Genomic DNA, 55069 nt, shown 5'->3' with positions numbered 1-55069 from the left:
AAGATGACCATGGCGGTGATGGAGCCGACGACGACGCCGATGGCGAGGTTGTCGGTGGCGACCACCACGATCACGGTGATGGCCATGACGGCGATCTCCCCAGCGGGCATCCGCTTCAGCGTCTTGGGCGCGATGGAGTGCCAGTCGAAGGTCGCGAAGGACACCATGATCATGACGGCGACGAGGGCGGCCATGGGGATGTCGGAGACGACGGGGCCGAAGGCGATGCACAGCACCATCAGGAACGAGCCCGCCAGGAAGGTGGAGAGGCGGGTGCGGGCGCCGGAGACCTTCACGTTGATCATGGTCTGGCCGATCATGGCGCAGCCGCCCATGCCGCCGAAGAAGCCGGTGACGATGTTGGCGATGCCCTGGCCGATGGACTCGCGGGTCTTGGAGGAGTGGGTGTCGGTGATGTCGTCGACCAGCTTCGCCGTCATCAGCGATTCCATCAGGCCGACCAGTGCCATCGCGAAGGCGTACGGGGCGATCGTGGTCAGGGTGTCGAGGGTGAACGGCACGTCCGGCAGGCCGGGGACGGGCAGGGAGGACGGCAGGGCGCCCTTGTCGCCGACGGTCGGCACCGCAACGCCGGCCGCGACCGTGATGACAGTCAGGATGACGATGGACACCAGCGGGGCCGGGATCACCTTGGTGACCTTCGGGAAGAACACCATCAGGGCCAGGCCGCCGATGATCAGCGGGTAGACGGCCCAGGGCACGTCGTGCATCTCGGGGACCTGCGCCATGAAGATCAGGATGGCGAGGGCGTTGACGAAGCCGACCATCACCGAGCGCGGCACGAACCGCATCAGCTTCGCCACCCCGAGCGCGCCCAGGATGACCTGGATGACTCCGGCGAGGATGACGGCGGCGATCAGGTAGCCCAGGCCGTGCTCCCTGTTGAGCGGGGCGATGACGAGGGCGATGGCGCCGGTGGCGGCGGAGATCATCGCGCGTCGGCCGCCGACGATGGAGATGACGACGGCCATGGTGAAGGAGGCGAACAGGCCGACCGCCGGGTCGACCCCGGCGATGATCGAGAACGAGATCGCCTCGGGGATCAGGGCGAGAGCGACGACGAGACCCGCCAGGATCTCGGTGCGCCAGACCTTCGCATCGGAGATCCAGTCGGGCTTCAGGCCGCGCAGGCGCGCGGCCGGGGATGCGGTGACAGCGGAAGAGAGCAAGGAAACAGGTACCTGTCGTGCTCGGGCACGCCTCACGGGGCAGGCCGGGGCGTGCGGGAGGAGGCGGAGGGGCCGGGTCGGCACCCCGCGGACGGCCCCGTCAGCGCGGAACCGGAAGAGAGCGGATCCGGACGCAAACCGGCAGACGCGAGGCGCCGGAGTTCACATCCGGGGGCGAAGCATCACGGCGGGCAGGCGGCGGCGCCGGGCGTCATGGGCTCGCGCACGCTTCTCTCCCGCAAGATTAGGATCTTCACCGGGGGCGTCGTCGGCCCCGACAAGGCAACGGCGGGGCCGCGGAACGCTGCCCTCACACCCAACAACTCTACCCTAACGTTAGAGTAGGGTTCGGAGGGTTCCGGCAGGGGTGGCTGCCATGACCGAGGGCGAAGGGCCAGGAGCGCGGACGTGGACGGCAAGCACATGCAGATCGGTGAGGTCGCCGCGCGCACCGAGCTGTCCCTGCGCACCATCCGGCACTACGAGGAGACCGGCCTGGTCACCCCCTCTGCCCGCTCCCAGGGCGGCTTCCGCCTCTACACCGAGATGGACGTTGCCCGGCTCATGGTCATCCGCCGCATGAAGCCCCTCGGCTTCACTCTGGACCAGATGCGTGACCTGCTCGAAGCCACTGACCGCCTCGACGACGGCCCCGGTCTCGACGCCACCGAGCGCGAAGCACTCCTGGAGCGCGTACGCGCGTACGAGCAGGCCGCGGCCGAGCAGGTGGACAAGCTCCGCACTCAGCTCTCCCGCGCGGAGGACTTCGCCGCCACGCTGCGCGCTCGGCTGCCCGAGCACGAACCGCGCAGTCACTGACCGCAGTGGGCGGCCCGCCCGTGCCCCCACCGGCAGGTCCGGCCTCCCGCAGGCGTATCGGGTGATGTTGCAGAAGCCCTGTCCACAGGAGCCGGCCTGCTGAAGGACCTCACGCACCCGCAGGTCGCCGACTGGGTCACCGGACGCCACCGGCGCTGGCCGGCGGCTCAACCCACACTTGTTCGTCTCGCAGCAGTTAGCGCCCGACATCCCTCCACCGGCTCGTGATCGACACCGTGCTCCATCGCATGGCTCTGCTCACGAGAAACGGGCAGCGCCTGTCCATGAGTTTGGGAGGCAGCTGGCGGCGTGCCGGATTCGAAATGTTCATGGGTTCGGACAGCGTCGGCGGGCGGCGTTCAGCTCAGTCGGCAGCGAGGATGCGGCAGATGTCGCCTTGGGTGCAGGTCTCGGGGGCGATCGTGGAGGCGGTGCGGGTCAGCTCGCGGAGCATGGCGCGGGTTGTCTCCAGTTCGGCGATGCGGCGCTCGACATCGGCGAGGTGTCGGCCGAGCAGGGTGGTGACGTGTGTGCAGGGCGGCTGGCCGCCGTCGCGGATCGCGAGGACGTCGCGGATTTCGGCGAGGCTGAGACCGGCGGCCTGGGCGGAGCGGATGAAGTCGACCCGGGCCGTGGTGTGGGCCGGGTAGTCGCGGTAGCCGCCCGGGGTGCGGGGCGGGTCCGTCAGCAGCCCGGCCTGCTCGTAGAAGCGCAGGGTCTTGGTGGTGGTGCCGGTGGCGGTGGCGAGGGCTCCGATGCGCATACCTCCACGGTAGCCCTTGACCTTCCAGTGCAGTGGAAGGTCTAGCGTGCGGCGTGTGACCTGGAGGTGGCGCTGATGCGCGTGGAGATGCTGATCGTTCCGGACTGCCCGAACGGCCCGGTGCTCAAGGAGCGGCTGGAGCTCGCCCTGGCGGGCCGCACCGATGTGGAGCTCGCCGAGCGCGTGGTCGCCGACCAGGCGGAGGCCGAACGCCGGGGCATGCACGGCTCGCCGACGCTGCTGGTCGACGGCCGTGACCCGTTCGCCGAGCCGGGCACTGCGGCCACCATCTCCTGCAGGCTCTACGTTGGTGCCAACGGCCGGATCGGCGGAGCACCCTCCGTCGAGGAGCTGCGGCGGGTGCTCGACACTCCCGCCACTGGCGGTGCGGACCGGGCGGCCGGACGGGCCGGGCAGGGCCGTCTCGCCCCGCCCGAGGGCGGTCTGCGAGCGGTGCAGCAGGCTGTCCTGCGGTCCTTCGCCACCACCGGCGCCCCACCCGCGGCGGCCGAGATGGAGTCGGCGGCCGTGCCCTTCGGCGTGCCGGCTGCCGAGGTCCTCGCCGAGCTTGTCTCCGAGGACTTCCTGACGCTGGACGACGCCGGGCATATCCAGGCCGCCTACCCGTTCTCCGCCGTCCCCACCGAGCACGCCGTGCAGATCGCAGACGGGCCGACGGTGTGGTCGATGTGCGCGATCGACGCGCTCGGAACCCCCGTCATGCTCGACACCGACGCCCTCATCACCTCCACCGACCCGGTTACTGGCGAGCCCGTCCGTGTGGAGTTCACCAGAGGGAAGACCACCTGGCAGCCGGCGACCGCGGTGGTCTACTACGGCGCCCGCCCCGGCACCGGCCCGGCCGCCGCCGTGTGCTGCGGCTACCTGCGCTTCTTCACCACCCGCGCCACCGCTGAGCAGTGGGGCTGCCAGCAGGCCGACCTCAGCGGCGCCGTCCTGGACCAGGCCGAGGCCGAACGCCTCGGAGCGGACATCTTCGGCCCGCTCATGAGCGCACCGGCCCGGTAGGAGCTCCGCCATGGGCCCAGGCCAGTGCCGCCACCCGAGCAGTCTGGTCGCGACGCTCGGAGTGCTTGGGGCCGTGGCTGGCGCCGGCACTGGCCTTTGGTCCTCACCGCGGACCTGACCAAGGTGCTGTCGATTCTCGGGTTCTGGCTCAGCTTCCGTCGAGCCAGAACCACAACTCGTGAACAGAGCCATCTATCGCACCTTCACTCGCGCCGGGTTGACGATGCAGCTGGTCCTCCCGCACCGGATCCTCTTCGAGGCCCGACAGCACGCCCTCTCCACCTCATGCGCCTGTTCGGCCTGAGCAACGGCGCCGCCATGTGCTACGTCGCAACCGCGCACTCCGACCGGACATGAAGCTGCCCGGTGAGGAGCGGGCGGTCAGCGGGAGGCGGCCTCGGTCTGCTCTTCCTCGGGCACCAGGCGAGGGACGAGACGTACGTAGGCGACCATGCCGAGGACCTCGACGAGGGTCTGGGTGACCACGACGAGGGAGGCGACGGCGAGGGAGTCGGGCAGAGCCAGGGCCAGGGGGAGGACGACGAGGGAATTGCGGGTCGCGCCGGTGAAGACGATCGCCCTCCCCGCGGGTGCGTCGAGGCGGAAGAGTCGGGCTACGGCCTTCCCGGCGAACGCCATCACGATGAGGAACAGCACGAAGTACGGGACGACGGCGGCGACGTCGCCGAGGCTGTCGCCGAGCTTGGGGACCTGGGAGGCCACCACGGTCAGGAGGGTCGCGGCCATCAGCGGGACCATCGTGGTGGTCGCCGCACCGAAGACCTTCTGCCCGGCCGGGCGGCGGGCGGCCCATGCCTGAAGGGCCAAGGCGAGGGCGAGCGGGCTGACGATCAGGGCAAGGAACGCCTCGAGGAACGGGCCGACCTCGACGATGTCGGCGAGCTCGGAACCCATGAACAGGTAGAGGAACCCCGGCAGCAGCAGCATCTGCGCGACCAGGAGGACCGGGGTGGCGGCCAGCAGGCGGCGGCTGGAGCCGCCGGCGAGGCCGGAGAAGACGATGACGTAGTCCACGCACGGGCACACCAGCACCAGCAGCACGCCCAGGCGCACGGCCTGGTCGGCCGGGAGGAGGGTGAACATCGCGGCGACGACCAGCGGCACCACCACGAAGTTGACCACCACCGCCGCGGACAGGAACCGTCCGTCGCGCAGCGAGCGGACCAGTTCGGCGGCCGGGACCTGGAGGAAGGTGACGAACAGCAGCGCCCCGAGGACCGGATTGATCGCGTGCTCCAGCCCGGGCCCGAGGCCGGGGGCCGCCCAGCCGAGGAGGCCGCCGCCGGCCAGCGCTGCCAGGTAGACCATGACCTGGTGGTGTTCCATCCGCTCGACCAGGCCCTGCGGTCCCTGCTGCGACACCCCAACTGCTCCTTCATCGGTGCCAGCCGCCCCATGGCGCGCCGGACGGTTCATCCTCACAGACCCCGTGCGGGGCCTGGCCGGCGGTCCTGCTCAGCGGGCAGCCTTGCCGCCCTCCGGCGGCGGGCCGAGGGTGGGCATGCCGAGGTCGGCCCGGGCCGGGACCGTGCGGCAGGACGTCGTGCGGCGCCGATGCCGTACGAGGAGGAAGCCGAGCCCGGCGGCCACGGCGAGCACTGCCAGGGCGGGCATCCACAGCGCGCCGATCGCGGAGGCGACGCCGACGGAGCCGAGGACGGCCAGGACCGGGCCCGCGCAGCACACCGCACAGGCGGCGACCGCGGCCGCGCCGAGCGTGCCCCAAGGGCGGGACCGACGGGGAGAGGACGTGGTGGTCACGCGGCGGCTCCGAAGAGGTCGGCCAGCATCCCGGCGGCGGCCTCGGGGGCCCGCACCTCCAGCTGGAGACCGGTCGGGGTCAGGTGCAGGGTGAAGTCGAAGAACGCGCAGCAGCCCTGTTCCGCCGCGGCGAGCGCCGCGAGTTCGCCGGCGAGCTCGGCGCCGGCCGGGAAGGACAACCTGAGGCCGTCGGGGATCTCTTCGCGGCGCTCGGCCTTGCCGGCCAGGGCCCGCCACTGCTCGGTGCGCTCGTCCAGCTCGGCTCCGCCCAGCGTGCAGGCGACCGGGACCTCCCGCCACGCCTCAGCGGCCGGAGTGCGGCGGGTCGGGGACAGCTCGATCGGCACCGGTCCGGCCGCCGCCGGGGTGCCGGTCGTGGTGCAGCCGCACTCCGGACCGCACGCCCCGGCCGGGGCCGGGGCCGAGAGCTCGGCGTGGACACCGGCCAGGTGGGCGCAGAATGCGCGCAGCTCGGCGATGCGGCCGTCGGTCTCGGCGATCCGGTCCGCGACCAGCGGCAGCATCCGCGCCCGCACCGACGCGCACACTCCCTCCTCGCGGACGTCGAGGAGGTCGCGGATCTCCTCCAGGGCCAGGCCCAGGAGCTTGGCCGAGGAGATGAAGGCCAGGCGCTCCACCGCGTCCTCGCCGTACATCCGGTACCCGGACGGGGTCCGGTCGGCGGGCAGCAGCCCGGCGTCCTCGTAGAAGCGCAGCGTCGTGGCCGGGACGCCGGAGCGCTCGGCCATCTGCGAGATGCGGTAGGTCGTCACGCCACCGACGGTAAACCTTCGACCCGACTCGAAGGTCAAGCGCTGGACCTCGCCCTGCCTCGCAGGAGGGGGGTGCGCGGTCTTTCGCCCGCCGCCGTTCAGTCGTGGCGGGCGAGCTTGAACGCGGAGGCGAGCAAGATCACGGCCAGGAGGGGGATGAGGACCAGGTCGGGGAAGACTCCGAGGAGCAGGCCGCCCAGCACGGCGCCGGCGATGGAGCCCGCGGCCATGGTGGCGGTGAAGCGGAGGTTGGTGCCGAGGACGGCGAAGCTGCCGTCGCGGCTGTAGCGGGCGAACGCGACCAGCATGGTCGGCAGGGAGACCAGCAGGGAGAGGCTTCCGGCGGTCTTGATGTCCTGGCCGAACAGCAGCACGATCGTCGGGATCAGCAGCTCGCCTCCGGCCACACCCATGATCGCGGCGACCACGCCGATGCCGAACCCGGCGACGACGCCGGCGGGCACCTGGGCCCACAGCGGCAGGGCGAGCGCGTCCAAGGCGGTGGTGTGGGTAACAACCAGGGCGGCCGTCATCAGCACCATCAGCACCGCCAGCACCTTGTAGAGGGTGGAGCTGCGCATGCGCACCGCCCAGCTCGCTCCGGCCCATGCACCGAGCAGGCTGCCGGCCAGCAGGTTGACCGTGATCGGCCACCGTGCGGCTACCTCGGCTGCCGGGACCGCGGCCAGGCGGGCCGGCAGCGCGACCAGGACCACAACCAGGCTCATCGCCTTGTTCAGGATGACGGCCGAGAGCGCCGCGAACCCGAACAGGCTGATGAGCAGGGGCAGGCGGAACTCCGCCCCGCCCAGTCCGATCATTCCGCCCAGCACCCCGATGGCTCCTCCCGCGGCGAACACCAAGGGTGCCGAAAGCGTCGCGCGCAGCGGGACAGGGCTCTGATCAGTGGTCATGACGGGCATCTTCGCTGGCAGCCGCCTCGCCCGCTACGGTGCGGCCATCTCTTCGGGCGAAGGCACCGCAGGTCCGCCGAGGCTTCGTCCAGACCTCCCAGCACCGGCAGCGTTCGCTGGGCTGCGGCGCTCGATGAAGATGCCGTCGCGCGGGACGCCGCGACGGTGTCCCGCCCGTGCGCGTCTGCGGGCCGTCAGGCCGCGGTGGGTAGCGTCAGCAGCTTGCCCATCGCTGCGAGCACCGACGGCTCGACCCGGTAGTAGACCCAGGTGCCGCGCCGCTCGGAGGTGAGCAGCCCGGCCTCCTTCAGCTTCTTCAGGTGGTGGGAGACGGTGGGCTGGGAGACGCCGACGTCGGAGATGTCGCACACGCACGCCTCGCCGCCCTCGTGCGAGGCCACGGCGGAGAAGAGACGCAGCCGGACCGGGTCGCCGAGCGCCTTGAACATCCGCGCGGCCGTCTCGGCCTCGGTGGCGGTCATCGGGCGCTCGGTCAGCGGCGGGCAGCACGGCACCACACCCTGACCGTCGGCTTCGAGCAGCGGCAGCACCTTCGCATTCGACATGCGTCTATGTTGACACATGTCGAATCAGTACAGGGGGGTTCGTCACCGGCGTGCGAGGTGGGCGGCCAGGTTCCGGGCGACGCGGTCCGCGTCCCGTCCGACGCCGCGCAGCGAGTTCGATGACAGGCTGCGCTGCCATTCCAGCCCGACGAACGCCAGCCCCGGTACACCGGTGGCGAGGCCGTCACGGTGCCGGGGGTTCCCGTCGGCGTCGAGAGCGCCATGGAGAGTGGCGAGGTAGGGCAGGTCGGGGCGGTAGCCGGTGGCGAGCACGATCGCGTCGACCTCCTCCCGCTCCCCGTCCGGCCAGACGAGCTTGGACCCGGTCGCGCCGGTGAACAGCGGCCGCCGGTCGGGTCGGCCGGCGGCCAGGGCGGCCCGGTAGCGGCCGTCGTCGATGACCGGCTGCGCCGGCGGGCGCGCAAGGAGCCGGCCGAGGGGTGCGGCGTCCAGGCCGGTGCGGGCCGTCCAGAAGTGCAGGTCGCGGCCGAGGATGCGCTGGGCCGCGAACTTCACCGGGGCGCGGGTGGCGAGCGTGACCCGTGCCGTGGCGGCGAGCTCGGCGGCGATCTGCACCGCGGAGTTCCCGGCCCCGACCGCGACCACCCGGCGGCCGGTGAACGGGGCCGGGCTGCGGTAGTCGGCGGCGTGCAGCACCTGCCTGGCGAACTCCTTCAAGCCCGGCAGCGCGGGCCGGTGCGGTCGGCCGAACGTCCCGGAGGCCGCCACGACGGCCCGCGCGGACAGCCAGCCGCCGCCCTCCAGCTCCACCTCGAAAGCCTCGCCGGCGCGGCGGACCGCGGTGACGCGGCAGCCCGTGCGGATCTCGGCGTCCAGGCGGTCGGCGTAGGCGGTGAGGTAGTCGACGACTTCGTCGCGGTGCGGGTAGCGGTCACGGTCGGCTCCGGGGAACGGCATCCCGGGCAGGGAGCTGTACCGGGCGGGCGAGAACAGCGTGAGGCTGTCGTAGTAGTGCGGCCACGCCCCGGCCGCACGGTCGGACGCCTCCAGCACCACCGGCCGCAGCCCGAGCCGCAGCAGCGCGTGGGCGGTGGCGAGGCCGGACTGGCCGCCGCCGATCACGGCGACGTCGATGTGCTCCATCAGCGAATCCCCCTTGGTTCGATAAATGTCTATGTTGACGCTTATCAATACAGGTGCCATGCTGGGCCGCGCAAGCCATCGACAGATGTCGAAACACGCAAGGAGTCGCCGTGAACGCGCCCGCCACCACCGAGCTGCCCGTCGTCGTGATCGGGGCCGGACCCGCCGGCCTGGCCGCCGCCGCCCACCTCATCGACCAGGGCATCGAACCCCTGGTCCTGGAAGCCGGCCATAGCGCCGGCGCCGCGGTGCGCGAGTGGCCGCACGTGCGCCTGTTCTCCACCTGGGGCGAGGTCGTCGACCCCGCCGCCGAGAAGCTCCTGGCCCCCACCGGCTGGACCCGCCCCGACCCGGCCACCTACCCCTCCGGCGGCGACTGGGCCGACCTCTACCTGCAGCCGCTCGCCGACGTCCTCGGCGACCGCGTCCGCACCGGCGCACGCGTCACCGGTGTCTCACGCACCGGCCGGGACCGGATCGTCGACGCCGACCGCGAGCAGCAGCCGTTCGTCGTGCACGTCACGCGTGCCGACGGCCGTGAGGAGCGCCTCTTCGCCCGCGCCGTCATCGACGCCTCCGGCACCTGGAACACCCCGTCCCCGGCCGGCGGCAGCGGCCTGCCCGCACTCGGCGAGAAGGCAGCCGCGGACCGGATCACCTACCGCGTCCCGGACCTGAAGGACCCGGCCGTCCGCGCCCGGTACGCGGGCAAGCGCACCGCCGTGATCGGCTCCGGCGCCTCCGCGTTCACCGCCCTCGCCTACCTCGCCGACCTCGCCAAGGCCGACGGCGGCGCGGGAACAAAGGGCGTGTGGATCCTGCGCCGGGGCATCTCCGGCTCCACCTTCGGCGGCGGAGAAGCCGACCAGCTCCCCGCCCGCGGCGCCCTGGGCCTGGCCGCGAAGGCAGCCGTCGACGAGGGCCATGCGGACGCGGTCACCGGCTTCCGCACCGAGGCGATCGAACGGGCAGACGACGGCCGCCTGGTCCTGGTCGGCGAGGACGGCCGCCGCCTCGACCCGGTCGACGAGGTCATCGTGCTGACCGGCTTCCGCCCCGACCTCTCCTTCCTCGACGAGATCCGCCTCGGCCTCGACGAGCGCCTCCAGGCGCCCGTCGAACTGGCTCCGCTGATCGACCCCAACCAGCACTCCTGCGGCACCGTCTACCCCCACGGCCACCGCGAGCTCTCCCACCCCGAACCCGGCGTCTACCTGGTCGGCATGAAGTCCTACGGCCGCGCCCCCACCTTCCTCGCCATGACCGGCTACGAGCAGGTCCGCTCCGTCGCCGCCGCCATCGCCGGCGACCTCGAAGCAGCCGACCGCGTCGAACTGACCCTGCCCGAGACCGGAGTCTGCGGCGGAGCCGGCCTCTTCGACGCCCCCGAATCCGACCAGAGTGGCGGCGGCTGCTGCGCCCCGGCGCCGCAGCTCGTCCAGCTCGGCGTCCCCGCCGTCGGCCCCGGCGGCGCCACGGCGGCCGAGGAGGCTCCGGCGGGCGGCTGCTGCGGCTCGTGACCGACCTCAACACCTCAGCCCGCGGGGCCGCGACCGGATCGGGGGACCGGTCGCGGCCCCGCGCCGTGCTGCCCGCCCTCTGCCTGACGCAGATCACCAGCTGGGGCATCGTCTACTACGCCTTCCCCGTCCTCAACCCGCAGATCACCGCCGCGACGGGGTGGCCGGCCGGCGCAACCACCGCGGCGTTCTCCCTCGGCCTCGTCGTCTCCGCCCTCGCCGGAATCCGCGTCGGCCGCATCCTCGACCGGCGCGGCCCGCGCACCGTCATGACCGTCGGCTCCGTCTTCGGCGTGGTCAGCCTGCTGATCGTGGCTGCGGCCCCCAACCTCCCCGTGTTCTTCGCCGGTTGGGCGCTGGCCGGGCTCGCGATGGCCGCCACCTTCTACCAGCCGGCGTTCGCCGCCCTCACCCGCTGGTGGGCCCCCGACCACGTGCGCGCCCTGACCATCGTCACCCTCGCCGGCGGGCTCGCCTCCACGGTCTTCGCACCCCTGACCGCGGCCCTCGCCGACCACCTGTCCTGGCGTCACACCTACCTCGTACTCGCCGCCATCCTCGCCGCCGTCACCATCCCCGCCCACGCCCTGGCCCTGAGCGCACCCTGGCCCGACGCCCCAACCAGCCCGGCGCACGCGGCCGCAGCTGCGGCCGAGGTCGGGCGCAGCCGACCCTTCCTGCTACTCGCCGCCGCCTTCACTCTGTCGGCCTTCGCGATGTACGCCGTCGTCGTCGCCCTCATCCCGCTCCTCCTGGAACGCGGGTACACCACCAACCAAGCCGCCTGGGCCCTCGGCCTCGGCGGCGCCGGACAAACCCTCGGCCGCACCCTGTACGCCGCGCTTGCCCGCCGCACCACCGCGACCGCCCGTACCACGATCCTGATCGCGCTCGGCGGACTGACCACCGCCGCCTTCGCCGCCGTCCCCGGCCCGTACGTCCTGCTCATCGCCGTGTCGGTGGTGGCTGGCATGGTCCGCGGCAACCTCACTCTCCTCCAGGCCACCGCCATCACCGACCGATGGGGCACAACGCACTACGGACGCCTCTCCGGGCTCCTCGCGGCACCGGCGACCACCGCGGCAGCCCTCGCGCCGTTCGCTGGCGCCGCCCTGGCCTTGCCGCTCGGCGGCTACGGACCACTCTTCTTCCTCCTTGCCACCGTCTCCGTGGCCGCCGCGCTCATCGCACCATGGACAGACACCGCCGCCGCACGCCGCTCATTCCTGTAGCTCGACAGCTGCCGCATCCCCTGCCGACACAGACGAACCCGCCCTCGTTTCCGCCTCCAAGCGGGCAACGAAGCGCGGGTTCAGCGGTTACCCGTCTAAGAATCCGCGAACCCGCGCGCTTCCGTACGTGTTGCAGCCAAGATCGAGAGAGACGAGGCCGGTCACCGCAGTGGCGAGTGGCGCTTCGTCGGGTTCGGCACACCACCCGGCGGTTCAGACAGGCATTGTGCCCTGGCGCGATGCCCGATGGGCCGTGTGCGCCTTGGGACACCCCTGAGCGCGGGTTCGTCGCCCGGGCCCGTCACGCCTCCGCGATCGGCGCACACGGCCGGGGCCACGCCAGAGCCATCAACAGCGTCCTGGCGATCATGGAAGCGATGGCACACTGATGGGTTCAACTTGCCCACTCCACCTGGGAGATCACCTGATGAACGCCACCCCAGCCGCCGACACCCAGGGAGCCAAAGAAGCCGAGGTACGCACCGGCGGCTGCCTGTGCGGCCGCATCCGCTTCACCGCCCAGGGCCCGGCAGTCTTCCCCCACACCTGTGAATGTGATCATTGCCAGAAACTCGGCGGCACCCCCGTGATGTGGTGGGTGGGCTTCAAGACGATCACCTGGACCGGTGAGGGTGGCGAACCGACCTGGTACGAGACCTTCCCCGGTGAGGCGAAGCGCGGCTTCTGCCCGACCTGCGGCAGCCGCGTCGCGGCGATCGACAGCGACATCCCGGAGATCGGCATCAACGTCACGGCCCTCAACGACACCAGCGGCGAAGACCTCGTACCGATCCACGCGTCCTTCCACGACAACGCCGTGCGCTGGCTGCCCTCGGTGGCACAGACAGCGCCCAGTGCGACCGGCTGACACCACGGCGCTCCACGAGCACTCAAGGTACTTGAGGAATGCGCGAGGCTACTTCCTCGACGAATTCAAGCTGCCGCCCCGCCGAGGGGCGAAAGCGGGAGTGAGAGCCAGGGCTCTGAGTATTCAGGCGGTGTCAGGAATCTGGGTGCGCCAAGCATCGAGGTGAAGGGCGAATTGCGAGCCGCCCCCGCGAAAGGGGCACATCAATTTGATCGAAGCAGCCTCAACACGCCGGAGAACACAGCAAAATTGGCTGTACAGGAACTGTTCATCCCATCCGTCGGCTGGCCGTCCCGCTCCTTCGGCAGCCGCCACTGCGACCCACCACGAAGGGGGGCACAAGACGTGAACACGAGCACTTGACAGGGAACTGTGTTCCTGTGACGACTGCACTTTGCTGTCAGGCTCACCAGCGATGTCGTGGGTCGGGTTCCGACGGGAAACGCTGACTTGGACGGGCCCCGGCGGGGAGCCGACGTGGTACTCGACCTGGCCGACCCTGCACCGAGGCTTCTGCCCACGCTGCGGCACCCATCTGATCTCCGTAGCCGACGACTCGGACATGGTCATGGTGACGACGTTCAGCCTCAACCAGCAGGGCAGCGACTTGGAGCCCGTGGGGCACAGCTTCCGTCAGCGTGCCGTGCCGTGGATGACCGTTGTTCTTGCTCCAGACCCGCTCCATTCCTAGCAACACTGGGTCTCCGACTTCCTGGCTGATCGCACTCGTGCGCAACGCCCTGCTGCCCCCGACCAGGAAGGTCGGGGGCAGCAGCATGTCCAGGGAGGGTCAGCCGGCTGCCGCCGCCTTGGCCAGGGCCTTGCCGAGGTGACGGTCGACAAGGGCCGGGGAGCCGGAGACGATCAGCAGCAGGCCGCCGTCACGGAGCGCCGTCTGCTTCACCACGGTGCTCCGCCCTCCGGTGGAGAACGTCAGGAGCTGGCTCCACTGCTCGTCACCGAGCCCGTGGGGCGCGGTCAGCTTCTGCGAGGCCATGTCGATCGCGGTGTCGCCCGCGACTACCTGATAGGTGGGGCATCCGGTCATGGCGCCGAAGATGCGGCCGATGCCATCGGACAGCTTGCCCGCGCTGTCGCTGTACAGCTCCTCGGAGACCTCCGAGTCGCTGCTGCCGGCGTAGGTGAAGGTGGCCTTCGCCTTGTGCAGGAAGGTGAGCGACCCGCCGGTCGCCGCGTCGCCGCCAAGCTCGGTCAGGGCCGGGCAGCCGACGACGGTTACGTCGTCGTGCTGGGCGGGACGCTCCGGCTCGCGCAAGTAGCCGCTGCCGAGGTCGCGCTCGTCGAGCAGGCGCCTCTCCAGTGCGGCCGACGACAGCGGAGCGACGTTCTGGGATGCGCCGGCGGGCTTCCCGGCACGGGCGAAGGAGACACTGTTGGGCTTGGCCCGGGTGGTGTCGGTGGAGCAGGCGGACAGGGCGAGGAGAGCGGCAGTGATGCCGAGGGCGGTGGTGGCGACGCGAACGCGCATGGCGGAACTGACCCCTTGGTACTGGACGACGGGTGGTCAGTGCGGGCCCGCAGGCCCGTTGGGGGCGTAGGAGTGGGGTCAGTGTCCGAGGTGGCGCAGGCAGTCCTCGAACGTGGCGTGCGTCGCGTCCGCCGGCCCGGTGTGCCGGTTGTACCAGGCGGTGTCGAGCCGGGTCTCCTGCTGCTGGTGCCCCGCCCGGCAGCGCAGCCAGATCTGATCCTGGGTGGAGAGGATCAGCCAGTCCCGGTACGTGCCGCACACGGAGCAGGCGACCACCTCGCCGTCGAGGACCAGCGGCTGCGGCCATGCCGTCATCCTGCCGTCGAGCTGGTCGTGGCTGGGCACTCGCAGCTCCGGCGGGAGGAAGTCGTCTATCACGGCGGTCGGCGCGCTGTGCTCCGGTTCGGTCGGCGGGGCTCCCGCCCCGGGAGGGACCTGGTCCTGCATCTCCTCGACCATCTCGATGAATCGGCGCTGCGCCTCGCTGAGCCCCTTCGCCCGACGGCGTATCCGATGAAACACCCTGGCTCTCCTTCGCCTCGTCCTGCTCGCTTCATGATCGTGCCCGACACCCCGGGGGGGCTTCAATTCACAAAGTCCACAGTCGCCTTCGAGGGTCGGGAGCCCCATCGTCACCGAGCGTTGCCCGGCGCCTCCTTCCCACTGCGTGCCCGACCAGGGGCAGAGGGTCGGGGTGCCGCCTTCTCCGTCACGGACCGTCTTGTCGGCGCCCCGCGTTCGGAGAGGTTCGAGGAGTCAGCGGGAAGGTCGGCGGTCCGCCGCAGCCGCCAGACCAGGACATCGCTCACCGAGTCCGCGGAGTCGAGTTCGCGACGCTGCACCGCATCGGACAGAAGCGTGGCCGCGTCGTGACCGGCGGCCTCGGCGTCGGCAATAGTCGCGGCCAGGGCGTACCAGCCGGGTTCGGCGAGGATCTGCTCCGCCAGCTGCGGCAGCGCCTCGCGTAGCAGCGTCGTCTGTCGCTGGATCAGCGGCCGTCCTAGGCGACGGCCGCGCGCGTGGAGCACGCCGATGGGCTGGGCGGCGGCGGCCTGGTAGGCGGAGCGCAGATGTTCGGCGGCCTGCTGGGCGGCGGCGGCCTGCTGCGCGTGTCCCTTCTTCGCGTGCCAGTGCATGGTCGTGGTGATGAGGAAGAACAGCATGTCGATCGCCATTGCAGTGGTGGCGCCGTCCTCACGGCGGCCCAGCGCTGGGCCGCCGTGGACGAGGTCGCGGGCGGCTTGCCGCAAGGCCCGGTCGTGCCCCCGCTCTGCCCGGATGTGGGAGCGGGAGGCCCGTTCGAAGGCCGCTGCTGCCTCTCGCAGTTCGCGGCGGGTGTGGGCAGCAGATGTCTTGGCGAGCGCGTCCAGTACCTCCCCCGCTGCGGCGATGTGGGCGACGGCGACCGCGTCGTCGCCGTGCTCGATGACGGCCACGGCCTGCCACGCGAGGGCGGCCGTCCTGCGGCGGGCACCGGCCGGATCGTCGACGCCCGTACGAACGCCATCGCCCTTGCTGGGAGCGGCGTTGCCATGCTCCGGAGTGGCGCCGGACCACCGCTCCCGGACGCGGGGCAGCGAAAGGTCGGGGGCGAGGCGCGCGCCGGGGTAGAATACCGGCTCGTCTTCGGCGTTGCGGTCGTCGGGCAGAGCGACCTTGTAACCGAGGAGGTCCCCGGACGGAGCGACGCGCTTACGGATCAGCAAGCCAGCACCCGCGAGCCGGTTGAAGAACTCTGCCTCGCTGGTCGCGCCGGCGACCGCGCGCCGCACGGTCTCCCGCAGTTCTTCGCGGGCGGTGCGTTCGCGCCCCTGGCGCTTGGCCTTGTGGCGCTCGGCGCTGGTGGGCCGCTTCGCGGCGGTGCCGTCGCCCTTGTTCAGGCGGCGCAGGCCCAGCTCCACTTCGAGGGTCCGTGCCTGGGCCTGGACGCGGGCGGCGTCGTGGTCGAGGTCGGGGTTGAAACCGTCCTCGCGCACGAGGGTGGCGATGATGTGGATGTGGTCGTCGGCGTGCCGCACGGCCGCCCACCGGCACCCGGCACCCTGTGCGGGGTCGTCGATGCCGGCGGCGGCCACCATGCGCCGGGCGACCTCGCCCCACTCCTCATCACTGAGGGTCCGGTCTTCCGCGGCGTTGCGGACCGAGAGGTGCCAGACGTGCTTCTTCGGCCGGGCGGACTGCTCGACGTTCTCCACAGGCTGGTCGAGGAGCTGCTGAAGTTGCTGCAGCGTGGCGTTCGGATCGCGGCCGGGGTCGGGGGCGTTGTTGTCCCAGGAGGCGACGAGGTGCGGGTCGGTGTGCTCCTCGAACTTGCCGGGCCCGTAGAGGTAGTAGAGGAGGCCGATGGTGCGCTGCCCGCGCTTTTGGATCCGGGGGATCATGCCGGTGGGAGGGTCCTAGTCCTGGTTGAGGAGTCGGTCGGTGGCGTGCTGAACGCGCTGGACGGCGCGGTGGGTGGCGGCGATGACCACATCCAGCTCGGGCGGGTGTGCTCCGACGTTGACCGCCCGGGCGATCTGGTTGAGATTGCTGCCGACGTGACCGAGGTACCGGCGGGCGGCGAAGAACTCGGCGATGACCTCACGCTCTCCGGCGACGGCACTGGCGGTCCGTTCGAGGTCGCGGGCGGCGGACAGCGCGGCGCGGGCGAGGAAGCCCGCCAGGGTGAGGCCGGCGGCCTTCGCGCCGGCGGTGATGCGCTCGAGTTCGTCGTCGCTGAAGCGGGCGTTACGCACGTGCGGGCGCTGGCGGCGCTGGTACTTGCGGCGGCGGACACGCGGCTGCTCAGGTCTGGCCAGTGTCCCTGCTGGTTGCGATCCGCCCTCGGTCGCAGCCTCCTCGTCCGGCGACCCTCGGCGCCGGACGAGCCCCTGCCCCACGGGGGCGGGGGAACCCTTGGATACTCCGCCAGGGGCGGAGTATCCAAGGGGATAACTTGCTCGCCCTGAGACCGAGTTGGAGTCGGGAGCGGGTTCGGGGGTGGTGCCGTTCTGGAGCGGGATCGTCACCGTGATTCGGACCTCATTGAGCGGATGCGGTGCTGGATGGTTGCGGCCAGCGTGATGACGTCGGCCGGTCCCGTCAGGACAAGGACGGGGCCGTTGGGCTGGTACTGGACGAGCCATTGGCCGTTCGGCCCGGGGACAGCTGAGTGCAGGAGGCGTCGGCTGACGAGGACGTCTGCCCAGGCGCTGGCCTCGGCGGCCGTAGGCTCGGATGAACGAAGCGGGAGCGGAATCACGATGCCTCCTCGAAGGGATGGGTGGCCCGGCCCAGTGGCCCGGGCCACCCGTTACGGATACTGCGCTGATCTGTGGGTTTGCCGGGCTATCCGCACTCGGGGCAGCGCCCGACGTGGCTGTTGAGCGCCCTCGCCATCCGCTGCTTCGCCGAGACGGCCTGCTTCGCGCTGGACTTTGCCGACGGCCTGCCCGCGTGTCGCTCGGAGTGGGCGAGCATGAAGCCGATCTCCCGCTCGTACTCCTCACGGACGACCTTGAACTTCAGGCAGGTCTTCATCGGGTGCTCCTTGTCTTCGTGGTGTCCTCGCTCCGCAGCTCCTGGAGGACGAGGCTCAACCGGTCGTTCCGGCCGCCCTTTAGGCCCTCTCGGCGGAGGATCTCCCGCAGCTGGACCCGGGTGACGGACTCGTTGCCGTCCCGGTCGAGCAGAGCCGGGACGTGGGGGCGAACCTGCTGGACGAGCTGGCCCACCGACTGCTCCGGCTCACGCGACGGACGCTGCGTCTGCGGAGTCCGGGACCGGCCCCCACGCGTCCCCTGGCCCTTCGCCTTCGGCGACGTCTTCCGCCGTAGGGGAACTTGTCCCCGGTCCCCGGTGGGTTCGGTCCCCGGGTCGGTTGGTCCCCGGTCCCCGGTGGGTTCGGTCCCCGGGTCGGTTGGTCCCCGGTCCCCGGTGGGTTCGGTCCCCGGGTCGGTCGGTCCCCGGTCCCCGGCCGCCTCTCCGGGACCGGCCTCATCAGTCGTCGTATCTGCGGCTTCCTGCGAGGGGACTGTGGCATCCCCAGCGCCCTGGTGCACCGGGGACCAGGGCGAGGCCAGCGGGACCGTGGCCAGCGCGAGTGCGTGGCGTCGGGCGGCGAGCAGGTCGAGCAGCAGCGCGCGCTGACGTGAGTCGGTGCCGACCGACGCCCTGCCCAGTGCCCGCGACAGCCGCCGGGTGAGCCGCCGGCCGCGCCAGGACTGCTGCTCCTCGGCTGTCCGCTCGGCGAGGCGTGCGGCCAGGTCGACGGCGCGGGCGGTGGCGCGGTCCCGGGTGATCTGCGCGGCGTCGCGATCTCGCGCGGCGATCCCGAGGCGGGACAGCAGCCGCTCGCGGGCTTCCCGACTCAGGGCGGCGAGCAGGCCGTGCGAGGTGGCGCCCGGGGTACGCAGGCGCACCTCGATTCCCATGGCCAGATGCCACAAGGTCGCCGCCATGATCGGGCCGACGAAGGCGCGGACCGTGCCGCCGATGGGGCCGCTCTCGGCGAAGGCGGGGATCACCTGCACTGTGGTGATCACCCAGACCAGGGTGCCCGGCAGGCCGGGCGCGCCCTGGGTGGCCAGGTTCTGTCGTGCCATCAGCGCGGTCGCGAAGAGCGACAGCTCGGCCGCGGCGAACATCCCGGCTCGCTCGGTGGTGCCGGCCATGTCGAGGTAGTCGGCGGCGAAGCGCCAGCTAGTGTCCGCGCTGTAGGCGGTGCAGGCCAGGGCAGCCAGGGCGGCGACGCGGACTGCCGGGCCACGCAGGCTTTTCTGTGGCGGTATGCCGCGGCGCCGGACGGTCCAGGCGGTGAGGGCCAGGACGAGGGCGGCGGGCACGCCGGCGGCAAGGAGGAGGGGGAGGTCAACGCCGGCGCCGAGGGCCAGAAGGCGGGTCATGCGGCCTTTCCGACAGGGGAGTGCGCCGGGAGCTGCGCCACGGGACGGGACGTCGCCTTACGCGTGCCGAGGGGTGGCGTGGGCGCCGGTCGGGATGCGGCGGGGGCGGTCTTCTTCCGCTTCCTGGCGGGCCGTGACACGCCGTGGTTGCGGTCGCGGTCGAACACCTTGTTGGCCGCCTGCCGGAGCAGATCACGGGCATGCTTGGGACCGATGCGCAGGGCGGAGGCGAGCCGGTCGGGCCGCCAGCCGGTGACGTAGGCGTGGTCGATGACGACCTGCCGCTCGGCCTCGGTCAGGTGGACGTCCCGTCCCTGGAAGAACGCCCTTACTCGCTGGTAGTCGAGGCGGTGGCGCAGGCCGTTGTGCCAGGGACGTCGCTCGGCCTGGGTGAGGCCGCCCCAGACGCCCTCCTTGAGGTCGTTCTCCAGGGCGTAGTTGAGGCAGTCGTGACGGACCGGGCACGGGCCGCAGAGTTCCTTGGCCTCGGCGATCGCCTCGTGGTCACGGGGAAGGGGAAAGAACGTGGCGTCGGCGTCGTCGGGGTCCATGCCATTGCAGACCCCGCGAGACTGCCAGCTGGTGTCGCCGATGCCGCGCAGGCCGGTGACGGGCGCGTCGTAGGTAGTGATGTGCTTCAAGGCGAGGCTCCAATGTGCTGCCGCGTCGGCCGGGCGGGGGCCGGAGAGGAGCGGATGCGGTGTTGGGGGCCGGCTGCGCGGCGAGAGCGTGGACCGCAGCCGGAGGTGGGACGGTGAGGGAGTGGTGCGGAGGGTGCACCAGCCCTGGGTGGGGTGGCCGAATGACCCGATCAGCCCATGGCAGGCTGCTGGGCCTGCGCGGCGGTGAGGCGGGAGCCATGCGGAATGGTGCGTGGGGTGGTCGCGTGCATGGCTCCGGAAGGGCCGAGCTTTCGGCGTAGGCACGGCTTACCGGGCTGGGCCCCGCACTGCTCGCAGCCGATGCTGAGGGCATCCGGCTGCCCCGGGGCGGCGGCCGCCGTACGGGCTGCTCGAGCGGCCCGGTAGGGCGCGAGGGCGGCTCGGGCAGCGGGCGGTATACACGAGCCGACTTCCCGCAGCCTCTCCTCCAGCTTCGGATCGATCTCGGTGCTTCGGCGGCTGCTGATCGCGCGGTCCTGCATGGGCTGGGCGCTGCCGATAGCGACCGCGTGCCGGGTGCTGACCAGCTCGGCCGTCCAGGCCGCCTGGTCGTCCGGGTCGGCGGATGGAGTCGGGTCGACGTGGCGGCCGATGCGGTCGCGTCGATAGGCGTCCCACGGGCGGCCGATGTCGGCGGGCGCGATCGGGTACGGCGAGGTGCGGTAGTGCCGCCGTGCGGCGTCGCGGGCGTCCCAGCCGTGCGGTGTGGCCATCGGCACGTCGCCGAGCAGTTCGTGCCACTGGTCGAGCTGCTCGCGGACGTCGCCCTGGTCGGTGCGGGCGAGGCGGGGGTCGAGCCGGCCGATGTAGGCCAGCAGGGCGGCGATTTCGCGGCGGTCCACGGTGTGGCTACTCCGTTCCGGTCGGCTAGAGGGCGGCGAGGAGGGCGGCTTGGTGTGCCTCGGTGCGGGTCATGCCGGGCGACGCGCGGTGGCCAGAGCCGTATCCGGCATGCGCGCCCCGAGGAGTTGGGGGGTGCTCGCGGGCCACCCAGGCACGCCAGTCGGCAGCCCAGGCGTCCGGGGAGCGGGGCTCCCAGTCGGCGCGGTGCAGACGCCACTTCGCGTCGGCCGCCTGCACACCGTCCTCGCCGAGGCGGTCGAGGTGCCCCTGCTGCTGAACCCAGGTTTGGGTGTCTGGGCCGACCTGCCACTGGGCAGCCGGGATGACGGCGGCACCACTGCTGTACTTACGGTTCAATTCCGGTTCACTACGGTTCTGTGTGCCGGTTTCCGGTACACCGCTGTGCCGGTTTCCGGTACGCCGGGGTGCCGGTTTCCGGGTCTGCCGGTTTCCAATACTGCCGGTTTCCGGTACTGCCGGTTTCCGGGCCATCGTGATGGGTTTCGGCCCCCTACGCCGTCGGATTCCGTACCGGCGCAAGGTCGAGACCCGGTGCGCCAGGCGGGCCTCGGAATCGGGGGATGGCGCGTCGGTATTGTCCTCGCGCTGCTCTTGCAGGGCCTGGGCGGCCAGGGGCATACGGTAGACCGTGCTGCCCTGCGGGCCAGCGAGGTCTTTAAGATCCTCCAGTTCGCCTACGGTGATCAGGCGAGCGATAGCCTCGCGCACCGTGGAGATGGAGGCGTTCGTGCGCTCGGCGAGGCTGGACAGCGAGGCCCACGCGATGCACTGGTCATCGACCACCCGGTCGGCGATCGACAGCATGACGCACCGTGCGGTCGCTCGGCTGGAGCTGTTCTCCCACACCCATTCGCGGGCATCGCGGCTCATCGGCCACCCCCGGCCCCTGAAGGGGTACGGGTCGTCGCCGGGACGGCGCGGAATCCTGCTGGCGGTGTTGTCGAGGCGAAGCCATCTGTGGCACGGGGCCGAGGGTTCGGCCTTTTGCACAGGGCGCAAGACATGTAAGAATCCCCTTTGCTTGTTGCCGCGCCGCAGCACCCATGGGGTGCGTCAGCGCGGTAGCGGTACGCAGTTCCGCCGCTGTTGGCTTGCAGGTCCTAGGGCGGAATGTGTTGCTAAGCGTTCGGCGTCCGAGAGCTGGAACTCTCGGGCGCCGTCGCTGTATGCGAGGCGATAGGTTCTGAGGGGCGGTGCTCCTTACGTGTCTGGATACCAGGCGCGTCCTCAGGGGACGACGAACATACGCTCCCGCGTGCGTCAAGATCCAGACTTGGTTCTAGAACTCTGTACTAGTTGCCGATGGTTATTCGTGGGGCGACTTGCGTAACTCGACTCTAGGAGCCGACTTTTCGGCGAGCTGCTATCGCTCTGGCAGGTCGCGCCCGCCTTGGAGGCGCACTCACGTGCAGGCGATGGCGCCGACGTGCCGCACTGCGTGGGCAGCGGCGACCAGGCCACCCCGCGATGATGATCACCACGGACACCTCCTCGCGCTTCGCGTCACACGGATCCGTCGAAACGGCTGGTCAGAGCGATTTAAGTCAATCTTGGCCATGAGCGTCAACGCGACTATTTGTCCGCTTTGGCTATGTTGGGCGCCGCTCCTCTGGTCGTGGAGGCGGGGCCGCTGGAAGCTTCAAGTTCCGTTCCGTGGAACGGCGATGAGGTCTCGCCAGCGGATAAGGTTGGTGGCCGAATTCCCGGCCAGTAGTCGACTCTTGGCGACGCGACGAAAATCGGCAACGTTTTGCCGATTCCAGCGATGAGCCCCCATGGGGGTGTCCGTTTCAGGAGCAAATATGTCGTGATGCCTGGCGATTTAGTTTCATATTGAAGCAGTTTGCGAGGCGGGGGTTTGTGGTCCAGTGCACACATGGCCAAGATCGCTTGAATGTTGCGTATGGTTCTTCCGGGGGGAGTGGCGGGGCGGGGTCCAGTGCATGCGCTGGGCCCTTTTGTGCGCTCCCGCCGCCTCCCAGAGCTATAAGGTAGGCAGGTTTCTCGTGGTCACAAACGACCTTGACCCCAGCAATAGACGTGCTGCAGACGACGAGGTCTCGCGGCAGGGCAGTGGACAGTTGGCCGGCGAATACATGGGATTCGGCGCTCTGCTCCGCCGGTGGCGTAAAGCGGCCGGTGTCACCCAGGCCAGAACCGCACGTGCCCTGGGAATGGGTGAGCGCACGTATCGGAAGATCGAACGTGGTGCGACACCGCCGCGCCTCACGTGCACGCAATGTGAATCCCTAGCGCGGCTGCTGAACTTGGACCGTGACGAACGTCATGCGCTCCTGCTGTACAACATCGGCACCAACGTCGTCTCCAAGTCCGGGCAGCCCGAAGTTCAGCAGGCGCTCCGGCTGCTCATCGACCGGCAGTTGCCGAGCCCGGCCTATGTGTGCGACCGGCACTGGAACATCCTCGCGTTCAACTCGGCCATGGCCGAGTGGTGGCCCTGGGTGATGGAACCCGGCGCGAACCTGATCCGCTGGGCGCTGACCGCGAGCGAAGCGCGGGTTCAGTACCAGGACTGGGACAAGCACGCCTCGGCGTACGTGAAGATGCTGAAGTTCGCTCTGGCCACCAAGCCCAACGACGTGGAACTCCGAGGGCTGATCGAGGACGTCCAGAAGGACCCCGATGCGCGGCATATCTGGGAGACCGTGCACGACATGGGGGAAACCCGGGACGGCCACGTCTTCCGGATGAACGTTCCGGCGCTGGACTGGGAGACCGTTGAAGTCGTCAGTCACGTCCTCTACCCCGCCTCGATGCCGGAGGCCCGGTTCGTCGTGATCACTTGGGTTGAAGGCGCCGAGGATGACGAGCTTGATGCTCTCGGCGGGGCCCGAAATGCCTGGGCGGCCACGGCGGCCAGCCAGGACGACGTTGCCATAGCGCAACGACATGCGCAGAACCGCGCCGACGAGGCCGCGGCTACCCGGTGGCGGCGTGAGGCGGCGCTCGCCTCGCGGACGGTGGTCGATACCCCGGAGGAGGCCGCAGCGCAGGCCGGGACGAACCGCATCCCGTTGCCCGCGCTCAGCAGCGTCCTGGGCCCCGAGGTCCAACTGACGCTCTCGCTCGACCGGCGCATCGTGGTATGGGCGGCGGAAGAGGCCACGAGGTGCTGGGCCGTCACCCACGTCTCGCCGGCCACGGTGATCGCCCGCATTCCCAAAGGGGCGTCGGAGGGCCCCTGCCTCGCCGAGATCCACCATCTGGTCCGCGCAGCCCTGCCCGCCGACCCGACGGCCGCCGCCGCGCGCATTCAGCAACTCCTCGACGAGCGCGACCGAGAACAGCGGGTGCTGCGGGACGTCCTGGACGCGGTGCAGGCCAGCCCGAAAGCCTCGGGCCCCCGAAGCGCAAGCGCGGCCGCGGCGAATTGAACCACGTCCCCGCGCGACCCAAAGCACGAAACCCGACCTACGCCCGCCGCGCTGATCATGCCGCCATACCGATAAGGACCCCCATGCACAGGTTCACTTACCAACTCCCGCTGCGCTGGGCCGACGCAGACGCGTACGGGCACGTCAACAACGCCCTCTTCCTTCAGTACCTGGAAGAGGCGCGCACGAGGATGTTCCAGGACATGCTGCCCATGGACGAGGCTGGCCGCCGCCAGCACGCGTTCGTCGTGGGCCGGTCCACCGTCGACTACCGCGCGCCGCTGCTGTACCGCGAGGAGCCCGTCGACGTGCACGTATGGGTCACCCGCTGCCGCGCCGCGACACTCGAACTCGCCTACGAGATCCGCGACCCGGACCGGCTCTACGCCGAGGCAACGACGATCATGGCGGCATACAACCTGGACACCGCCTGCCCCCGGCGCCTCTCCGAAACCGAGAAGGCTTTCCTAGGCCGCTACACGGAGGCGTGATACCCGCTGTCGGGTTGCTGCTCAAGCCGCCTCACCCCGCTGGCAGGTGAGACGCAGCCACGAGGAGGTTGGAGACAGCGCGCTAAGCGGTTCCAGACAATGCTTAGCGCGCTGGCGGCGCGTCAACTCGAGGCTGCGTCTCTCTAGGCTAACCGAGGTCGGGCAGCGTCCCTATGGCTGGGTGGTCAGCAGTTCGTGGATCTGCCGGGCGCTAGGGGCGGCGGGGTGCTCAGCGGCCTCGCGCGCGAGGTCGCGGTAGCGGCGGCGGACGCGAGCGGAGTCCAGCCCGGCGCCGATGGCGGCGGCCTGTTCGGCGGTGGCGTGGGCGGCCTCGAACTGGCCGGTGAACAGCTGTGCGCGGGCGAGGGCGATGGAGTCGAAGGCGCGGGAGCGTACACGTTGCTCGGCGCGGTGTTCGGCGGCGGTGGCGAGCAGGCCGATGGCGTGTTGCGCGTGCTTGGCGTCGTCGGTTTTTCGGGCGAGGAAGAGAAGTACTTCCCCGAGGGTGGAGGAGAGTTCGGCCTCGTCGAGGTAGGAGACGAAAGCGGGCGCGGGGTCGGGGCCGTCTTCGGTGAAGATCTCCTGGGCGAGGTGGACGGCGCGGAGGGCGTCGCGAGGGCGGCCGAGGAGGGCGGCGAAGCGGGCGTCGAGGGCGTGCAGGCCAGCGCGTAGGACGGGGCTGGCGGTGTTGCGGGCGCCGTAGAGGGCTAGGGCGATGCAGTCACGGGCGAGCTGGGGGTGACCGACGTAGCCCCAGACGCGGGCAAGGCACTGGAGAAGGTGGGCGATGAGGTTGGTCTCGCCGCTTTCGCGGGCGGCGTGCACGGCCAAGGTGAGGTATTTGACGGCCTGAGGGTAGTGGGCGGCGTCGTGTGCAGCCCAGCCGACTACACCGGCGAGGTCGCCGAGTTCGCGGTACAGGGCTCGGCCGGCTGGTTCGGTATAGGTGCCGTTCGTGATGGCAGTGCTGGTAGCGGCGAGATGAGCGGTGGCCATGTAGAGCATGCTGGCGCCGCCGTGGGCGTTATCCATCTCTCGTAGGGCGCTGGTGTGGGCGGCGATGCGCTCGGCGTCGGCGTGGCCGAGGCGGCCGTTGGTCACGACGGCGGGCAGAGGCCGGGCCGTGTTCCAGGACCAGGACTCCAGCGCGGTGAGCAGGTGACGTGGCTCCGGGTACTGCGGGGCGCCGTCGTACTCGGCCCGTTCGGGGCGGTGAGGGCCGTGGGCGAGAGTGGCGCCAGTGGCTCGCTGGAGGTCAGTCAGGATTTCGGCTGGCCCGCGGTATCTGGCCTCGTCTTCGACCGGGGCGGCGGCGAGGCCGAGGTCGGCGGCGGACAGGCGGTAGCCGGTGCGCTCGGAAAGGATCTCGGCGATCAGGTCGGGGACTGGGTCGCGGGGACGCTCGCCGTGATCGAGCCACCTGCGTACGCGGGATCCGTCGGGCCGGACCTGGGGGTGGCCGCGTTCGACGGCGAGCTTGGTGATGGCGCGGGCGAGCGCGTTCTTGGTCATCCTCGACAGGCGGAACCAGTAGCGAAAGGCCGTCTCGGCGGAGAGACGGGCCTCGACGTCGCTGGCCGACTGCGGTGGTAATGACTGCTCGTGGGGCACGGCCGCTGTCCTTCTCCCGGGGCCGAGCGCTGTCTGTCGGCCTATTGCGGACGGGGCGGACATTATCCGGCCTGGAGCAGCGCGGGGTCGAGGGGTCGGTGGCGGCGTTTGCGTACGGCGCGGTCCGCCGGGCAGTCCGCCGGGCTTTCGCTCCCGTCCCGCCGCCTTGGTACGCCTGCCAGGGCTAGGCCACCGTGGCGGCCTGACGCTCCTTCTCGTAGGAGGCCCTCATGGGTGCTGAGCTCGCTGTCGTGTGGCCGAGACCGTTGCTCGGCCCCGGCACGGCAGACCTCGTACGACTACGTGACGTGGTCGCGCACGTGCTCGACCGGCCGACGGCGTCGGTCGACCTGACGGTGGCGCCAGCCACGGCCAAGGAGGTCTTGGACCGTCAGCAGCTGGCCGCCGCGCTGTGGCTGCCGGCCGGGGCGGTGCCGTCCGAAGCGGTTAGGCGTGCGCTGCTGGGCCAGCACGGAGTCGGTGTCTGGACCGCGCAGGCCGCGCCGGGCCGGGCGTACAGCTTCGGCCCTATGGCCCTGAGGGCGCACACGCGATGCGTGGAGAGCGGCTGCTCCCCGGCGGGTGCGAGTGCGGCGGCAGTCGCCCGCCATCTGGTGGCGCGACACCGGGTTCCGCTCGCTGGCCCGCGGCCAGGGCTGGTTCCTTGGCAGGTCGGCGAGCAGCGGGCACGGCTGCTGCTGGGCGGCAAAGACGTGTCGCTGCGACGGCTTGCGCCGTTGCTGACCGGGGTGCGGGTGGACGCAGGGCTGTCGGTGACATGGCGGCAGTGGGAGCGCGATCCCGCCCAGGTGGCCGACGACGTGGCTAACCGATATCCGGGCCGACCGGTGATTGTGCGGTCGTGCGCGGACGGCGAGGACGGCTGGGAGCGGTCGGCGGCGGGTGCGTACCTGAGTGTGCCCGTGCCGGTGCCAGCGGTGCCGGGAGCGCTCGCCGGGGCCGTGCAGGAGGTCTTCACCTCCTACGGCACTTACGGGCCCGGTGCCCGGGTGCTCGTCCAGGAGTGGCTGGACCCGGTTCAGGCGGCCGGCGTTGTCACCACACGGACCGTGTCGGGTGCCCCGTACTACACGGCGGCAGTCGACCTGGTCTCGGGTCGCACGGACACGGTCACCGCCGGTACGGGAGCCGGGGTGCAGACCTGGTTCGCGCGCCGCCCGCAGGGGTTTGAGCGCGGGCGGCCGGATATGCCAACCGCGGCCACGCAGTTGCTGGACGCGGCCGTGGAGGCGGAGAGGTGCGCGGGCACGAGCCGTCTCGATGTGGAGGTCGCGCTCGCCGACGGCGCGACGCACCTGTTGCAGGCTCGACCATTGGCGGCGGCCCGCGCGGTCGCAGACGAGCGCGTGCATGGAGTGGTGGACGGTGCACAACGGCAGGTCGCTGGCCTGGGGCGCCGTCCGGGCGTCGTCCCGGACTGCCGGGCGGGGTTGTTGCTATCGACGATGGCGGACTGGAACCCGGCTGAGATGCTCGGCCGCCGGCCCACACCGCTATCAGCGTCGCTGTACTCGGCGTTGATCACCGACCGGACGTGGGCCGAACAGCGTGCGGCGTATGGCTACCGGGACCTGCGCGGCACCCGGCTGATGCACATGGTGGCGGGCTCCCCGTACGTCGACGCGGTCGCAAGCCTCGCCTCGTTCGTGCCCGCCGGGCTGGACGATGCGCTGGCCGGCGCGGTGCTGCGGGCGATGAGCGCGCGGCTGGCCGACGACGTGTCAGCGCACGACAAGATCGAGTTCGAGATCGCGGCGACGTGCTGGACCCCGCTAGTGGCGCAGCGGACCGAATACCTGGCCTCGGCCGGGATCGGCAGCGCGGCGCGGCGACGGCTGAACGGGCAGCTGCTCGCCGTGACACGTGCCGGAGTGCAGCGCCTGGCAGACGACACCCAGTGGCTGGCGGACGCGGCGGCTCCGACACGGGCGGACGCCGAACCGGCGCGGCTGGCGGCGACGCTGACGGCGGCCCGCAGGGCGGCCTTGCGGTTCGCGCACCTGGCACGGGCGGGGTTTGTCGCCACTGACCTGCTGCGGGTGCTAGAGGCCGAGGGGCTGGTCAGCTCTCGGGAGGAGTGGATGCGCGGGCTGGGCAGCCCGGCGACCGCACTGCGGCGGCACGCCAGCGAGGTCGCGACCGGGCGGTTGGACTGGGATGCGTTCGTGGAGCGCTACCGGTGGATCAGACCAGGCACGTACGACCTCGCGGTGCCCGCGTACGGCGAGGACCCGGACGGCTACCTGCGGCCCCTGCTTGATGCTCCGTGGAGGGAGCCGGATGCGGCCAAGGCGCCGTGGAGCAGCCGGATGGCTGGTGCGGTGGGCCGGGCCGTGGCCCCGCTGGGGCTGGACGCGACCGGGCTGGAGGCGTTCTGCCGGACAGCGATCACCGGCCGGGAGTATGGCAAGGCTCTGTACGCGTCCTGGGTGAGCGCCGCGCTCGAAGCCGCCCGCGCCCGGGCGTTGGCCGGAGGAGTCTCAGGCGACGACGCCCGTTATCTGCGTGTCGATGAAGTCTTGGCCGGCCGCGCGGGCCGGTGGCCGGCGTTGGTGGTGCGGCGCCGGGCGCACGCGGGGGTGTGCGCGCTCGTCGAGCTGCCGGACGTGATCACGGGGCCGGAGGCGCTCGACTGCTTCGCCCGCGGGCAGGGGCGGGCGAACTTCGTCACGGGCGGGGCGGTCACGGGATCCGTCCACACCGACCCCGTCCCCTCGTGCCCGCCGCCGGCCGGGGCTGTGATCGTGCTGGAGGCCGCGGACCCGGGATACGACTGGGTCTTCGCCCACTGTCCCGGTGCCCTGGTCACCGCGTACGGCGGTGCGAACTCCCATATGGCAATCCGGTGCGCCGAGCTTGGCGTCCCGGCCGCGATCGGCGTCGGCCCGGCGACGCACGCGGCGGTGGCCGCGGCCCGGTCTGTCGTCGTGGACGCGGGCGGCGGTCGTGTGGACGTGCTCTCATGACCCGGCAGGAGGGCTGGGTGGCCGTCACGCAGCGACGGGTGCGGTTTCCCACACGGGGCGAGGAGGGCGACTACCTCGACGCGCGGTGGATGCCGCTGCTAGCCAGCCACCGGGTGGTCCTCGTGCCGGGCGACCTCGGCGCGGCCCGCCGGCTGCTCGACGGGCTGGAACTGGCCGCGATTCTCCTGTCCGGAGGCAACGACGTGCCCGGCGCCCCAGGCGCCGTCGACTTGGCACCGCAGCGAGACGCCGTCGAGCATTGGCTACTGGACCGCGCCGAGCGGATCGGGACGACTACGGTCGTCGGGGTCTGCCGCGGCGCGCAGGTCCTTGCCGCCCGGGCTGGCGCCCGCCTTGCTGAAGACGCACCGCGTCACGCCGGGACACATCACGACGTCCGCGCCGTTGCCCCCGCCAGTTGGGGCTGGCCGGAGACGTTCACCGTTGCCTCCCACCACCGCCACGTCCTGCCTGCCGCCGGACTGCCGACCGGTCTCCGGGTGCTCGCCGTCGCAGACGGAGGCGCCACGGTCGAGGCATTCGCCTACGAACGGCTGCCGTGGTGGGGGCTGATGTGGCACCCCGAGCGTGAATCGCCGCCCCGGCACGCGACCCGCGCCCTCGCCCAGCTGCTCGACGCCACCACTTGATCCGCCCGAAGAAAAGGGACTCTTCATGCGTGCCGTCATCCTCGCCGCTGGCCGAGGCTCGCGCCTCGGCCCCCTGAGCGATTCCCGCCCCAAACCGCTGCTGCCGCTCGCGGGCATCCCGTTGCTGACCCGCCTCCTGCACAGCCTGGACGTGGCCGGGTGCCATCCCGTCACCCTGGTCACCGGCTACCGGGCCGACGAACTCGCCGCACACGCGCCCCACGCCCGCACCGTGCACAACCCGGACTGGGAACACGCGAGCATCGCCTCCAGCCTCCTGGCCGCCGCCGACGCAGGCGCCCTCGACCACGGAGCGATCGTCACGTACGGAGACATCGCCGTCGAGCCGCGCGTGCTCACCGAGCTGATGGCCGCGCCGCCCGCAGACGTGTGCCTGCCTGTGAACACCCGGTGGCTTGAGTTGTGGCAGGCCCGGATGAACGAGGTGCTCGACGACGCCGAGCGGCTCCTGACCGACCCAGACGGGCGCCTCGTCGCCATCGGCGGCAGGCCCTCCGGACTCGGTGAGGTGCACGCCCAGTTCATGGGCATCCTGCGGCTGAGCCCCGCCGGTGCCCGCGACCTGACCGACTTTTACCAGGCCGCCGTCGCCGAGAATCCGGCCGCGGCGCGCTGGGACACCACCGCCCTGCTCGCCGCCTGGCTCCAGGCGGGCGGACACGCCACCACCGTGCCGGCCAGCGGCGGCTGGCTGGAGATCGACACCCCCCACGACCGCGACGTCTACGAGCAACTGAACGACGACGGCCGGCTGATCAAGCTGTGCGACCTCAGCACCACTCACCCGAACGTCGAAGGAGACGCGACCGATGCCTGACTCCCCGCGCCCACTCGCCGGCCAGCACGTCCATTTCAACGGCCTGGGCGGCAAGGGCATCGCCCCCGCAGCTGCTCTCGCGCATCAGGCCGGGATGCGTGTCACCGGCGACGACCTCGCCGACAACCATCGCACCACCGCGTTCACCGCCGAGGGCATCAGCGTGACCCTCGGTGCCAACACTTCCCCCCAGGGCGCCGAGTACCTCGTCGCCACCGGTGCCCTCCCGCGCCAGACGGGCGGCCCGCGGCGGATGGCTCGCCTGGAGTTCGTCCAGCACCTCCTCGCCGCCCACGAGAAGAAACTGATCGCGGTCGCCGGATCGCTGGGCAAGTCCACCGCCGCCGCCCTGCTCCACCGCGTCCTCACCCCACTGGCCCCCTCCGCCTACATCGGCGCCGACGTCGCCGGCCTGCTGTGCGGCGGCCGTCTCGCCCCGGGTGAATGGGCGGTCGTCGAGGCGTGCGAGTACCAAGGCGCCTACCGGGCGCTCGCTCCGGAGATTGTCATTGCCCTCAACCTCGTCCAGAACCACGAGGACGACTTCGGCCCCGGAACGGCCGGATTCGAACGCAGCCTCGCTGGCTTCCTCACCGATCCGCCCGCCCCGCCTCGCCTGGCCGTCATGCCCGAGGACGTCGCCGCCCTCCTTGCGCCCCGCCTCGCCGGCAACAGCTCGCTGATGCTGGAGACAGTCGGAGAAGACGCCGACTGGACGATCGACATCACCGGCGCCGACCCCACCGGCACCACTTTCCGCCTCGCCCAGCACGGCACCCACGCCGGAACGTGGTGCATACCCGCGCCTGGCCGCCACCTCGTGACCGCCGCAGCCTGTGCCCTAGTCACCTCCCTACACCTCGGCGTCGCCCCCGCCGACAGCGCCGACGCCCTCGCCGGCTTCCGGCTGCCGCGCCGCCGAATGAGTACCATGCACCACGACAACCGGCTCGTCCTCATCGACGACAACGCCCGTCAGCCCGGCCAAGCCGCCGCTCTCCTCCAGGCCCTGCGCCAGGCCCACCCCGACCGTCACCTCGTGATCGCCGTTGCGCCCTGGGGCCGCAAGAACCAGCGAGACCTCGCCGCCTGGGCGCTCGGCCTGTCCGAGGCCGACACCGTCTGGGTGTTGCCCGTCGGCGACGCCGCCGTCCCCGGCGGCGAAGCCCCCGACGCCGATGTCCGTCTTGCCGAGCTCATCCGGCTCGAAGGCACCTCCGCTTACACCCTCCGCCCCGGCAGCGACCTGCCGCTCCCGACCGGCCGCCGAGCCGACAGCCTGGTTGTCGCCACCGCCGGATATGACGCGAGTCTGAAAACGTTCTCCGTCCTGCACGACCAGACCATCGCCGCCTTCGGCGCCGACCCGGCCCCTGTCGCATGACTCGCGACCTCGGCACCGTCACCCTGCTGGCCGCCCGGGCCGACGGCAGCGTCATCACGGGCCCCGAAGGCTCGCCGCCCAGCACCAGGCTCGCCCCCGGCGTCACCGTCGGCACCGCCCTACACGGGCTGGAAGACGTCCTCGGGCTCGGCCATGACAGCACGCACCTCGTCGTCACCGACACCACGGGCGAAGGGATCACACATCATGTCGCGTGGTGCGGGCTACTGCCCGCCTCCTGGACGCCCCCCGACGAGCAGCGGGCCGCCCCATTCGGCCGGGTCCTGGCCGCGATGGTGCCAGCCGTCAGGACCAGGCTCCGCGTGGCAGCCCGCACCGGCCTCCTTGGTGACCAGGCCGCGCACCTGACCAACGGCCTTCCTCCCGGCGCGCAGCCGACCAAATCCGAGCGCACAGCGGCCCGCTTCACCTGGCACGCCCGAATGCCCACCGCCGAGGAGGACCGGACAGTGCACCAAGTGTGGGGATGGCTAACCGACCCGCATGGCCGGGTCCTGGTCGTCCTCGACGCCAACAACGCCCCCAGCCTTCCCGGAGGACGGCCGGAGCCCGGCGAGAGCCTGGCAGAAACTCTCGCTCGCGAGGCCATGGAGGAAGCCGCCGCCCGGCACGGCAAGCCTACGGTGCTCGGGTTCCAAAAGGTCACCGAAGCCGGTCAGACGCCGTACCGGCAATTGCGGATGGCCGCGCCGCTCCTCGATATCGGGCCGGCCGCGCCCGATCCGGACACCGGGGAGACCTACCGGCGCGTCCTCGCCCCCGCCGCGCACGCCAACCTGCTGCTCGGCTGGGGCCCGGAAGGCGATGCCCAGGCCGCCGCCATCGCTACCGCGTTCCCCGGCAGACATGGCTGCGCCCTGCGGCACCTCCCCGAGACGGGGTGGCTGCCGCAGGGCGTGGAGAAAGACGTGGAAGTCAGCTGACCAGTGACTCGGCGAGGGCGTTGACGTCGCCGGCGCCGATCAGCATGACCACGTCACCGTCGGCGGCCTCCTCCAGCAACTGCTGGGCAAGGGCAGCCCGGCCGGGCGACATCCGAGTCTGCGGGCCCCGGGCGGTGACGTCTGCGGCGAGCTGTTCGGTGACGTGCGTCCACTCCTCGGGCTTCTCCCGGGCCGGGTAGACCGGCTCGACCCACGCGAGGTCCGCCGTGCCGAGCGCGTCGAGGAACTCGCTCTGGAACTGCTGGGTCCGGGAGAACAGGTGCGGCTGGAACACCGCCAGCACCCTGCGCCCCTTGGCGACCTGCCGGGCCGCTGCCAGCGCGGCGGCCACCTCCACGGGGTGGTGGGCGTAATCGTCGTACACTCGCGCCCCGGCCGGTGTACGACCGCGCAGCTCGAACCGGCGTGCCAGACCTGGGAACGACAGCAGCGCCGTGCGGATCTCTCCGGGCGTGCAGCCACGGGCGAGGGCGACCTCGACGACGAGGGCGGCGTTATGGAGCTGGTGAACGCCTGGCTGGTTGACCTCGTAGCCCTCGCCGTGGAGGCGGAACCTCATCGGCTCATCGTCGACGAGCTCCGGCTCGACGACGGTGATCTCCGACACGAACGGCGCCAGGTGACCTGCGGCCTGCGCGGAGACGATGGCCTTCTTGGCGTTCGTCGCGAACTCGCCGAGCACCTTCGCCACGTCGGTGACGTCGTGATAGGCACCACCGTCACCGACGTGGTCGAGGTCGACGTTTGTCACGACGGCGGTGTGAACGTGGTAGTTCAGCAGGCTCTTGTCGGACTCGTCCGCCTCGATCACTAGCATCCCGCCCGCGCCTGCCGCCGCGTGCACGCCCGGCGGGCGCAGCAGCGCGCCGACCACGTAACTCGGCTCCTTCCCGCAGATGGACAGGACGTGCGCGAGGAGCGCGGCCGTGGACGACTTGCCGTGTGCGCCGCCGACTGCGACTGTCTCGTGCAGCGCGGTCAACTCGGTCAGCAGGCCGGACCGGTGTACCTCGCCCAGGCCCTTGCGGCGGGCTTCGGCTCGTTCGATGTTCTCCGGCCTCACCGCGCTGGAGAACACCACCTCCGCCGGGGCGTCCGGTACGTTGACGACGTCGTGACCGACGACCACACCGCTCACACCGTTCCGCGCGAGGGACTCGGTGTAGATCGTTTTCTTGGTGTCGCTGCCGGTGACGTGGGCGCCCAGCTCCCGGGCCATGAGGGCCAGCCCGGACATGCCGCACCCTCCGATCCCGATGAAGTGAAGACGACGGTCAGCAAGGGGCTTTCGGGCATCTGGCATGTTCCGGAGTCTAGCGACGTCCTTCGCCGTCTCAGTGGATGTCGTCATGGGCGGGGCGAGCCAGCGTGCGACCACGATACGGATCCGACGTGCTCGGCGGGGTCGAGTGAAAATCCCGCCGAGCTGGCCTGTGGACGGCAAGGCTGGTTTGAAGGTGATCCCCGCGCGTTCTACTGCCAGTTGTGTTCTGTGAGGAGGGGGCTGCGGGCGAGGTAACCGCGCAGGCCCGCTTCGGGGTAGGCGATGATGTTGCCGGGCAGGTCGTGGTCGGTGAACCACTGAAGAGCCAGGCACTTCTCTGGCTCCTTGTTCTCCGGATTTCCCTGCCACTTCGTGGCCTCGAAAAAGAACCCGATCCGCTCGATGATGTCGCTTTGGCGGTGGTGGACGACCTGCACGAGACGCAGGTCGTCCGGGTCTACGAGGACGCCGGTCTCCTCTCGCAATTCGCGGGCGGCTCCGTGGGTCAGCGGCTCGCCCTGGTCGAGCTTGCCGGAAGGCAGGTGCCAGTCGCCGTGACCGTACGGCCCGCCGCGTTGGGAGAGGAGGATTTTTTCGCCGTCGCGGAGGATGACGTGGGTGTCGACGACGGGCTGTGCTGGTTGTTTGCTCATGATTCCTGGGTGATGGGGGTGGAGGATGAAGACTTCGACGGTAGCGGGAGGGCGGGGACTGCATCGGCGATTTGGCGGGCGACCTCCGAAGGAGTGAGGTCGCTGGTGTCGATCACGAGGACCTGGGCGCCGCTGCCTGCCAGGACGGCTGCTGTCTCCTGGTACAGCTCGACTTCGCGCCTGGGGCCAGTCGGGTCGCCGCGGAAACGGTGCGTGACTCCTGAGGCCGCGATTCGCTCCTCGATGGTGCCGGGCGAGGCGGTGAGGAGAACTGCGAGGTCGGGGGCGGGTGCGAGTCGGTTGAGGTCGAGCAGGAAGTCCAGGGGTACGCCGTCGAGCTGCTGGAGGACGAGGCTGGATGGGACGTACCGGTCGGAGATGAGCAGGTCGCCCGCGGCGAGTGCGGGTTCGACGGTGGTCTCGATGTGCCGGTAGCGGGCTGCGGCGACGAGGCAGGCCAGCGAGAGGCTGTGGAGCTGGTCGGCGTGGGCGCGGGTGAAGTCGCCGAGGAAGTCGTGGGGCGGCTCGGTCGTGAGGCGGGCCGGGGTGCCTCGGCGGTCGAGGAGGGTATGGAGTTCCTTCAGGGTGGTGGATTTGCCGACGCCGCTGGGGCCGTCGATGGTCAGGAAGAAGCCTCTGCGGGTGCTGGTCATGCCACCACCATCCCGTCGCGGTTCCGCTCGTGCTGCTCTCGGGTGAGGGTGGCCAGGGTGGTGCGGATCTGGTCGAGGGGGACGTCGCCGAACTGGATGCCGACGGAGAAGTTGAACTCGTCGCGTTGGCGCATGGATTCGTCGGCGCCGTTGGCGGTGAGGTCGATGTCGCCGTAGGCGAGGAGGGTGTCGGGGCGGTGGCCGGCCTCGATGAGTGTCGTCCAGACCGGGGTGCCGGGGTAGGGCCGGAACTCGAAGACGCTGGCGCGGAGGTCGGCCGGGCTGCGGTCGGCGACCTTCCACAGGGCGCGGATGTGCCGCACGGTGGCGTCGAGGTCATCTCGGCTCTCGCCGGGGTAACCGAGGATGAAGTACGCCTTTACGCCGATGCCGCGGGCTAGGAGTCGGCGTGCGACGCGTTCGGTCATCGCGGCATTGATCCGCTTGTCCATGGCCCGCAGGATGCGGTCGCTCCCGGACTCGATGCCGAGGGCCACCTCGCGCAGTCCGTTGGCGACGAGGGTGTCAAGGTCCTGGTCGGTGAGCCGGTCGAGGACGTTGATCCGGCCGGTGGCGTCCCACACGTACCGGTCACCGATGCCGTGCTCGGCGAACACCTTCATGTGCTGGTAGATCACGTCGCGGACGCCGAGGAAGAGGTCGTCGACGAACCGGAAGGCGGTGACTCCGTGTCGGTCGTGCAGGGCGTCGAGTTCGCCGATGATGTTCTCCGGCTCCCGCACGCGGATCTTCACGTCCCGGTTGGCACTCCACGCGGCCCCGCAGAACGTGCAGTTGTAGGGGCAGCCGCGGCTGCCCACGATGTTCGCCTCCCGGTGGCCGCCGAGCGCGGCGGCGGCCAGATGGGGTGCGGGCTTGCTGCGCGCGAGACGGCGGTCGGCGGCCGTCGGCGGCGCCGGATAGGGGTCCTGGGCGAGGAAGGCGCGATCGACGTAGGGCAGCGCGTTGATGTCCGGACCGAGCATCAGCGCAGTCGTTCGGGCGTCGGCGATGCCGACACCGGTGGTGCCCAGGAGCCGGTCGCGCCAGCGCACCTCGGGCAGCTCGCGCCGGCGCTGTTCGTCCTCCAGAAGGGCGGCGACGCGGGTCTCGCCCTCGCCGATCACCAGCGCCCTCAGGTTACTCATCCGCGGGTCGGCCAGTATCCGCTCGGGCAGCGCCTTGGCATGGTGGCCGCCGACCATCACGGCGATATCCGGGTCGAGGCGGGCGGCGATCCGCGCGGACATCTCATAGGTCGGCGCGAGCAAATTCATCGCGGCCCACCGCGGCCTGCTCTCGTTGACGAGTTCGGCGGCCTCCGCGATGCCAAGGCCGTGGGCCTCGGCATCCAGGACGCCGACGTTGAAGCCCTTGCTCTTGGCATAGGTGGCGATGTAGGCCATGCCGAGGACGGGCAGGGTGAAGTCGTTGGTCCGCGGGCGCGCCTCGTAGTCGCGCAGGGGTGCGTTGATGAACACGGCGTCGAGCGGGTGATCGGGGCTGGCGCCGGATATCAGTCGTAACTGTTGCACGGGTCGTCCTCCGATTCGGAGCGGGCGTGAGAGCCCCAGGTCAGGGTGGAGAGGGTCAGGGTGTGCAGGGCGGTGCGGTCGGCTCCGGCCCAGCCGGTCCACAGCGGGAGGAAGGACTTGTCCTTCTTTCCGGGCCACGGGTAGGCGGGGGCGATCCGTTCGGCCCAGGTGCGTACGGCCAGGTCGTCGTGCGGGTAGACACTGAAGTCGCCGGTGTAGTCGGCCGCGGCTGCTGCGGCTGTCCACGGGCCGATGCGCGGGATGCCGGTGAGCGCGGTGGCCAGTGAGGGTGCATCCAGCGCCTCCCATTCGCCGTGATGCCGGCCGTACTGCTCGGCGGCGGCCTGCAGGGCGGTGCGGTGGAACTTCGCGCCAACGGCCTGGAACTGCTGCTCGGAGAGGGCCAGCACCTGGGCGGGGGGCGGCGCGACGCTGAAGGTGCCCTGGGCCCGGTCGATGGTGGTGCCGTAGGCGAAGCACCACGCCCGGTACAGCTTGCGGGCCTGCTCAGCGCGGACGACCTGCCGCAGGATCGCCGTCGTGATCGCGTCCCACAACCACGGGTTCGCCAGGCGGTGCGTGGTGCCGAGGCCGGTGAGACCGTCGTGTAGGGCGGAAGGAATAGCCGACGGCAGGTTCGCCGGGTCGGTCGGCACGAAAACGGGAGGCGCGCCCTGGGCGCCGTCCACGCATTCAGCGCGCCGTCCGCTGTGGTCGTGGGAGAGGATCCAGAGTCCCGTCGCCGTGCGGACGGCCCGAGCCACACCTCCTTCCTTGCGTGCGATCCAGGCGGGGTGATCGGTGGTCAGGGTGCTCATGGGGTAGCGCCTTCTCGTCGGGGCGGTTCGCGTCGCCGGTAGCCTCTCGCCCTCGCCGTCCCGACACGCCACAGGCGCACCAACTTGGGGTGGCCGCCCTCCTCCGCCGAGCTGAGGAGGTCGAGGACGGCGGTGCTCAGGCAAGCCGCCCCCCACGACTGCGCCGAGAGATCGTCCGGTGGTGTGGCGGAGGGATGATCGCGGCTCGCCGCATGAGGGCGATGTCGCCGCTCTCCGCGTTGGGCGGGGGCTGGCACCGTCAAGATGGCCGCGAAGAGGTCGGCCGGCGTCATATGGCTGCCTCCCACCATTCGGCGGCCTGTCTGATCAGTCGGTACGACTCTTCGCGCCCGTGGGCGTCGCTGATCGCTCGATGGAGGTTGTTCAGCAGTGCCTGGGCGCGGCGGGTCCGGGTCTCGTACCAGGGGGCGAGGTGGCAGCTGGAGATCATCCAGTGCCCGTTGACGGCGAATGCGGATATCTGGCCCGCGGTGGGGTGGACGGCGGTGCGGCCTCTGTTGGGCAGGACGCGGATGGACACCGGTCGGGCGCGGTTGTCCATGAGGTCCAGCAGGTGCCTCAGTTGTGCGGCCCAGACGCCGTGGCCTCCGACGGGGTGGCGCAGGATGGTCTTGTCCAGGAGCAGTGTCCGTCGCCAGACGCGTGGTGTGGGTGCGTGTGCGAGCCATGCGGGTGGTTGCTTGTCGGCGGGCAGTTCGTCGGTGGCGAGGCCGGTGGCGGTTACTGCGGCTCGGTAGGCGGGTGTGCGGAAGCTGGAAGGGATCAATGAGGTCGCGACCTGAACGGCGTCGGATGCGGCCCGGGTGACGGCCGCGTGTCGTGCGATCGGTTTGCCGCTGACCGTGTCGACCCAGTGCTCCAACGAGTCAAGGCGGGCACGGCTCGGCCGGCCGTAGGGGTCCGGGCAGTTGAGTCGGAGGTAGGCGATGGTCTGGGGCGGCACCTGGTAGTACCGGAGGAGGGTCTCAAGGGCCTGGGGTGTCATGGGGGTGGCGGCCCGCTCCCAACGGGTGATCGTGGAGATCGAGGTGTGGGTGCCGCGCGCGACGTCGTCCAGAGTGGCGTTGGCCGTGGCGCGCAGGGCGCGCAGGTACACGGACAGCACGATCTCGATCGGGAAGCGACCGGTTACGACCGGCGTTGAGACGGTCGGGGCCCTGCGGGGCTGTGTGGCGGGGGGCTTCATGCGACGTCCAGAGCGGTCAGGGTGATGGTCTCGGTTGTGGTGTCGTGCGGGGATGCCGTGAGGCGCTCGCGCAGTTCGGCGAGCGCGGCCGCGGCGGGAGGCAGTCCGGATTCGGCACGTCGTATGTCGAGGCCGTCCGGATCGAGGACCGGGCAGGCGTGCGGGCCGTCCGGGCCGAGGAGGTACTGCGTTCCGAATTCCTGGAGCGCGCCGTTGTTGAGCAGAGCCCGGTCGTGGAGGTGGGCCCAGTGGTGCGCGTGAGCGTCGCCCCGGTCGACGGCCTGGCGCATCAGGCGGGCGGCGCGGGCTTGGAAGAGGGGCAGATCATCGGCGTGGAGGGCGAGTCGCCATGCAGCCCGGGCGGCATCCGGACCGACGAGACGGTGACCGGGCCACCCGTGCTCGTCGATCACGAACTGGATGACCTTGCCGTTGGCGACGTCCTCCTGGCGGGCTCGGCCGAGCTGCACGCTGTCGAGCCGCTCGCGGGCACGCCGGCCCCACTGATCGGCGGCCCGGTCGGCGCGGACCAGTAACTCGCGGGCGAGGGACGGGTTGAGCGGTGTGCTCGGTGTCATGAAGCGCTCCGTCCTGATCCCAGTGAGGGCGCGGCGCCGGCGGATGACACCGGGCGGGGCGGGGTGCCGTCGGTCAGGTCCAGGAGTTCGCGGACTGCGGTGCTCAGGCAGGCTGCCCGCCACATCCGGAGGTCCAGGTCGTTCGGGGGCGGCGCCGAGGCCGTGAGAGCGGCGCGTCGCATGATGGATTGCACCTGCGGGTCGTGTGGATGGCGCGCGATGCTGGTGTGGATGAGAGGTTCAACGGCCGCGATCAACTGGACGAGCGCCTGGTCCAGTTCTGCTGGTTGCGGCATGTGCCGGGTTCGCCACCACAGCCAGAGTCGGCCGCATACCTGCCGGAGGGATTCGTGATCGGGCATGGGTGTCGGCCGCGCTTCGGCGCGCAGCCGGACCCGTGTGATCAGTTCTTCGAGTGGCGGTCCTCCGCCGGCGATCAGCGGGTGGTTGTAGCGCAGGGTGGGCCGACGGCCGGCCTGGAAGTGGAGGAGGTTCTCGTCCGACAACTGCCGCAACGCCAAGGTGACGTATTGAGGCGACGAGCTGATCGTCCGCGCCAGCTGCTGTACTGGCGGCAGCGGGCTCGAGTGTGGGTAGACGCCTCCCTCGATCAGGACACGCAGCCAGTCCGCCACCTGTGTGGGCCGATGGGTTGTGGCCGCGCCGACGATGCGGAACCGATGGTAGGGCTCCACGGTGACCAGTCCCTCGGCCTGCAGGTCCTTGACGGCCAGCTCGACGCGCACCACCGACGACTGGGTGTAGCCGACTTCTGCAGCCAGCTTCTTCATGGGCACCACGAGGCCGGGCGGGTAGTCCCCGTTGGCGACTGACTTGCGTATCCGGTCGGCGAGTTGCTCGACGCTGGGGCCTCGCTGCGTGGCTTCGAGGAGGGCCCGGATGAGGTTTTGGGCCCGGTACACGCTGGACGTGGTGATGGGGCGCAGGGAGCCGGTGTCGGAATCCCGTACATCGCTGGTGAGTTCGCTCCATAGCGCGGTGGCGCTGCGTGAGGTCTGCGCATCGCGGTGGGCTGCGGCGACCGGCAGCCACGTGTTCAGCATGCGCCGGACCTTCTCCCGGTCGGTTGCCGAGAGTTCGGGGGTCCTGGTGGCGTGCCCCAGCCGAACGAGTTCGCCCCGGAGTCTTGGTGCTGGGTCGGTGCTCTCCGCGTGGAGCGGGGGCGGCGTGGTCATGCTGAGTTCCTCCGGGTGGGGTCAGTGGGCGAGGCTGCGGCGGCGACCGGAGGCGACGAGAGCGGGGGGCCGCTGCCCCTGTCCTGTGCCGCCCCGGCGGGGAGTGTTACGGCGCAGCGGATGATGTCGGACAGTGCCGGGCGGTGCTCCGCGGGCGACTGGAGCCGGGCGACTCGCTCTCCGTCCGTGCCGATCCCTCTGCCGGTGCTGGTCCACCCGAGGTCGGCGAGATATGCGGTGAGGCGCGCGACGAGCTCGGCGGGTGTGTCGGCGCCGGAGGTGAGCAGGGCTTCGACGCGCACCGAGGGCAGGCCGGCGCGGGCGGCATAGTCGGTAGCCCACAAGGTCAGGAGCCGGGCCACACCCGTACCCGCCTGGCCCGGCAGCGCGTAGACGTGCCGGAGCAGGAGGGCCGGTCCGCAGTCGGCGCTTCCCCAGCACCGGGTATCCGGCTCGCGGCCGAGCATCAGACAGCAGATCAGGAGGCCGTCGTCGAACATGCCCAGGGGCATACGCGCGGCGGTCTCGCGGAAGAGGCCGGGGACGTGGGCGGAGCTGGCATAGGGCCTGTACTTGCGGCCGAGCCAGGCGAGCCGGTCGGTGACCAGGGCCTCGGCCTCGGCTCGCTCGGCAGCGGTGTGCAGCGGCCGCATCTCGTAGGCGGCGTAGGACTGCCCCGTACCGGGGGGCGAGAGAGGGGCGTGGGCGGTGCCTGACACGGCGCTCATCGGTCCGCCTCCCTGGCCACAGCGCTTGGACGGTGGGCGTCGAGCAGCCCCCATCTGTGGGCGCGGGCGACGAGCAGCGTGGTGTTGTCCGCTCCCGCTTTGCGTAGAAGTCCGGCCAGGGTGGAGCGGTACTCCTGTGGTGGGATGCCGGCGGCCTGGGCGATGTCGGCGGGCCGGGTCTCGGTGGTGATGGCGCGGAGCAGGCGGTGTTCTCGCTCATCGAGTTGCGGGGCCCGCGCGGTGGAGGTGGAGGGTGGCAGGAGGTGGGGGCTCAGGCAGTCGAGGAGGTGGGCGACGATGACGGCGGTGGAGCAGCCTGAGGGCAGCCCGAGCTTTTTGCGGATCTGGGCCCGCACTGCTGTGGCCCGGCTGTAACAGACGGCGAGTTCATCGGCGATCTGCTGGTTCCGTAGCCCTCGCACGAGGCGGAGCGCAACCCGTTGCTCCGCATCGGTGAAGCGGACGGGGGCCGTCGTGGTGGTCATCGAAGTCCTTGGCGTTTCGATCGGTCGAACGGAGGGTGAGCTGTGGGGTCTGGCGTCGGTCCCGCGACGGCGGCCCAGACGACTGCCGCTGACAGTGGTCCGGGCGGTGGGGGGAACGGGCCGTCCTGCGCGGGGGTGCTCGCTGCTGGGCCGGGCCCGCGTCGGGCAGCCGGAGCGGTGCCGGGTGCGGGGGCCGGTGTCTCCTCATCACGATGGGACACCGGCCCCCTGAGCCGGGGGTGGTCAGGAGCGGGAGAGGAACAGCTCGCGGTCGGTGTCACTCACCATGCGCGCGTGCGTTTGGATGGCGCCGCGCCCGAGGGCCGCGTAGTGGGCGACGACGTCTCGGCCGAGCGCCTGCTCCGCTATGCGGCTCTCCTGGAAGACTTCCAGGGCCTGCCCCAGATTCTCTGCCACGCGAGGTGCCGTGGTGTTGTAGCTGTTGCCGGTGACGGGCTTGGGCGGTTCCACACCGGATGCGATGCCGTCGACGACCCCCGCGATGACGGCAGCGACCGCCAGGAACGGGTTCGCGTCAGCGCCGGCCACGCGCACCTCCAGGTGCCGGTGGGCGCCGGCGCCGACCACCCGCACGGCGCAGGTGCGGTTGTCGCGGCCCCAGGTGAAGCGGGTCGGGGCGAACGACTCGTCCTGGAACCGGCGGTAGGCGTTGACGGTCGGCGCGTACAGGGGAGTCAGGTGGGGCAGGACGCGCAGCAGCCCGCCGATGGCCTGCCCCAGTTCGCTGTCGGCTTCGTCGCCGGGTGAACTCGCGAAGTGGGACTCGTGGGGGTCGTCCTCGCTCCACAGGGACAGGTGGATGTGGAGGCCGCTGCCGATGCCGGTTTCGGGTGCTGCCATGAACGAGGCCGTCATGCCGGCGCGTTCGGCCAGCTGCATGGCGGCGAGCTGCATGCGGAGGTGCTGGTGGCATGCCTCCGTGATGTCCCCCTGGTAGGGGAAGGTGGCCTCCACCTGGCCGGGGGCGCCCTCCAGTTTGAGGGCCTCCAGGCGGTGGCCGGCGTCGGCCAGGGCGCGGCTGAGGTTGTCCAGGTAGTCCTGGACGAGGGGCGGGGGGTCCGTCGAGTAGTCCATGTTGCGGGTGAAGGCCGGTTCCGGCTTGCTCCATCCGCTGCGGGCCATGTCCTCGCGCGTGCCCTTGAGGAGGACGAACTCGGTCTCGATCCCGACCTTCGCCCGCAGGCCGAGTTGGGACAGCAGGTCCAGTTGCCGTTCGAGGACCGCGTGCGGGTCGACGGGGAGGGTCTGGCCGAAGTCGTCCGTGGCCTGCCCGAACACGTGCGCCGTGGTGGGTTGTCCGGGCATCAGCGCCAGCGTGGACAGGTCGACGCGCACCCGCATGTCGGGGTAGCCCGTGGTCCAGCCGGAGGCGAGTTCGGGGACGGCGATGTTGCGGCCGTCGGTGTCCATGAGGTAGCCGCACATCTCGACCTCGGGGTGGTCGACCACCTTGCTCAGGAAGTGGCGCACGTCGTAGCGCTTGCCCTTGGGGCGGCCGTGGGGGTCCACCACGGTCAGCAGCACTGTGGTGACCGGGTCGGCCGTGTCGTCGGCTCTGGCGCGCAGTTCGTTCAGCGGGAGCCGGGGCGTGCGCTGGTCCGGTGCGGCCAACGGAACGGAAAGGAGCTGGGTGTCTTGCATCTCAGACCCTGTCGTAGGTGGAGCCGGTGGTGACCGGGGCGCTCGGGATCTTGTAGTTGTGGCGGCCGGAGACGCGCCACCAGAACCAGGCGCCGAGGAGGGCGACGATGCCCGCGACCGGCGCGTAGTTGAAGGTGTCGACGTTGATCGGAGAGGTCTGGGGGAGGCAGAACAGCACGCTCACGATGGCCACCCAGATCACGGCGAACGCGGCGATCGGGACGCCCCAGCGGCCTAGGCTCCACGCGCCGGGCGTGAACGAACGACGGCTACGCAGGCGCAGGACGATCGGGATCGCGTAAGCCGGGGTGATCCCGATGACATTGATCGACGTGATGGCGGCGTAGGCGGTCGGCGAATACATGCTGGGCAGGGCAAGGGCCAGAGCGACAATCACCGCCAGCCACACCGCGGCAACCGGAGTTTTGGTGCGTTCGCTCAGGCTGTGCCACAGCTTGGAACCGGGCAGCGCCCCGTCACGGGAGAACGCGAAGATCATCCGGGATGTGGCCGCCACCTCGGCGCTCCCGCAGAACAGCTGAGCCACGACGACCACCAGGAGCAGCACCTTGGCCGGACCCACACCGAGCGCGTCGATGAAGATCTGCGCGGGAGGAACCCCCGTCGTGGTGGTCAGGGTGCCGGAGTAGTCCTGGATCGCGAACACCAGGGACGCGAGGAGCACGAAGCCGGCCACCCAGGACCAGAGGATCGAGTGCACGATGCCCTGGGCGGCAGCCCGCCCCGCATTCTTGGTCTCCTCGGACAGATGCGCGGAGGCGTCGTAGCCGCAGAAGGTGTACTGGGCCAGGAGCAGGCCGAGTGCGGCGACGTAGAGGTGGTTGTGGAAGCCGCTCTCGTTCACGAACTTGGTGAAGGCGAAGCTCGCGTTCTGGTGGTGGCTGGGCACCAGCCACAGGGCGAGGCCGATCAGGGCCACGCCGCCCAGGTGCCACCACACGCTCACGCTGTTGAGCACGCTGACGAGCCGCACACCGTTGAGGTTGAGGAGAGCGTGCAGGGCGAGGATGCAGATGAAGATCACCATGATGGTGGTGTTGCTCGGGATGATGCCCCACTGGAGGTTGAGCAGGGCGCCCGTGAAGAGCGCGGCCCCGTAGTCGATCCCGGCGATGCCGCCCAGCAGGCCCAGCAGGTTGAGCCAGCCGGTGTACCAGCCCCACAGCCGGCCGTTTTTCCCGCCGAGCTTCTCGGCCTGGAAATACAGGGCACCGGAGGTCGGGTAGGCGCTGGTGACTTCGGCGAGTGCGGCGCCGACGCCGAGCACTCCGGCTCCGACGAGGATCCAGCCCCAGAGCATGACCGCGGGACCGCCGTGTCCGAGCCCGTACCCGAACAGGGTCATGCACCCGGACAAGACCGAGATGACGCTGAAGCTGATCGCGAAGTTGCCGAATCTGCTCATGCGGCGCCGTAAGACCGGCTTGTAGCCGAGCGACTCCAGATGCTGCGCGTCCGCGTCGACGGCCGGCGGATGTATGTGACTCATGAGGAACTACCTCCGGAAGGGAGTCGGGAAGCGGGCCCAAGTGGGGCCGCTGGGTTGTGCGTGGCGCCCGCCCTGTGTCTCGCGCCCTTTGCCCTGGGGCGTCTCGTCCTGAGGGGACTGACGGGTGCCGCGGGATCGTCGGCCGAGCTTGAAGGACTGGCTGCGGGCCGAAGTGAGAAGCTGGTGAGCCCGGTGTTCGTCACCACCGGCCGCTGCCAGCCAGGGAGCCAGCGAGGCAAAGCGCTCCATGACCTCGAAGACCTGGCGGGATTCGTCGAACCGGTGTGCGGCCCAGAGCGCCAACGCCAGGTGGCTGAGGTCTTCCACCTGGCAGGTGCGCCGAGGGTCGGACTGGCTGAGGAACCACCGGTAGGCCCTATTGGTGGCGATCTGTGGGGTGTCGTTGGTCCACTCGGTGCGCCATGCCGGATTGGTTTCCTGGTACGCGTGCTGCCGCAGCATCGCGTGCAGCGGCAGCACGTGCAGAGCCGAGGAGGCAGGCAGGTCCCTGTGTGACACCGCCCAGGAGATGAAGTCGATCTCGGGCGACTTGATGGCCCGGACGAATGCAGCTCCGTGATGGAAGGCCGCCCGGTTCCACCGGTCCAGCATCCGCACGCTGTTCAGCAGGTCCCATGGGCCGTGCGGGACCAACTGCCGGTCGGCGTGAGGAACGCAGTTCTCCTCATAGCGCCGGTGGACGTCCAGCGGGGACAGCGCCAGCGCGGACACCCACGGAGTCGGATCGATCTGGGTGCGCTGCGTAGCAGCGAGGCACCGGCTGCGTGCGCGCAAGTAGTACTGGTCGGCCTCGGGATGCTTGATTCTGGCGGCCTGCCAGGCCCGCTTGACCTCCACGGCCGCCAGCAGCGCAAGCGCGTTGTAGCTCTGCGGCTCTTCGGTCAGCCAGTTCTCCACCACGGTGCTCTCCTGAGCAGTAGCGGCGAGAACCCCGATGCGGAAGGTCCGCAGCTGCCAGTCCCTTCCGGTCGCGTCCAGTAGATCGCGGGCCGGCGTCCAGTGCATGGCCCTTAACTCCTGTAACGCCGTGGCCAGAGCGCGGTCGTGGCCGGCCGGGCTGAAGTCGGTCACTGCGCCCCGTCCTCACTGGTCAGCGGCGCACTGTCTCGGTAGGGGGGACGTATCAGGTGGGGGAACATGAAAGTCCTTCACGAGGAGGGAAGTACGAGGTGGTCTGCTTCGGGTGACGGTGCGGTGTCGTGCTCGCATCAACTGACAGGTGAGCGTCGTGCGCAGGGACGCCTCGGCCTCCGGTAGCGCCGACAGGAGCGTGCACAGGGCCTTGTGCGCTGCACCCATGCCTTCCCCCCGAGGGGACGGGGCGGCACAGCACGTCCTACGCGCAGGGTTGCGGCGAGCGCGGGGGGACTGAGACCGGCTAGGTGGGGGACGCGCGGTCGGACATGGCAATCCTCAATGTCAGGGGGTGGATGGGGGATAGATCAGGCAGGTGAGGGGACGGAGGCTTCCTGACGGCCGGGCGTCTGCGGAATGCGCGCCGTGGGCACCGGGGGGCTGGAACTCGAGATGTCGACGCCGAGCTGTTGAAGGAGCAGCGCGCTGTCGACCACCCCGGTGTGACTGAACGCCTGCGGGAAATTGCCCAGTTGGCGCCTGGCTGCGGGGTCGTACTGCTCGGCCAGCAGACCGAGTTCGCTGCGCAGGGCCAGGAGCCGCTCGAACAGCGCGCGGGCCTCGTCCGTGCGGCCGATCAGGGCGAGCGCGTCGACCAGCCAGAACGAACAGAGCACGAAGGCGCCTTCGTCGTCGGCCACGCAGTCCACCCCCGGTCGCAAACCGGACGTCGGGTAACGCCACACCAGGCCCTCCGCGGCGGCCAGCTCCTGCTGCACGGCCTCGACCGTGCTGACGACGCGCGGATCGTCGGCCGGAAGGAACCCCACGCGCGGGATCAGGAGCAGCGCGGCGTCCAGCTCGGCGGAGCCGTAGAACTGCGTGAACGTGCCCCGCACCGGATCGAAGCCCTTCGCGCAGACCTCGCGGTGGATCTCGTCGCGCACCTCGATCAGCTCGAACACGTCCACGTCGAGGAGCCCGGCCTCGGCCAGACGGATCGTCCGGTCCACCGCGACCCACGTCATCACCTTGGAATGCACGAACTGTCGGCGCGGGCCTCGGACCTCCCAGATCCCCTCATCCGGCTCCCGCCACCGCTCCACCACCTGCCGGATCAATCGTCGGTGCAGCACGGCCATGTCCGCGCACCGCGCGACACCACCACGGTGCGCGAGGAACAGCGCCTCGACCACCTCGCCGTACACGTCGAGCTGAAGCTGTTGTGCGGCCCCATTGCCGACCCGCACCGGTGCCGACCCCTCATACCCCGGCAACCACGGCAGTTCCCGCTCGGGCAGCTCCCGCTCCCCAGTGACGCCGTACATGATCTGCAGGTTCTCCGGATCACCGGCCACCGCCCGCACCAGCCACCGCCGCCACTCTTGCGCCTCGTCCTGGTACCCGGCGCCGAGGAGTGAGGACACGGTCGTGGCGGCGTCGCGCAGCCACGTGAAGCGGTAGTCCCAGTTCCGGCCTCCGCCGATCTCCTCGGGCAGTGACGTGGTCGGCGCCGCCACGATCGCACCGCTCGGCGCGTACGTCAGTGCCTTCAGCGTGATCAGCGACCTGACCACCGCCTCGCGGTACGGGCCGTCATACGTGCACTGCCCCGCCCAGTCCCGCCAGAACGCGAGCGTTGCGGCGAGCGCGGCGTCCGGGGCCGCCACCTCCGGTGCGTCCTGGGCGTGGGACGGAGACCAGCCGAGCGCGAAGGCGACGCTCTCCCCGGCGGCGACCGTGAAGGAGCTGGCGACCGCGCCGTCCTTCTCGACCTGGGGCACCGAGGTATCCAGCCACCACGCGTCCGCGCCGGCCTCGGCCACCATGCGGCCACCCTCGCTGTGTATCCACGGAATCGTGCGGCCGTAGCCCGCTCTCGGGCGGATGGTGGAGAGCATCGGCACCTCGCCGACCAGGCCCTCGACGATCCTGATCACCTGCGGTGCGGCAGCGTGCGGCGGCATGAAGTCCACCACGCGCACCGTGCCGGTGCCCGTGACCCACTCCGACTCCAGGACGAGCGAATCTCCCCGGTACTGCCGCACGGCCGCCGCGGGCTGGCCGGCACCATCGGTAGAGGCCGGAGCGAGAAGCCACGACCCATGCGCACGCTGTCCAAGGAGTGCCGCGAACACCGCGTCCGAATCGAACCTTGGCAGGCACAGCCAGTCGATCGCGCCGTCGTCAGCCATGTGCGCACTGGTGTGCATATCGCCGATCAGCGCGTACCGCTCAATTCGGGCCCTCGTCTGCAACGTACTCACGCCGTCTCCTCGGAGGCATCGTCCAAGCGGAAGACGGCCACGGCGTCCTTCCCGCCATTCCCCGGCACGAACACGAAACAGTGCGTCAGGCCGCGGACGAGGGGCAGCCCTCTCCCGCTGGTTGCGTCATCTGCAGGGAGCCGCTCGCGAGGCACGGTCGGGTCGTCATCGTGAACCACGACGACCAGACGACCGCCCTCTTGCGCGACCGGGAGGCTCTGGACGAGGCAACGTGCTCGCTTTTGCGCCACGCCCGGCACCTTGGCGTGCCGCATCACGTTGGTCAGCAGTTCCGTGACAACCAGGCCGACCTCAAAGGCCAGCGAGCCATATCCCCACATATGGACGCTTTCCATGACGATGTTCTTGACGTGGTGGATGGCCTTCTCCGACAGCACCAGCTCTTCTTTGAGCTGCGTCGATACTCCTGAGGTAACGCCGTGCGCTCCAACGGGAGCGTTGAGAAGGTTCACCATGTCCAAGTCCAGTTCGTTGTCCGGAACCCCTCCTTGGGCTTCCGGTTGCGGTGTGTACTGGTTCTGCACCGGTCAGCAACTATTGAGCAGCAGCGCGTGAGGCGCGTGTAGTTGGTGATGCGGATGTCTCGCGATATCCGCATCAGGAGGTCAGGAGCCGCAATGCCGCAGCCAGAGAAGGTCCTCGACCCGACCCGGTCCCCGGAGGAGTGGTTCGGGAATGAGCTACGCCTGAGACGCAAGGCGGCGGGTTACCCGAAGGCAGGTCCCTTCGCCAGCAAGGTGCAGGTCAGCGTCGATGTTCTTCTGAAGATCGAGAAGGGCAACTATCGGTGCCCCCAGGACCTGCCACCTCGTCTCGACGCCGCCTTGGACACCGACGGCCTGTTCACCCGCGCATGGGCCATGGCATTCGGTCATGCGGATAAACGGAGCCGCGATGCGGATAAACGTTCCCCACTGCCCACGGAGGGGGCCGTTCCGCAGCTAGAGCGCCGCATCCTGGAGGAAGGCGCCCCAACTTCATCGACCAGGAGCCCTGACTCTGTGCACCGACGCAACATTCTGGCCATAGGGAGCCTCGTAGCTCTCGCCCCGCTAGACCTCTCCGCCTTGCTCAGTCCCACGGCAGCGCCTTCGGCACCCAACAAGATCCGCCCCAAGGAGATCCGCGAACTCCGAGACATCGCATCTGGTCTGCATACGTGGGACAACGCGTACGGCGGGGGCGGCCTGATCAGCCAGTTGGCCACGAACTCCATGCAGTGGGCTGTCAGCCTCTTGTCCGCCGATTGTCCTTCGCCACTGCGTACTGAATTCCTCGGAGCCGTGGCCCAACTGGGCCTCGTGGCAGGCGCCTGCCAGTTCGACGTCTATCGCCACGATGACGCCCGTGTTGCCTTCAAGGTCGCCGTGGAATGTGCGGAGGAGGGTCAGCACTGGCATCTTCGCGCGAAGGGATATTCCTTCCTGGCGCGGCAGGCCATCTGGCTCGGGGACGCGGACGATGGACTGACCAACGCGGAGAAGGGGTTGGTCCGACAAGACCGGCTGACGCCGGCTGAGCGCGCCATGTTGCACACAGCCAGAGCACGTGCATTCGGGAAGCTGCATAACGTCCAGGAGACGATCGCCGCCGTTGGTGCGGCCGACGACGCCTTCGCCCAGCGGTGCCCCGAGAACGAGCCGCCGTGGATGGCCTATTACGACGAGGCCCAGCACAACGGTGATACCGCCCACGCGCTTTGGGATCTCGCCGTTGGGATCGAGGAGTACGACCCGGCACAGGCCGGGCAGCGCTTCCAGGCGGCTGTACGTGGGCATAGTTCGACTTTTGCCAGGTCTCGCGCGATGTCGTGCATCAAGTTGGCGTCGTTGGCCATGCGGAGGGGAGACCCTTACGAGGCCGCAGCCATCGGACGTAGAGCCCTGGAACTCGGTGGCGGCCTGACCTCCCGTCGAGCGGCTGACGACCTACGCCAGCTCGGGCAGTTCGCTGGTCAGCATTCCAAGATCCAGCCGGCGGCTGAACTAAAGGAAGCCATCGGCGCTACCTTGCGAGCATGACAAACAGCGCGATGCCCGCTCTCGACGCACTGCGTGACGCCTGCACCGAGATCGGCCTTGATGCTCGCGATGCGGAGCCGATCCGGATCGCGGAGAACCAGATCTGGCGACTGCCGCACGGGGTCGTTGCCCGCGTTGCGCCACCCGACCGGATCGGGTCCGCAACCCGTGAGATCAACGTCGCCCGATGGCTGGCCGGACACGGCGTTCCGGTCGTGAGACCGTTGAGCGTGAACCAGCCGCTGAAACGCGGCGGGCGAGTGCTGACCTTCTGGGAAGAACTCCCGCCGCACCGTCAAGGATCGACCCAAGACGTTGCGCTGGCTCTCAAGCATCTACATGCCCTGCCACTTCCTGACTTCGACATCGGGCGCTTGGACCCCTTCGTCCGCATCCCTGAGCGGCTGCGTGCCGCCCAAACCTTGGCGGACGACGACCGGAAGTGGCTGACAAGCTTGTACGAGGATCTCGTGCGGCGCTGGACCGCGGGTCTGCCCCCGGGCCTTGCCACCGCGCCGGTTCACGGGGACGCGTGGCCCGGCAACGTCGTGCGACTCGAAGGCGGGGGGTGGCTATTGATGGACCTGGAGCGGTTCTCGGCTGGACCGCCCGAGTGGGACCTCGTCTCGACCGCAGTCCGGGCTAAGACCACCGGAGCGGTCACGGAAGCCGAGTACGACGCCTTCTGCGAGAACTACGGACACGACGTCACGACGTGGGCAGGCTACGAAACCCTGGCAGATACGAGGGAATTGCGCATGGTGACCTACGCCGCCCAATACGCGGCGACCAACGATCAATGGCGAGACGAAGCTCAGTACCGCGTCGACTGCCTGCGCGGTCGCGGAGGGCCGCGCCCCTGGAATTGGACGGGGATCCTGTAGACGACCTTGATCGGGCCGGTTGGCTCGTCATGCTGAGCGCATTCGCCTACGGCAGACAAGAAGGAGCGCAGAAAGGCTGGATTAGCACCGCACCGCGGCGAAACTCGACCGACTTACGTGCGATGGTCTTCTGACGGCGCGCGCTGTCAAGCGCCTTTCCATCGCCCCGCGCTAGTGCCTGCGCTCGTTCTTCGTCATCGGTGATCGTCTGCGGCACCTCCCGCACGCGGCACGCACGCCCTTCAGACCCGTACGTGCCGGTACCGCCCCTGTCGATGCTGTGTACGCAGCGCGTAGCGCGACGTCCGCGTCCGACTGCCGGACCACGTGTCGCATCGTTGCCCCTCTCGAACGCGTGGTGTCCGCTTGAGGGCGATTCGGAGAGGCATTCGCTCACGGCAGACGAGAAAGAGCTCGAAGAAACTGGATTTTTCCTCCAGGAACATGTCAACGTAGAGCGTGCCGGAACACTTTAGGACGCACAGCATGGCTGCGCGTCAAATTAACGGAACTCTGTTCAGCGGTGCGTGATTTGTAATGCCGATACTTCTATCCCGGACGCAAGTGGCGGATAAGTGTCGTGTCGGCGGACGTACAGGAGGCGATTCGATCGGCGGATCGATCCGTGCTGTATTTTATCTCGCCTAGTGAAACAAATTTCCTCTATGGTGCCTCTGCTTCTGACGGACTCGGACTATCGATCGTCTGCCCCGCCGGATTCCGATGGGCTGACCCTAGGCTTCTCCATCAACCTAGTCATCGATTCGGTCATAATCGGCACCCAACATTGACGGAATTGCGCCTCCGTCTCGATCGACGTCTCATCGCTTCAGTGGCAGGCGACCCAGGGGCGAGCGAAATTCCTTGCATTGAGGGTGAACTTCGAAACGAGGACCGAGCAAGGCCGACTTTAAGTCCGTGTAGGAGGGTTGCTTACGGTGCGGCGGGATGGCAGCCCAGACACCATTTCGTACCGGCCGACCTCATAAGGGGCCGGGCCCTTGTTCCGGTAGGGCGGGGACGGAGCATAGACGGCGATCGCCGGTTAGCCAAACAGGCGATCACCGTGATTATTGAGGTGTTCGCTTTTCGGCTGCGCTTGGCGGTGGAGTCGTGGCGGCCGCAGGCAGCTCCGCGTTGGCGAGAGGAGACGCGGGGCCGCTCTGTTGCATAAGCGCGCGCTGCTGGCCCTGACGTGGGTGATTGACCTGCGCCGTGAAACGTCCGGCAGCCCGGCTGAGTTGACTCGCCAGCTCGGTCTTTCCGCCCTGTTTCTGAGGATGAACCCATGCCTGACCGTTTGCTGTCAATCCCCGCCGTCGCCGCTGCCCTGGATGTCGACCGCCGCACCGTCTACCGCTTCATCGCCGCCGGAGACCTCCCCGTCGTCGATCTACGCACGGGAATGGAACGCTCCCGCGTCCGTGTCCCCGCTGCCGGGCTGGAGAAGTTCATCGCCAGCAGACTGGTTGCTTCCCCTCGCGCCCGTCAGTGATCTCTCGCCCTCCGTCCGTCCCTCACCGTTCCCGTACGAAGGAGTAGTACCGCGTATCTACGCAAATTGAAGTCCGGCAAGTGGCAAGCGACCGTACGCAACCGGGCTGGAGACCGGTTCAGCGAGTCCTTCCCCCTCAAGACACAGGCGCGGGCCTGGGGCATCGAGCTGGAGACCCAGTTCGCCCGCGGAGGCATGCGCGACCCGCGGGCAGGCGAAGTGGCGTTCCGGGAGTGGCACGATCGGTGGTGGAACGCCCGCATCGTCGAACCCCATACCCTGCAGGGCGACGCGTCGAGCATCAAGAACCACGTCATGCCCTACTGGGCGGACTGGGAGATGCGGGCCATCACCCGCATGGACGTCCAGAGCTGGATTCGCTCCCTGGTCGAAAAGGGCGCAGGCCCCGCCGCGATCAAACGGGCCTACAACTTGACGTCGTCCATCATGCGTGCAGCGGTCGACGACGATGTGATCGCGGTGAGCCCGTGCCGCAGCATCGATCTTCCGCCCATCGCGATCAAACCTCCTCAGTGGTTCACACCCGACCAGGCGCAGAGCATCCTCGCCGGACTCGCCCCCGCCTGGCAGACGATGTGCCTGCTCGGCTTCTACACCGGGCTGCGCTGGGGAGAGCTCTCCGGCCTCCACCGCCACCGTATTGACACGCGCCGCTCCCGCCTGTTCGTAGTGGAGGTCAATACCAAGAGCGGCATCAAGGAGTACCCCAAGAGTTCAAAGAGCCGGCGGGAAGTGCCCCTCCCGCCCCACGTCCTGGAAGCCCTCGAACGCCACATCCACCGGCTTGACCGCGACGCAGTGGTCTTCACCACCATCACCAAAGGCCGCTCCGGACGCCTACTCGCCGACAGCAACTGGCGCCGGCAGACCTGGTGGCCCGCCGTTGAAGCGGCCTATCACTTCCGCGACGACGGCGAAATGCAGCTCGTCCCGCACTACCCGCCGCACTCCATGCGCCACACCTGCGCCTCGTGGCTGGTCCAGAGGGGGGTCTCGCTCTACGAGGTCCAGCACCTCCTCGGCCACGAGAGCTTCCAGACCACCCAGCGCTACGCCCACCTCCAGCCAGACGCCCACAAGGCCGTGCTGGGAGCATGGGAACGCATGGAAACCCCGCTCACTATCGACGCATGAACGTTCCTTCGCCCTGCCCTCTGCGGACAGGGCGAAGCCGTTCCCTGGTGGAACAGTGGCAGTTCAGTTCACGGATCGGTTGACCGGCGGAGGTCGAGGGCTTCCGGCCCCGGCCCGAGCACCTTCCCGACCTTCAGTGCGCTGTGATGGCTGTAGATCCGGCGACCAAGAGCCACGAGAACATGGGCATGACGGCCTTCATTATGGCGGGGCGAGGCTTCCTGGTGGAGTCGATGTGCGGACACGACCAGCCCCGCGGGTACCCCCTGCACGCTGAGCAGGACCGGTACACACCGGCGATGAAGCGGGCCGCGAGGCTCTACCACGAGCACCGTGCGGACTGCGTGGTTATCGAGGCGAACAACGGCGGCGACTATCTGCCCGCGCTGCTGGAGCAGGTGGACCCGACGGTGAACTGGCGAATCGTTCATGCGACGCGTGGGAAGCGCTGGCGGCCCCGGCGGCGCAGTTGTACGAGCAGGCTCGGGTGTTGCACGTCAGCCCGGCGCGGGTGTTCGTGGAGTTGGAGGAGTAGATGACCACGTTTGTCGGTCAGGATGAGACGGAGGACTCGCTGGACCTGCTGGATTCGGTGGTGTGGGCGTTGTGGGACCTGTTCCTCGATCCGACGATGCCTCCGCCGCGTGGGGGCGATGACCAGCGGCTGCGGGGGCGGAGGCGAGGTCGTGCTGTGCTGGTCGTCTAGGGCGCTTTGACGCATATAACTTGACGCATGGGCCTGCGGGCGTTGCTTAATTGGGTTTAGGTATGTACTGGCACCATCTTTGGTGGCGTCACATGGGCGAGGGCCGCGCCTCTGGTTGGACGCCTTGGAGCGACCCCCGCCAGCGGTTAGTTACTGCCGCACATGCAGCGGACGATGTGAAGGATCAGGAGTGCGATCCTGATCACGAGCATCGTCCGCTCGCGGCGCTGCGTTTTCTCTTTCCTCGTCCCTTCGCCATCCTCTAAAGGCTGTCCCGTAACCACGGCCCATCCCCGCGGGGCGGGGCACTCCGCGCTCCCGGGACTACCCGAAGATGAGCTCGACGTCCTTGTCCAC

At 70.0% G+C, this 55069-nt stretch carries 51 protein-coding genes; 18 read left to right on the top strand and 33 right to left on the bottom strand.

The window, feature by feature from the left end; all coding sequences use genetic code 11:
• A partial coding sequence (locus ACWEEU_RS28885; RefSeq protein WP_451736291.1) for a SulP family inorganic anion transporter occupies nucleotides 1-1190 on the bottom strand: 1190 nt, incomplete at its 3' end.
• Between the two features lie 408 nt (nucleotides 1191-1598).
• On the opposite strand from ACWEEU_RS28885, the gene ACWEEU_RS28880 reads away from it, so the two are divergent.
• Entirely contained in the window at nucleotides 1599-2009 is a 411-nt protein-coding gene (locus ACWEEU_RS28880) for a MerR family transcriptional regulator (RefSeq protein ID WP_451736288.1), read from the top strand.
• Between the two features lie 364 nt (nucleotides 2010-2373).
• Here the strand turns inward: ACWEEU_RS28880 and ACWEEU_RS28875 are convergent, their stop codons facing one another.
• Nucleotides 2374-2772 carry a MerR family DNA-binding protein gene (locus tag ACWEEU_RS28875; RefSeq protein WP_451736286.1) on the bottom strand — a complete coding sequence of 133 codons (399 nt, stop codon included), beginning with the start codon at nucleotides 2770-2772 and terminating at the stop codon, nucleotides 2374-2376.
• A gap of 75 nt (nucleotides 2773-2847) precedes the next feature.
• Between ACWEEU_RS28875 and merB the strand changes: the two genes are divergently transcribed.
• Entirely contained in the window at nucleotides 2848-3801 is a 954-nt protein-coding gene (merB, locus tag ACWEEU_RS28870) for an organomercurial lyase (RefSeq protein WP_451736284.1), read from the top strand.
• 381 nt (nucleotides 3802-4182) lie between these two features.
• Here merB and ACWEEU_RS28865 read toward each other — a convergent pair whose 3' ends face one another.
• From ACWEEU_RS28865 to ACWEEU_RS28840, 6 genes are all read right to left on the bottom strand, one after another.
• Nucleotides 4183-5148: a bile acid:sodium symporter gene (locus ACWEEU_RS28865; RefSeq protein WP_451736303.1), complete on the bottom strand. Its 966-nt coding sequence runs from the start codon at nucleotides 5146-5148 to the stop codon at nucleotides 4183-4185.
• Between the two features lie 129 nt (nucleotides 5149-5277).
• Nucleotides 5278-5583: a hypothetical protein gene (locus tag ACWEEU_RS28860; protein WP_451736281.1), complete on the bottom strand. Its 306-nt coding sequence runs from the start codon at nucleotides 5581-5583 to the stop codon at nucleotides 5278-5280.
• The gene (locus ACWEEU_RS28855) at nucleotides 5580-6356 is read right to left on the bottom strand and encodes a heavy metal-responsive transcriptional regulator (RefSeq protein WP_451736278.1); all 777 of its coding nucleotides are present in this window, start codon (nucleotides 6354-6356) and stop codon (nucleotides 5580-5582) included. Before ACWEEU_RS28855 ends, ACWEEU_RS28860 begins: the two co-directional genes overlap by 4 nt.
• Before the next feature lie 98 nt (nucleotides 6357-6454).
• On the bottom strand, nucleotides 6455-7270 hold the full coding sequence (locus tag ACWEEU_RS28850) for a sulfite exporter TauE/SafE family protein (protein ID WP_451736275.1): 816 nt from the start codon (nucleotides 7268-7270) through the stop codon (nucleotides 6455-6457).
• Between the two features lie 194 nt (nucleotides 7271-7464).
• Complete coding sequence (locus tag ACWEEU_RS28845; protein ID WP_451736272.1) at nucleotides 7465-7836, bottom strand: ArsR/SmtB family transcription factor; 372 nt, start codon at nucleotides 7834-7836, stop codon at nucleotides 7465-7467.
• A gap of 42 nt (nucleotides 7837-7878) precedes the next feature.
• Nucleotides 7879-8940: a flavin-containing monooxygenase gene (locus ACWEEU_RS28840; RefSeq protein WP_451736269.1), complete on the bottom strand. Its 1062-nt coding sequence runs from the start codon at nucleotides 8938-8940 to the stop codon at nucleotides 7879-7881.
• A 110-nt stretch (nucleotides 8941-9050) separates the two neighbouring features.
• Between ACWEEU_RS28840 and ACWEEU_RS28835 the strand changes: the two genes are divergently transcribed.
• From ACWEEU_RS28835 to ACWEEU_RS28820, 4 genes are all read left to right on the top strand, one after another.
• Nucleotides 9051-10460 (top strand): NAD(P)-binding domain-containing protein, encoded by a 1410-nt coding sequence (locus ACWEEU_RS28835; protein ID WP_451736266.1) that lies wholly within the window; start codon nucleotides 9051-9053, stop codon nucleotides 10458-10460.
• Complete coding sequence (locus ACWEEU_RS28830; protein ID WP_451736263.1) at nucleotides 10457-11692, top strand: MFS transporter; 1236 nt, start codon at nucleotides 10457-10459, stop codon at nucleotides 11690-11692. The genes ACWEEU_RS28835 and ACWEEU_RS28830 overlap by 4 nt, the downstream gene beginning before the upstream one ends.
• A 427-nt stretch (nucleotides 11693-12119) precedes the next feature.
• Nucleotides 12120-12560, top strand: a complete 441-nt coding sequence (locus ACWEEU_RS28825; protein ID WP_190044137.1) for a GFA family protein — start codon at nucleotides 12120-12122, stop codon at nucleotides 12558-12560.
• A gap of 370 nt (nucleotides 12561-12930) precedes the next feature.
• A complete protein-coding gene (locus ACWEEU_RS28820; protein WP_451736300.1) occupies nucleotides 12931-13251 on the top strand; it encodes a GFA family protein in 321 nt (106 codons plus the stop codon).
• 99 nt (nucleotides 13252-13350) lie between these two features.
• On the opposite strand, the gene ACWEEU_RS28815 is transcribed toward ACWEEU_RS28820, so the two are convergent.
• The 9 genes from ACWEEU_RS28815 to ACWEEU_RS28775 form a co-directional block, all read right to left on the bottom strand.
• A complete protein-coding gene (locus ACWEEU_RS28815; RefSeq protein WP_451736260.1) occupies nucleotides 13351-14049 on the bottom strand; it encodes a hypothetical protein in 699 nt (232 codons plus the stop codon).
• Between the two features lie 78 nt (nucleotides 14050-14127).
• A complete protein-coding gene (locus ACWEEU_RS28810) occupies nucleotides 14128-14571 on the bottom strand; it encodes a hypothetical protein (protein ID WP_451736257.1) in 444 nt (147 codons plus the stop codon).
• A 110-nt stretch (nucleotides 14572-14681) separates the two neighbouring features.
• Nucleotides 14682-16430: a relaxase/mobilization nuclease domain-containing protein gene (locus ACWEEU_RS28805; protein WP_451736254.1), complete on the bottom strand. Its 1749-nt coding sequence runs from the start codon at nucleotides 16428-16430 to the stop codon at nucleotides 14682-14684.
• Nucleotides 16431-16445: 15 nt separating this feature from the next.
• Nucleotides 16446-17174 (bottom strand): plasmid mobilization protein, encoded by a 729-nt coding sequence (locus ACWEEU_RS28800; protein ID WP_451736251.1) that lies wholly within the window; start codon nucleotides 17172-17174, stop codon nucleotides 16446-16448.
• Nucleotides 17175-17376: 202 nt separating this feature from the next.
• On the bottom strand, nucleotides 17377-17568 hold the full coding sequence (locus ACWEEU_RS28795; protein WP_451736248.1) for a hypothetical protein: 192 nt from the start codon (nucleotides 17566-17568) through the stop codon (nucleotides 17377-17379).
• On the bottom strand, nucleotides 17565-18932 hold the full coding sequence (locus ACWEEU_RS28790) for a hypothetical protein (RefSeq protein WP_451736246.1): 1368 nt from the start codon (nucleotides 18930-18932) through the stop codon (nucleotides 17565-17567). Before ACWEEU_RS28790 ends, ACWEEU_RS28795 begins: the two co-directional genes overlap by 4 nt.
• Entirely contained in the window at nucleotides 18929-19573 is a 645-nt protein-coding gene (locus ACWEEU_RS28785) for a WhiB family transcriptional regulator (protein WP_451736243.1), read from the bottom strand. Before ACWEEU_RS28785 ends, ACWEEU_RS28790 begins: the two co-directional genes overlap by 4 nt.
• Nucleotides 19574-19743: 170 nt before the next feature.
• On the bottom strand, nucleotides 19744-20436 hold the full coding sequence (locus ACWEEU_RS28780; RefSeq protein ID WP_451736240.1) for a zinc finger domain-containing protein: 693 nt from the start codon (nucleotides 20434-20436) through the stop codon (nucleotides 19744-19746).
• A gap of 25 nt (nucleotides 20437-20461) precedes the next feature.
• Entirely contained in the window at nucleotides 20462-21328 is an 867-nt protein-coding gene (locus ACWEEU_RS28775; RefSeq protein ID WP_451736237.1) for a helix-turn-helix domain-containing protein, read from the bottom strand.
• A gap of 1226 nt (nucleotides 21329-22554) precedes the next feature.
• On the opposite strand from ACWEEU_RS28775, the gene ACWEEU_RS28770 reads away from it, so the two are divergent.
• The gene (locus ACWEEU_RS28770) at nucleotides 22555-23853 is read left to right on the top strand and encodes a helix-turn-helix transcriptional regulator (protein WP_451736297.1); all 1299 of its coding nucleotides are present in this window, start codon (nucleotides 22555-22557) and stop codon (nucleotides 23851-23853) included.
• Between the two features lie 83 nt (nucleotides 23854-23936).
• Nucleotides 23937-24344 carry an acyl-CoA thioesterase gene (locus ACWEEU_RS28765; protein ID WP_451736234.1) on the top strand — a complete coding sequence of 136 codons (408 nt, stop codon included), beginning with the start codon at nucleotides 23937-23939 and terminating at the stop codon, nucleotides 24342-24344.
• Nucleotides 24345-24515: 171 nt separating this feature from the next.
• Here ACWEEU_RS28765 and ACWEEU_RS28760 read toward each other — a convergent pair whose 3' ends face one another.
• Nucleotides 24516-25955, bottom strand: coding sequence for a transcriptional regulator (locus ACWEEU_RS28760; RefSeq protein ID WP_451736231.1), 1440 nt, complete (start codon nucleotides 25953-25955; stop codon nucleotides 24516-24518).
• A gap of 230 nt (nucleotides 25956-26185) precedes the next feature.
• On the opposite strand from ACWEEU_RS28760, the gene ACWEEU_RS28755 reads away from it, so the two are divergent.
• The 5 genes from ACWEEU_RS28755 to ACWEEU_RS28735 are packed head-to-tail and all read left to right on the top strand — an operon-like array spanning nucleotide 26186 to nucleotide 32758.
• Entirely contained in the window at nucleotides 26186-28942 is a 2757-nt protein-coding gene (locus ACWEEU_RS28755) for a PEP-utilizing enzyme (protein WP_451736229.1), read from the top strand.
• A complete protein-coding gene (locus tag ACWEEU_RS28750) occupies nucleotides 28939-29592 on the top strand; it encodes a glutamine amidotransferase-related protein (RefSeq protein WP_451736226.1) in 654 nt (217 codons plus the stop codon). Before ACWEEU_RS28755 ends, ACWEEU_RS28750 begins: the two co-directional genes overlap by 4 nt.
• Before the next feature lie 25 nt (nucleotides 29593-29617).
• A complete protein-coding gene (locus ACWEEU_RS28745) occupies nucleotides 29618-30430 on the top strand; it encodes a phosphocholine cytidylyltransferase family protein (protein WP_451736223.1) in 813 nt (270 codons plus the stop codon).
• On the top strand, nucleotides 30423-31814 hold the full coding sequence (locus ACWEEU_RS28740) for a Mur ligase domain-containing protein (RefSeq protein ID WP_451736220.1): 1392 nt from the start codon (nucleotides 30423-30425) through the stop codon (nucleotides 31812-31814). The genes ACWEEU_RS28745 and ACWEEU_RS28740 overlap by 8 nt, the downstream gene beginning before the upstream one ends.
• Complete coding sequence (locus ACWEEU_RS28735; RefSeq protein WP_451736217.1) at nucleotides 31811-32758, top strand: NUDIX domain-containing protein; 948 nt, start codon at nucleotides 31811-31813, stop codon at nucleotides 32756-32758. The genes ACWEEU_RS28740 and ACWEEU_RS28735 overlap by 4 nt, the downstream gene beginning before the upstream one ends.
• Here the strand turns inward: ACWEEU_RS28735 and murC are convergent.
• From murC to ACWEEU_RS28660, 15 genes are all read right to left on the bottom strand, one after another.
• Nucleotides 32751-34082: a UDP-N-acetylmuramate--L-alanine ligase gene (gene murC, locus ACWEEU_RS28730; RefSeq protein WP_451736214.1), complete on the bottom strand. Its 1332-nt coding sequence runs from the start codon at nucleotides 34080-34082 to the stop codon at nucleotides 32751-32753. The genes ACWEEU_RS28735 and murC overlap by 8 nt on opposite strands.
• A 170-nt stretch (nucleotides 34083-34252) precedes the next feature.
• The gene (locus ACWEEU_RS28725) at nucleotides 34253-34696 is read right to left on the bottom strand and encodes an NUDIX hydrolase (RefSeq protein WP_451736211.1); all 444 of its coding nucleotides are present in this window, start codon (nucleotides 34694-34696) and stop codon (nucleotides 34253-34255) included.
• Nucleotides 34693-35349: a dTMP kinase gene (locus ACWEEU_RS28720; RefSeq protein WP_451736208.1), complete on the bottom strand. Its 657-nt coding sequence runs from the start codon at nucleotides 35347-35349 to the stop codon at nucleotides 34693-34695. Before ACWEEU_RS28720 ends, ACWEEU_RS28725 begins: the two co-directional genes overlap by 4 nt.
• A complete protein-coding gene (locus ACWEEU_RS28715; protein WP_451736205.1) occupies nucleotides 35346-36884 on the bottom strand; it encodes a B12-binding domain-containing radical SAM protein in 1539 nt (512 codons plus the stop codon). Before ACWEEU_RS28715 ends, ACWEEU_RS28720 begins: the two co-directional genes overlap by 4 nt.
• Complete coding sequence (locus ACWEEU_RS28710; protein ID WP_451736202.1) at nucleotides 36866-37702, bottom strand: hypothetical protein; 837 nt, start codon at nucleotides 37700-37702, stop codon at nucleotides 36866-36868. Before ACWEEU_RS28710 ends, ACWEEU_RS28715 begins: the two co-directional genes overlap by 19 nt.
• Before the next feature lie 289 nt (nucleotides 37703-37991).
• The gene (locus ACWEEU_RS28705) at nucleotides 37992-38828 is read right to left on the bottom strand and encodes a Scr1 family TA system antitoxin-like transcriptional regulator (RefSeq protein WP_451736199.1); all 837 of its coding nucleotides are present in this window, start codon (nucleotides 38826-38828) and stop codon (nucleotides 37992-37994) included.
• A 77-nt stretch (nucleotides 38829-38905) separates the two neighbouring features.
• Nucleotides 38906-39487 (bottom strand): DUF6624 domain-containing protein, encoded by a 582-nt coding sequence (locus ACWEEU_RS28700; RefSeq protein WP_451736196.1) that lies wholly within the window; start codon nucleotides 39485-39487, stop codon nucleotides 38906-38908.
• Nucleotides 39484-40551, bottom strand: a complete 1068-nt coding sequence (locus ACWEEU_RS28695; protein ID WP_451736193.1) for a GntR family transcriptional regulator — start codon at nucleotides 40549-40551, stop codon at nucleotides 39484-39486. Before ACWEEU_RS28695 ends, ACWEEU_RS28700 begins: the two co-directional genes overlap by 4 nt.
• A gap of 128 nt (nucleotides 40552-40679) precedes the next feature.
• A complete protein-coding gene (locus ACWEEU_RS28690; protein ID WP_451736190.1) occupies nucleotides 40680-41411 on the bottom strand; it encodes a hypothetical protein in 732 nt (243 codons plus the stop codon).
• A complete protein-coding gene (locus ACWEEU_RS28685) occupies nucleotides 41408-41896 on the bottom strand; it encodes a hypothetical protein (protein WP_451736188.1) in 489 nt (162 codons plus the stop codon). The genes ACWEEU_RS28690 and ACWEEU_RS28685 overlap by 4 nt, the downstream gene beginning before the upstream one ends.
• Nucleotides 41897-42139: 243 nt before the next feature.
• Nucleotides 42140-43558, bottom strand: a complete 1419-nt coding sequence (locus ACWEEU_RS28680; RefSeq protein WP_451736185.1) for a glutamine synthetase family protein — start codon at nucleotides 43556-43558, stop codon at nucleotides 42140-42142.
• A 1-nt stretch (nucleotide 43559) separates the two neighbouring features.
• Nucleotides 43560-45068, bottom strand: coding sequence for an amino acid permease (locus ACWEEU_RS28675; RefSeq protein ID WP_451736183.1), 1509 nt, complete (start codon nucleotides 45066-45068; stop codon nucleotides 43560-43562).
• 6 nt (nucleotides 45069-45074) lie between these two features.
• Nucleotides 45075-46160: a hypothetical protein gene (locus ACWEEU_RS28670; protein ID WP_451736182.1), complete on the bottom strand. Its 1086-nt coding sequence runs from the start codon at nucleotides 46158-46160 to the stop codon at nucleotides 45075-45077.
• Between the two features lie 371 nt (nucleotides 46161-46531).
• The gene (locus ACWEEU_RS28665; protein ID WP_451736294.1) at nucleotides 46532-48376 is read right to left on the bottom strand and encodes a glycoside hydrolase family 15 protein; all 1845 of its coding nucleotides are present in this window, start codon (nucleotides 48374-48376) and stop codon (nucleotides 46532-46534) included.
• 50 nt (nucleotides 48377-48426) lie between these two features.
• Entirely contained in the window at nucleotides 48427-48975 is a 549-nt protein-coding gene (locus ACWEEU_RS28660; RefSeq protein ID WP_451736179.1) for an ATP-binding protein, read from the bottom strand.
• Between the two features lie 93 nt (nucleotides 48976-49068).
• Between ACWEEU_RS28660 and ACWEEU_RS28655 the strand changes: the two genes are divergently transcribed.
• From ACWEEU_RS28655 to ACWEEU_RS28635, 5 genes are all read left to right on the top strand, one after another.
• Complete coding sequence (locus tag ACWEEU_RS28655; protein WP_451736177.1) at nucleotides 49069-50472, top strand: XRE family transcriptional regulator; 1404 nt, start codon at nucleotides 49069-49071, stop codon at nucleotides 50470-50472.
• The gene (locus tag ACWEEU_RS28650) at nucleotides 50469-51356 is read left to right on the top strand and encodes a phosphotransferase (protein WP_451736174.1); all 888 of its coding nucleotides are present in this window, start codon (nucleotides 50469-50471) and stop codon (nucleotides 51354-51356) included. Before ACWEEU_RS28655 ends, ACWEEU_RS28650 begins: the two co-directional genes overlap by 4 nt.
• A gap of 1288 nt (nucleotides 51357-52644) precedes the next feature.
• Nucleotides 52645-52851, top strand: coding sequence for a helix-turn-helix transcriptional regulator (locus tag ACWEEU_RS28645; protein ID WP_451736171.1), 207 nt, complete (start codon nucleotides 52645-52647; stop codon nucleotides 52849-52851).
• Between the two features lie 66 nt (nucleotides 52852-52917).
• Nucleotides 52918-54006 carry a tyrosine-type recombinase/integrase gene (locus tag ACWEEU_RS28640; protein WP_451736169.1) on the top strand — a complete coding sequence of 363 codons (1089 nt, stop codon included), beginning with the start codon at nucleotides 52918-52920 and terminating at the stop codon, nucleotides 54004-54006.
• A 535-nt stretch (nucleotides 54007-54541) separates the two neighbouring features.
• The gene (locus ACWEEU_RS28635) at nucleotides 54542-54712 is read left to right on the top strand and encodes a hypothetical protein (protein ID WP_451736166.1); all 171 of its coding nucleotides are present in this window, start codon (nucleotides 54542-54544) and stop codon (nucleotides 54710-54712) included.
• Nucleotides 54713-55069: the final 357 nt, after the last annotated feature.

The sequence above is a fragment of the Streptomyces sp. NPDC005004 genome (assembly GCF_053600675.1).
Note: the sequence above shows the minus strand (reverse complement) of the source record. Positions and strands in the feature narration are given on the sequence as shown.

Excerpts from the sequence above, each read along its gene's own strand:
- ACWEEU_RS28875 (WP_451736286.1), bottom strand. The coding sequence starts at position 2,772 with ATGCGCATCGGAGCCCTCGCCACCGCCACCGGCACCACCACCAAGACC.
- merB (WP_451736284.1), top strand. The coding sequence starts at position 2,848 with ATGCGCGTGGAGATGCTGATCGTTCCGGACTGCCCGAACGGCCCGGTG.
- ACWEEU_RS28865 (WP_451736303.1), bottom strand. The coding sequence starts at position 5,148 with ATGGAACACCACCAGGTCATGGTCTACCTGGCAGCGCTGGCCGGCGGC.
- ACWEEU_RS28850 (WP_451736275.1), bottom strand. The coding sequence starts at position 7,270 with ATGACCACTGATCAGAGCCCTGTCCCGCTGCGCGCGACGCTTTCGGCA.
- ACWEEU_RS28845 (WP_451736272.1), bottom strand. The coding sequence starts at position 7,836 with ATGTCGAATGCGAAGGTGCTGCCGCTGCTCGAAGCCGACGGTCAGGGT.
- ACWEEU_RS28840 (WP_451736269.1), bottom strand. The coding sequence starts at position 8,940 with ATGGAGCACATCGACGTCGCCGTGATCGGCGGCGGCCAGTCCGGCCTC.
- ACWEEU_RS28825 (WP_190044137.1), top strand. The coding sequence starts at position 12,120 with ATGAACGCCACCCCAGCCGCCGACACCCAGGGAGCCAAAGAAGCCGAG.
- ACWEEU_RS28815 (WP_451736260.1), bottom strand. The coding sequence starts at position 14,049 with ATGCGCGTTCGCGTCGCCACCACCGCCCTCGGCATCACTGCCGCTCTC.
- ACWEEU_RS28805 (WP_451736254.1), bottom strand. The coding sequence starts at position 16,430 with ATGATCCCCCGGATCCAAAAGCGCGGGCAGCGCACCATCGGCCTCCTC.
- ACWEEU_RS28800 (WP_451736251.1), bottom strand. The coding sequence starts at position 17,174 with ATGGCTCGTCCAGTACCAGCCCAACGGCCCCGTCCTTGTCCTGACGGG.
- ACWEEU_RS28795 (WP_451736248.1), bottom strand. The coding sequence starts at position 17,568 with ATGAAGACCTGCCTGAAGTTCAAGGTCGTCCGTGAGGAGTACGAGCGG.
- ACWEEU_RS28790 (WP_451736246.1), bottom strand. The coding sequence starts at position 18,932 with ATGACCCGCCTTCTGGCCCTCGGCGCCGGCGTTGACCTCCCCCTCCTC.
- ACWEEU_RS28775 (WP_451736237.1), bottom strand. The coding sequence starts at position 21,328 with ATGAGCCGCGATGCCCGCGAATGGGTGTGGGAGAACAGCTCCAGCCGA.
- ACWEEU_RS28770 (WP_451736297.1), top strand. The coding sequence starts at position 22,555 with ATGGGATTCGGCGCTCTGCTCCGCCGGTGGCGTAAAGCGGCCGGTGTC.
- ACWEEU_RS28765 (WP_451736234.1), top strand. The coding sequence starts at position 23,937 with ATGCACAGGTTCACTTACCAACTCCCGCTGCGCTGGGCCGACGCAGAC.
- ACWEEU_RS28755 (WP_451736229.1), top strand. The coding sequence starts at position 26,186 with ATGGGTGCTGAGCTCGCTGTCGTGTGGCCGAGACCGTTGCTCGGCCCC.
- ACWEEU_RS28750 (WP_451736226.1), top strand. The coding sequence starts at position 28,939 with ATGACCCGGCAGGAGGGCTGGGTGGCCGTCACGCAGCGACGGGTGCGG.
- ACWEEU_RS28745 (WP_451736223.1), top strand. The coding sequence starts at position 29,618 with ATGCGTGCCGTCATCCTCGCCGCTGGCCGAGGCTCGCGCCTCGGCCCC.
- ACWEEU_RS28740 (WP_451736220.1), top strand. The coding sequence starts at position 30,423 with ATGCCTGACTCCCCGCGCCCACTCGCCGGCCAGCACGTCCATTTCAAC.
- ACWEEU_RS28735 (WP_451736217.1), top strand. The coding sequence starts at position 31,811 with ATGACTCGCGACCTCGGCACCGTCACCCTGCTGGCCGCCCGGGCCGAC.
- murC (WP_451736214.1), bottom strand. The coding sequence starts at position 34,082 with ATGCCAGATGCCCGAAAGCCCCTTGCTGACCGTCGTCTTCACTTCATC.
- ACWEEU_RS28725 (WP_451736211.1), bottom strand. The coding sequence starts at position 34,696 with ATGAGCAAACAACCAGCACAGCCCGTCGTCGACACCCACGTCATCCTC.
- ACWEEU_RS28720 (WP_451736208.1), bottom strand. The coding sequence starts at position 35,349 with ATGACCAGCACCCGCAGAGGCTTCTTCCTGACCATCGACGGCCCCAGC.
- ACWEEU_RS28710 (WP_451736202.1), bottom strand. The coding sequence starts at position 37,702 with ATGAGCACCCTGACCACCGATCACCCCGCCTGGATCGCACGCAAGGAA.
- ACWEEU_RS28700 (WP_451736196.1), bottom strand. The coding sequence starts at position 39,487 with ATGACACCGAGCACACCGCTCAACCCGTCCCTCGCCCGCGAGTTACTG.
- ACWEEU_RS28695 (WP_451736193.1), bottom strand. The coding sequence starts at position 40,551 with ATGCTGAACACGTGGCTGCCGGTCGCCGCAGCCCACCGCGATGCGCAG.
- ACWEEU_RS28690 (WP_451736190.1), bottom strand. The coding sequence starts at position 41,411 with ATGAGCGCCGTGTCAGGCACCGCCCACGCCCCTCTCTCGCCCCCCGGT.
- ACWEEU_RS28685 (WP_451736188.1), bottom strand. The coding sequence starts at position 41,896 with ATGACCACCACGACGGCCCCCGTCCGCTTCACCGATGCGGAGCAACGG.
- ACWEEU_RS28680 (WP_451736185.1), bottom strand. The coding sequence starts at position 43,558 with ATGCAAGACACCCAGCTCCTTTCCGTTCCGTTGGCCGCACCGGACCAG.
- ACWEEU_RS28675 (WP_451736183.1), bottom strand. The coding sequence starts at position 45,068 with ATGAGTCACATACATCCGCCGGCCGTCGACGCGGACGCGCAGCATCTG.
- ACWEEU_RS28665 (WP_451736294.1), bottom strand. The coding sequence starts at position 48,376 with ATGCACACCAGTGCGCACATGGCTGACGACGGCGCGATCGACTGGCTG.
- ACWEEU_RS28655 (WP_451736177.1), top strand. The coding sequence starts at position 49,069 with ATGCCGCAGCCAGAGAAGGTCCTCGACCCGACCCGGTCCCCGGAGGAG.
- ACWEEU_RS28650 (WP_451736174.1), top strand. The coding sequence starts at position 50,469 with ATGACAAACAGCGCGATGCCCGCTCTCGACGCACTGCGTGACGCCTGC.
- ACWEEU_RS28645 (WP_451736171.1), top strand. The coding sequence starts at position 52,645 with ATGCCTGACCGTTTGCTGTCAATCCCCGCCGTCGCCGCTGCCCTGGAT.
- ACWEEU_RS28635 (WP_451736166.1), top strand. The coding sequence starts at position 54,542 with ATGACCACGTTTGTCGGTCAGGATGAGACGGAGGACTCGCTGGACCTG.